The 57,671-nt window shown below is 58.6% G+C and carries 48 protein-coding genes and 1 riboswitch (2 of these 49 cut by a window edge); of the genes, 23 read left to right on the top strand and 25 right to left on the bottom strand.

From position 1 onward, the window contains the following. The 11 genes from HBN61_RS10470 to HBN61_RS10420 all read right to left on the bottom strand — a co-directional run. Positions 1-10, bottom strand: the 5' portion of a protein-coding gene (locus tag HBN61_RS10470; protein ID WP_094992906.1) for a UDP-glucose dehydrogenase family protein. Its footprint begins 1,364 nt before the window's first position; 10 of the gene's 1,374 nt are visible here — the first part of the coding sequence; the start codon lies at positions 8-10; its stop codon lies beyond the left edge, outside the window. Beyond that, positions 7-414, bottom strand: a complete 408-nt coding sequence (gene arnF, locus HBN61_RS10465) for a 4-amino-4-deoxy-L-arabinose-phosphoundecaprenol flippase subunit ArnF (RefSeq protein ID WP_094992905.1) — start codon at positions 412-414, stop codon at positions 7-9. Before arnF ends, HBN61_RS10470 begins: the two co-directional genes overlap by 4 nt. Then, positions 411-755: a 4-amino-4-deoxy-L-arabinose-phosphoundecaprenol flippase subunit ArnE gene (gene arnE, locus HBN61_RS10460; RefSeq protein ID WP_094992904.1), complete on the bottom strand. Its 345-nt coding sequence runs from the start codon at positions 753-755 to the stop codon at positions 411-413. The genes arnF and arnE overlap by 4 nt, the downstream gene beginning before the upstream one ends. Beyond that, a complete protein-coding gene (arnT, locus tag HBN61_RS10455; protein ID WP_524539071.1) occupies positions 752-2,398 on the bottom strand; it encodes a lipid IV(A) 4-amino-4-deoxy-L-arabinosyltransferase in 1,647 nt (548 codons plus the stop codon). Before arnT ends, arnE begins: the two co-directional genes overlap by 4 nt. 2 nt (positions 2,399-2,400) lie before the next feature. Next, positions 2,401-3,285 (bottom strand): 4-deoxy-4-formamido-L-arabinose-phosphoundecaprenol deformylase, encoded by an 885-nt coding sequence (gene arnD, locus HBN61_RS10450; protein ID WP_170046714.1) that lies wholly within the window; start codon positions 3,283-3,285, stop codon positions 2,401-2,403. After that, a complete protein-coding gene (gene arnA, locus HBN61_RS10445; RefSeq protein ID WP_094992901.1) occupies positions 3,285-5,276 on the bottom strand; it encodes a bifunctional UDP-4-amino-4-deoxy-L-arabinose formyltransferase/UDP-glucuronic acid oxidase ArnA in 1,992 nt (663 codons plus the stop codon). The genes arnD and arnA overlap by 1 nt, the downstream gene beginning before the upstream one ends. Continuing rightward, positions 5,273-6,286: an undecaprenyl-phosphate 4-deoxy-4-formamido-L-arabinose transferase gene (gene arnC / locus HBN61_RS10440; RefSeq protein WP_094992900.1), complete on the bottom strand. Its 1,014-nt coding sequence runs from the start codon at positions 6,284-6,286 to the stop codon at positions 5,273-5,275. Before arnC ends, arnA begins: the two co-directional genes overlap by 4 nt. A gap of 595 nt (positions 6,287-6,881) precedes the next feature. Next, positions 6,882-7,235, bottom strand: a complete 354-nt coding sequence (locus HBN61_RS10435) for a VOC family protein (protein WP_094992899.1) — start codon at positions 7,233-7,235, stop codon at positions 6,882-6,884. Between the two features lie 62 nt (positions 7,236-7,297). Then, positions 7,298-9,427: an oxidoreductase gene (locus tag HBN61_RS10430; RefSeq protein WP_170046713.1), complete on the bottom strand. Its 2,130-nt coding sequence runs from the start codon at positions 9,425-9,427 to the stop codon at positions 7,298-7,300. Between the two features lie 26 nt (positions 9,428-9,453). Continuing rightward, the gene (locus HBN61_RS10425; RefSeq protein ID WP_094992897.1) at positions 9,454-10,281 is read right to left on the bottom strand and encodes an alpha/beta fold hydrolase; all 828 of its coding nucleotides are present in this window, start codon (positions 10,279-10,281) and stop codon (positions 9,454-9,456) included. Positions 10,282-10,298: 17 nt separating this feature from the next. Beyond that, a complete protein-coding gene (locus HBN61_RS10420; protein WP_170046712.1) occupies positions 10,299-11,630 on the bottom strand; it encodes an MFS transporter in 1,332 nt (443 codons plus the stop codon). Positions 11,631-11,940: 310 nt separating this feature from the next. Between HBN61_RS10420 and HBN61_RS10415 the strand changes: the two genes are divergently transcribed. The 14 genes from HBN61_RS10415 (at position 11,941) to HBN61_RS10350 (ending at position 26,885) form a co-directional block, all read left to right on the top strand. Continuing rightward, positions 11,941-12,675: an SDR family NAD(P)-dependent oxidoreductase gene (locus HBN61_RS10415; protein ID WP_094992895.1), complete on the top strand. Its 735-nt coding sequence runs from the start codon at positions 11,941-11,943 to the stop codon at positions 12,673-12,675. Between the two features lie 21 nt (positions 12,676-12,696). Beyond that, complete coding sequence (locus HBN61_RS10410) at positions 12,697-13,470, top strand: SDR family NAD(P)-dependent oxidoreductase (protein WP_094992894.1); 774 nt, start codon at positions 12,697-12,699, stop codon at positions 13,468-13,470. 46 nt (positions 13,471-13,516) lie between these two features. Further along, the gene (locus HBN61_RS10405) at positions 13,517-14,146 is read left to right on the top strand and encodes a nuclear transport factor 2 family protein (protein ID WP_169962993.1); all 630 of its coding nucleotides are present in this window, start codon (positions 13,517-13,519) and stop codon (positions 14,144-14,146) included. Between the two features lie 9 nt (positions 14,147-14,155). Further along, the gene (locus tag HBN61_RS10400) at positions 14,156-15,229 is read left to right on the top strand and encodes an alkene reductase (protein ID WP_170046711.1); all 1,074 of its coding nucleotides are present in this window, start codon (positions 14,156-14,158) and stop codon (positions 15,227-15,229) included. Further along, positions 15,226-17,088, top strand: coding sequence for a long-chain-acyl-CoA synthetase (locus tag HBN61_RS10395; protein WP_170046710.1), 1,863 nt, complete (start codon positions 15,226-15,228; stop codon positions 17,086-17,088). Before HBN61_RS10400 ends, HBN61_RS10395 begins: the two co-directional genes overlap by 4 nt. Then, entirely contained in the window at positions 17,081-18,166 is a 1,086-nt protein-coding gene (locus tag HBN61_RS10390) for an MBL fold metallo-hydrolase (RefSeq protein WP_094992890.1), read from the top strand. The genes HBN61_RS10395 and HBN61_RS10390 overlap by 8 nt, the downstream gene beginning before the upstream one ends. A gap of 81 nt (positions 18,167-18,247) precedes the next feature. Then, positions 18,248-19,918: a DUF1302 family protein gene (locus HBN61_RS10385; RefSeq protein WP_170046709.1), complete on the top strand. Its 1,671-nt coding sequence runs from the start codon at positions 18,248-18,250 to the stop codon at positions 19,916-19,918. 73 nt (positions 19,919-19,991) lie between these two features. Beyond that, the gene (locus HBN61_RS10380; protein WP_170046708.1) at positions 19,992-21,203 is read left to right on the top strand and encodes a thiolase family protein; all 1,212 of its coding nucleotides are present in this window, start codon (positions 19,992-19,994) and stop codon (positions 21,201-21,203) included. Between the two features lie 5 nt (positions 21,204-21,208). Continuing rightward, positions 21,209-22,153 (top strand): bifunctional OB-fold nucleic acid binding domain-containing protein/MaoC family dehydratase, encoded by a 945-nt coding sequence (locus tag HBN61_RS10375; protein ID WP_170046707.1) that lies wholly within the window; start codon positions 21,209-21,211, stop codon positions 22,151-22,153. A 153-nt stretch (positions 22,154-22,306) separates the two neighbouring features. Continuing rightward, the gene (locus HBN61_RS10370) at positions 22,307-23,197 is read left to right on the top strand and encodes a VOC family protein (RefSeq protein WP_170046706.1); all 891 of its coding nucleotides are present in this window, start codon (positions 22,307-22,309) and stop codon (positions 23,195-23,197) included. Between the two features lie 10 nt (positions 23,198-23,207). Further along, positions 23,208-24,083, top strand: coding sequence for a CoA transferase subunit A (locus HBN61_RS10365; protein WP_170046705.1), 876 nt, complete (start codon positions 23,208-23,210; stop codon positions 24,081-24,083). An 11-nt stretch (positions 24,084-24,094) separates the two neighbouring features. Continuing rightward, a complete protein-coding gene (locus HBN61_RS10360) occupies positions 24,095-24,892 on the top strand; it encodes a CoA-transferase subunit beta (RefSeq protein WP_094992884.1) in 798 nt (265 codons plus the stop codon). Positions 24,893-24,909: 17 nt separating this feature from the next. Further along, entirely contained in the window at positions 24,910-25,812 is a 903-nt protein-coding gene (locus HBN61_RS10355; protein WP_094992883.1) for an enoyl-CoA hydratase, read from the top strand. After that, entirely contained in the window at positions 25,812-26,885 is a 1,074-nt protein-coding gene (locus tag HBN61_RS10350) for an NAD(P)H-dependent flavin oxidoreductase (protein WP_094992882.1), read from the top strand. Before HBN61_RS10355 ends, HBN61_RS10350 begins: the two co-directional genes overlap by 1 nt. Here HBN61_RS10350 and HBN61_RS10345 read toward each other — a convergent pair. The 5 genes from HBN61_RS10345 to HBN61_RS10325 form a co-directional block, all read right to left on the bottom strand. Beyond that, the gene (locus tag HBN61_RS10345) at positions 26,882-27,991 is read right to left on the bottom strand and encodes a Gfo/Idh/MocA family protein (RefSeq protein ID WP_170046704.1); all 1,110 of its coding nucleotides are present in this window, start codon (positions 27,989-27,991) and stop codon (positions 26,882-26,884) included. The genes HBN61_RS10350 and HBN61_RS10345 overlap by 4 nt on opposite strands. A gap of 93 nt (positions 27,992-28,084) precedes the next feature. Continuing rightward, positions 28,085-28,852: an SDR family oxidoreductase gene (locus HBN61_RS10340; protein ID WP_094992880.1), complete on the bottom strand. Its 768-nt coding sequence runs from the start codon at positions 28,850-28,852 to the stop codon at positions 28,085-28,087. A 23-nt stretch (positions 28,853-28,875) separates the two neighbouring features. Further along, on the bottom strand, positions 28,876-29,943 hold the full coding sequence (locus HBN61_RS10335; RefSeq protein WP_170046703.1) for a phosphotransferase family protein: 1,068 nt from the start codon (positions 29,941-29,943) through the stop codon (positions 28,876-28,878). Positions 29,944-30,143: 200 nt separating this feature from the next. Further along, a complete protein-coding gene (locus HBN61_RS10330; RefSeq protein WP_047274420.1) occupies positions 30,144-30,458 on the bottom strand; it encodes an SCP2 sterol-binding domain-containing protein in 315 nt (104 codons plus the stop codon). A 55-nt stretch (positions 30,459-30,513) separates the two neighbouring features. After that, positions 30,514-31,227, bottom strand: a complete 714-nt coding sequence (locus HBN61_RS10325; RefSeq protein ID WP_094992878.1) for a histidine phosphatase family protein — start codon at positions 31,225-31,227, stop codon at positions 30,514-30,516. A gap of 206 nt (positions 31,228-31,433) precedes the next feature. On the opposite strand from HBN61_RS10325, the gene sohB reads away from it, so the two are divergent. Together sohB and HBN61_RS10315 are read left to right on the top strand one after the other, a co-directional pair. Next, positions 31,434-32,456: a protease SohB gene (gene sohB, locus HBN61_RS10320; RefSeq protein ID WP_094992877.1), complete on the top strand. Its 1,023-nt coding sequence runs from the start codon at positions 31,434-31,436 to the stop codon at positions 32,454-32,456. 169 nt (positions 32,457-32,625) lie between these two features. Beyond that, entirely contained in the window at positions 32,626-37,743 is a 5,118-nt protein-coding gene (locus tag HBN61_RS10315) for an NEL-type E3 ubiquitin ligase domain-containing protein (RefSeq protein WP_170046702.1), read from the top strand. A 50-nt stretch (positions 37,744-37,793) separates the two neighbouring features. On the opposite strand, the gene HBN61_RS10310 is transcribed toward HBN61_RS10315, so the two are convergent. Together HBN61_RS10310 and HBN61_RS10305 are read right to left on the bottom strand one after the other, a co-directional pair. Next, complete coding sequence (locus HBN61_RS10310; protein ID WP_094994523.1) at positions 37,794-38,288, bottom strand: DUF934 domain-containing protein; 495 nt, start codon at positions 38,286-38,288, stop codon at positions 37,794-37,796. After that, positions 38,272-39,930, bottom strand: coding sequence for a nitrite/sulfite reductase (locus HBN61_RS10305; protein WP_094994522.1), 1,659 nt, complete (start codon positions 39,928-39,930; stop codon positions 38,272-38,274). The genes HBN61_RS10310 and HBN61_RS10305 overlap by 17 nt, the downstream gene beginning before the upstream one ends. Positions 39,931-40,412: 482 nt before the next feature. On the opposite strand from HBN61_RS10305, the gene HBN61_RS10300 reads away from it, so the two are divergent. After that, entirely contained in the window at positions 40,413-41,519 is a 1,107-nt protein-coding gene (locus HBN61_RS10300) for an ABC transporter substrate-binding protein (RefSeq protein ID WP_170046701.1), read from the top strand. Here HBN61_RS10300 and HBN61_RS10295 read toward each other — a convergent pair. Continuing rightward, on the bottom strand, positions 41,501-41,713 hold the full coding sequence (locus HBN61_RS10295) for a DUF2970 domain-containing protein (RefSeq protein WP_170046700.1): 213 nt from the start codon (positions 41,711-41,713) through the stop codon (positions 41,501-41,503). The two genes, HBN61_RS10300 and HBN61_RS10295, sit on opposite strands and share 19 nt — an antisense overlap. 163 nt (positions 41,714-41,876) lie before the next feature. Then, on the bottom strand, positions 41,877-45,587 hold the full coding sequence (gene metH, locus HBN61_RS10290; RefSeq protein WP_170046699.1) for a methionine synthase: 3,711 nt from the start codon (positions 45,585-45,587) through the stop codon (positions 41,877-41,879). A gap of 153 nt (positions 45,588-45,740) precedes the next feature. On the opposite strand from metH, the gene HBN61_RS10285 reads away from it, so the two are divergent. Beyond that, the gene (locus HBN61_RS10285; protein WP_170046698.1) at positions 45,741-48,038 is read left to right on the top strand and encodes a fatty acid cis/trans isomerase; all 2,298 of its coding nucleotides are present in this window, start codon (positions 45,741-45,743) and stop codon (positions 48,036-48,038) included. A gap of 110 nt (positions 48,039-48,148) precedes the next feature. Continuing rightward, positions 48,149-48,733, top strand: a complete 585-nt coding sequence (gene nfuA, locus HBN61_RS10280; RefSeq protein WP_094994517.1) for a Fe-S biogenesis protein NfuA — start codon at positions 48,149-48,151, stop codon at positions 48,731-48,733. A gap of 93 nt (positions 48,734-48,826) precedes the next feature. On the opposite strand, the gene cobM is transcribed toward nfuA, so the two are convergent. The 5 genes from cobM to HBN61_RS10255 all read right to left on the bottom strand — a co-directional run bounded on the left by cobM (position 48,827) and on the right by HBN61_RS10255 (position 51,665). Further along, positions 48,827-49,573: a precorrin-4 C(11)-methyltransferase gene (gene cobM, locus HBN61_RS10275; protein ID WP_094994516.1), complete on the bottom strand. Its 747-nt coding sequence runs from the start codon at positions 49,571-49,573 to the stop codon at positions 48,827-48,829. A 75-nt stretch (positions 49,574-49,648) separates the two neighbouring features. Continuing rightward, the gene (locus tag HBN61_RS10270; protein ID WP_094994515.1) at positions 49,649-50,062 is read right to left on the bottom strand and encodes a cobalamin biosynthesis protein; all 414 of its coding nucleotides are present in this window, start codon (positions 50,060-50,062) and stop codon (positions 49,649-49,651) included. Then, positions 50,059-50,760 (bottom strand): CbtA family protein, encoded by a 702-nt coding sequence (locus HBN61_RS10265; RefSeq protein WP_170046697.1) that lies wholly within the window; start codon positions 50,758-50,760, stop codon positions 50,059-50,061. The genes HBN61_RS10270 and HBN61_RS10265 overlap by 4 nt, the downstream gene beginning before the upstream one ends. An 11-nt stretch (positions 50,761-50,771) precedes the next feature. Continuing rightward, entirely contained in the window at positions 50,772-50,960 is a 189-nt protein-coding gene (locus tag HBN61_RS10260) for a CbtB domain-containing protein (protein ID WP_094994513.1), read from the bottom strand. Positions 50,961-51,055: 95 nt separating this feature from the next. After that, a riboswitch (cobalamin riboswitch) is annotated at positions 51,056-51,270 on the bottom strand. Between the two features lie 35 nt (positions 51,271-51,305). Then, positions 51,306-51,665, bottom strand: a complete 360-nt coding sequence (locus tag HBN61_RS10255) for a response regulator (RefSeq protein WP_094994512.1) — start codon at positions 51,663-51,665, stop codon at positions 51,306-51,308. A gap of 257 nt (positions 51,666-51,922) precedes the next feature. On the opposite strand from HBN61_RS10255, the gene HBN61_RS10250 reads away from it, so the two are divergent. The 4 genes in view from HBN61_RS10250 to HBN61_RS10235 are tightly spaced (each overlapping or abutting the next) and all read left to right on the top strand, a layout consistent with a single transcriptional unit that may run on beyond the window. Further along, entirely contained in the window at positions 51,923-55,420 is a 3,498-nt protein-coding gene (locus HBN61_RS10250; protein WP_170046696.1) for a response regulator, read from the top strand. Next, complete coding sequence (locus HBN61_RS10245) at positions 55,421-56,236, top strand: CheR family methyltransferase (protein ID WP_169962969.1); 816 nt, start codon at positions 55,421-55,423, stop codon at positions 56,234-56,236. It abuts the gene before it with no gap. Beyond that, complete coding sequence (locus tag HBN61_RS10240; RefSeq protein ID WP_094994509.1) at positions 56,236-56,838, top strand: chemotaxis protein CheB; 603 nt, start codon at positions 56,236-56,238, stop codon at positions 56,836-56,838. The genes HBN61_RS10245 and HBN61_RS10240 overlap by 1 nt, the downstream gene beginning before the upstream one ends. Next, a protein-coding gene (locus tag HBN61_RS10235) for a hybrid sensor histidine kinase/response regulator (RefSeq protein WP_170046695.1) crosses the window boundary here: on the top strand, positions 56,832-57,671 show its 5' portion. It continues 357 nt past the right edge of the window; 840 of the gene's 1,197 nt are visible here — the first part of the coding sequence; it begins with the start codon at positions 56,832-56,834; its stop codon lies off the right edge, out of view. Before HBN61_RS10240 ends, HBN61_RS10235 begins: the two co-directional genes overlap by 7 nt.

Genomic DNA, 57,671 nt, shown 5'->3' with positions numbered 1-57,671 from the left:
TGATTTTCATGCGCAGTTCCTGGAACTTGGGGTACGTCGAGAGTTGATCGTGAGCACGCCGAAAATGACCAGCGTTACGCCCAGCGTTTTTGAAAGCGTGAAGCTTTCATGGAACATCGGCAGGCTGGCGGCCAACACATACACCAGGGCGTAGCTGATGCTCAGTAACGAGTAAGCCCGGCCCAGCGGTAAATCGCGCAGGGCCATTAACCAGCACAGCATTGACAGTGCGTACGCCACAATTGCGCCGCACACCACGGCCAGCGCCGGTAGCCAAACATCCCCCTGACTGAGTGCGCTCAGCCATTGGGCCGGCTCAGGCAAGCGGGTCATGCTCCAGCGCATACCCAGTTGGGCGCTGCTGACCAGCAACACACTGGCGATGGCAAAGGTGAATCCACGGCGCAGACTCATGCGTGTTGCCCCAGCAGCGCCACACCGGCGATCACCAGCCCCACGCCACACCAGTGGCGCAGGTCGATGGGTTCTTTGAACAGGTAGCGCGCCACCAGCGTAATCAGCACAAAGTTCAGGCTGAGCATCGGATAGGCCACCCCGACCTCCAGCCGTTGCAGGACCAGCAACCACACCAGCAGACCCAGCCCGAGGCACAGCAACGCAAGCCACAACCAGGGCGAGCGCAGCATGCCCGCCATGCCCACATCCACCCCACGCCAGCTTTCGACCGCATATTTCTGTGCGACCTGCCCGGCGCAGGTCAGCACACAGGCCATGAGCAATAACGCAAGGGTCATGGCGCGCTCTGCGGGAAGATCAGAATCACCATGTTGCCTTCGTCGTAGCGCTTGGCATCTTTGGGCAGCATGTCCATTTCATGGCTCTCATCGCTGCTTTTCACCCGCATCACCACGCCCACCGGGCCTTTCAGGCGCGCAGCAGTCAGCCATGGACCGACCTCGGCCAGGCCGATGCTTTTGCCTTGAGCGTCGTCGTAGGTCAGGCCGTATTTCACTTCGCCCTGGGTGTTGTACAACGTCACATCCGGACGGCGCAGGCGCCAGGCCAGCGCCGAGGCCGCGCCCAGGTCGTTGCTGAGCAGCGACGTGGCAGGCGCCAACTCTTGAAGGTGCTCAAGGACGAACTGGTCCGGCATTTTGTTATGCACCACGCTGCTGGGCATGGCCGCCGGCAGCAACAGAACCAGCACACCCATGCTCAGGGCCGGGGCTGCCCACAGCGTCAGCGGGCGCCACAGTTGCACGGCACCGGCGACGATCCAGGTCAGCAGCACGATCACCAACAGGGTCATGTGCAGCGGTTCGTTGTCGTAGAAAGGTGTTTTGATCTGGAAATAGATCAACGCCGCCAGTGCCACGCCAGCCAGCAACACGTTAACCAGTGCATTGGTGCGCAAGGCGCCGGTTTGAGCGTGCTCCACGCGTTGCATCAGTGCGTAACCCAGCAGCAAGGCTAACGGCAGCATGCACGGCATGATGTAGGTCGGCAGTTTGCCTTTGCTCAGGCTGAACAGGGCCAGTGGCAGCAGCATCCACAACAGTACAAACACTACGTTGGCGTTGCGCCTGTTGTGCCAGGCATCTTTGAAGGTCACAGGTAACAACGCGGCCCACGGTAAGCTGGAAATCACCAACAGCGGCAGGTAGAACCACCACGGGCGGCCGTGTTGCGCGTCTTCACCGGCGAAGCGACGAATATGTTCATGCCAAAAGAAGAAGCGCCAGTAGTCAGGTTCCTGTGCATGCACCGCCAGCACCCATGGCAGCGACACCAGGGCGGCGACCAACATGGCCAGCAGGCCGTATTTGACCATTTCCAGAAAGCGCTTCTGCCAAACCATGTAGGGCAGGGCGATCAGCACCGGCAGTAAAAAGGCCAGAAAACCTTTGGTCATGAAGCCCATGCCGCAGGCGAAACCCAATACGGCCCAACTGATGGTCCGCTCGCGCACGGTGCGGCTGTCCACCGCAAACCACAATGCAACGAGACTCAGGTTGACCCAAAAGGTGAACTGCGGGTCGAGGTTGGAATAGCCCGCCTGACCGGCAATCAGGCCGAAGGTCATGTACACCAGCGCGCAGGCAACGCTCTTGCGCGGGTCATTCCACAAGCGGCGTGCCACGAGGTATGCCAGCAACACGCTCAGGCCAGTGGCCAGCGCGGAGGCAATGCGTACCCCAAACAGGTTTTCGCCAAAAATGGCCTGCCCGATGGCGATCATCCAGTAACCGGCAATCGGTTTTTCGAAGTAGCGCAGGTCCATGAAGTGCGGTGTGACCCAATTGCCATCAATGAGGATCTGCTGGCCGATCTGCGCGTAACGTGTTTCATCCGGGATCCACAAACCGTGGGTGCCCAGCGGCAGCAGGTAGAACGCGACAAAAGCCAACATCAACAACGGGATAGCCCAGCGATTCATCGTCATGGCTGTTGCACTCCCAGCCAGCCTTCACGGCCTTCCAGCACGCCACGGCTCAGTTGCCCGGCCGCAATACTGTCGAGATCGGCGGGTAACAGATCGCGCAAAGGCTGAAAATGAATACCGCGGGCGCGGGCTTGTGCCAGCAACTGCCGGAAGTCGTTTGCCATAAGAATCCCTTCTACTTCTGCATGAATGGTGTACGCGTTCAGCTTTTGTGGGCTGAAGCGATCAAGAATGTAGGCGTTGAAGTCAGCCGCACTCAGGTGCGGACCCACCACTTCATCGAAGGTGGGTAAATCGACAGGGATTTGCGGCGCGCCCAGCTGGCCATCGGCCAGTCGTGGCCGGAACAGGCTGTGCCCGCGGCAATCACTGTTGTAACGAAAACCAAAGGCCTGCTTGGCCTCAACCACACGCTCATCTGCGCGCCAGCCAGCGGCAGCCGAACACTCGACTGCTTGCCCGGTGATGTCGCTCAGGGTCTCGACCCCTCGACGGATCTGCTCGATCAATTGCGCTTGCGACCAGCGCCCGGCGTTGGCTTGCCAGGCGTGATGATCCCACGCGTGCAGGCCCACTTCATGGCCTGCGGCCAGGACCTGGCGCATCAAATGCCCCAGATCCTTGCCAATCGGCTTGCCCGGCCACGCCGTACCCGCCAGCAAAATGTCCCAGCCATACAGGCTGGCGGCTTTGGAGCGCAGCATTTTCCAAAAGAATTGGGGCTTTATCAGCCGCCACAAATGGCGGCCCATGTTGTCCGGCCCAACGCTGAAGAAAAACGTGGCTTTGATCTGAGCTTCATCCAGCAGTTCGAGCAGTTGCGGAACCCCTTCACGGGTTCCGCGGTACGTGTCGACGTCGATACGCAGGCCTGCTTGCATTAGCGTTTTTCCGCGATTTCTACCATGGCTTCACGCAGGAAGAAGTCCAGAGTCTTGCCAATGGTTTCGCTCAGCTCGGTGGTCGGCGTCCAGTCGATCAGGCGACGGGCGTTTTCAACGCTCGGTTTGCGGTGGCTGACGTCCTGGTAACCGGTGCCGTAGAACGACTGGCTTTCGACGTCGCGGAAACCGGCGAAGGGCGGGAAGTTATCGCGCAGCGGGTGTGCTTCGAACTGACGCAGCAACTCTTCGCCCAGTTGACGGATGCTGGCTTCGTTTTCCGGGTTGCCAATGTTGATGATCTGGCCGTCGCATTTGCCGTCGCGGTTCTCAATGATGCGTGCCAATGCTTCGATGCCATCGGCCACGTCGGTGAAGCAACGCTTTTGTTCACCGCCATCCACCAGGCGGATTGGCGTGCCTTCCACCAGATGCAGGATCAGTTGGGTAATGGCGCGCGAGCTGCCCACCCGTGCCGAATCCAGACGGTCCAGGCGTGGGCCCATCCAGTTGAACGGACGGAACAGGGTGAATTTCAGGCCTTTCTGGCCATAGGCCCAAATCACGCGGTCCAGCAACTGCTTGGAAACGGAGTAGATCCAGCGCTGCTTGTTAATCGGGCCGACGATCAGGTTGGAGGTGTCTTCGTCGAAATTCTTGTCCTGGCACATGCCGTACACTTCGGACGTCGACGGGAAGATCACACGCTTGTTGTACTTGACGCAGTAACGGACGAGCTTGAGGTTTTCTTCGAAGTCCAGTTCGAACACGCGCAGCGGGTTACGGGTGTACTCAATCGGCGTGGCAATGGCGACCAGCGGCAGTACCACGTCGCATTTTTTGATGTGGTACTCGATCCACTCGGTGTGGATGCTGATGTCACCTTCCACAAAATGGAAGTTCGGGTGGCTGCGCAGGCGGTCAATGGCGTCGGAGCCGATGTCCAGACCGTACACTTCGTAGCGGTCGTCCTGCAGCAGGCGCTCGGACAGGTGGTTGCCGATAAAACCATTAACCCCGAGGATCAGCACGCGGGTACGGCGGGCAGGGCGCCCGGACTCACTGCCGCGCAGCCGCGAGCCGTCTACCAGACCCAGTTCTCGGGCCAGTTGCGGGCCGCTCAAGTACAGGCCGTCGGCGTTGCGCTGCCCGGCGGTGATGACCAGCGAGTCTTTGCCGCACGCGATACGCAGCGGCTCACAGCTGATGACGTGGCCCGGTGCCAGACCTTCATTGCCGGGCATTACCTCGGCGGCCCAGACAATCAGTTTGTGCTCGCCCACTGCGCAGAAAGCGCCCGGATACGGTTGGGTGACTGCCCGCACCAGATTGAACAATTCTTCTGCCGGGCGCGCCCATTGCAACAGGCCGTCAGCGGCGGTGCGACGCCCGAAGTAGGTGGCTTTGGATTCGTCTTGCGGGGTCTCGGTCAGCTTGCCTTCAGGCAGCAGTGGCAAGGTTTCGGCCAACAAGGTTGCCGCGCTTTCGCGCAGTTTGGCGTGCAGGCTCAGCGCGGTGTCGGAGCGTTCGATGCTGACCCGTTGCTGGGCCACAATGGCGCCAGCATCCGCGCGTTTGACCATGCGGTGCAAGGTTACGCCGGTCTCGGTCTCGCCGTTGACCAGCACCCAGTTAGCGGGCGCGCGGCCACGGTAGCGCGGCAACAGCGAGCCGTGCAGGTTGAAGGCGCCTTTACTGACGCTGGCGAGCAATTCCTCGCCCAGCAAATGGCGGTAGTAGAACGAGAAAATGTAATCGGCGTTCAGTTTGCGAATGCGCTCGACCCACAAGGGGTGGTTGGCGTCTTCCGGCGCATGCACCGGGATACCCTTGCGCGCACACAACTGAGCAACTGAACCGTAAAAATTGTTTTCCTTCGGGTCGTCAGCATGGGTGAACACCGCTGCGATTTCATAACCGGCGTTGAGCAGGGCTTCAATGCCAGTGCAGCCAATATCGTGATAGGCGAAAACTACGGCTTTCAAACTCATGATTGGACCTGTGTCGAGGTAGGAATAGAAGAAGGCGTGGTCGAAACGTCAGCGCTGGCAGGTGCGGCGCGCACGATTTTTTCGATAAAGAAACGTGGGCGTGCCCGCACATCGCTGTACATGCGGCCCAGGTATTCACCCAGCAGGCCCATGCCAATAAATTGCCCGCCGGTGAACACAAACAACACCGCGAACAGAACGAAGGTACCGTCTCCGGCCCACGTGGCGCCGAAGATCAGGCGCAATACGATCAGCAGGATCGCGAACAGGCCGCCCAGCAGGGCCATGCTGAAGCCGATGATGCTCAGCAGGCGCAACGGCGTGGTGGTCATGCAGGTCACCAGATCGAACATCAGGTTGATCAGGCGCATGGGGCTGTACTTGGAGTCGCCGTGCTCGCGCTCGGCATGCTCGACCAGCACTTCGGTGGTGTGCCGCGCGAAGCTGTTGGCCAGAATCGGGATGAAGGTGCTGCGTTCGCGGCACGCCAGCATGGCGTCGACGATGGTGCGGCGATAGGCGCGCAACATGCAGCCGTAGTCGCTCATGGCGACCCCGGTGGAGCGCTGCACCGCAAGGTTGATCAGGCGTGAAGGCCAACGGCGCCAGGCGGAGTCCTGACGGTTATTGCGCACGGTACCGACCACGTCGTAGCCCAATGCGGCCTGGGCCACCAGGCGCGGGATTTCTTCCGGCGGGTTTTGCAGGTCAGCGTCCAGAGTGATGACGACATCGCCCCTGGAATGTTCGAAACCGGCCATGATTGCAGCGTGCTGCCCGTAGTTACGGTTCAAAATAACCGCCACCACCGGGCTGCCTTCGCGCTCTGCGGCTTCTTGCAGGATGCTGGCCGACTCATCGCGACTGCCATCGTCCACCAGCACAATCTCATAGGGTTGCGTCAGCTGTGCACAGGCGGCTTCGGTGCGCCGCAGCAACTCGGGCAAACTTTGTTCTTCGTTGTAGACCGGAATGACGATCGACACACACTGGATGGGGTAGGGTTTCAAAGTATTCGTTCCAGTCAGTTTCAATGGCACAAGACGACAGGTCTTAACCCGACACACACAGGCGCACTGCAGAATTACGCCCACAGGGATTTAAGCCTATTGTTGGCAAAGGTAAAGACGCCGAAGTCGGTTATCTACATGATTTGCCTACGAACTCTGGTAACTGGCTCGCCACGACAGCGCATACGTTAAACGCACTTTTGTGAAAAACCTATGAAAGACAGATCAACACGGCATGTTTTTCAGCAACCTGACAGGTGCTATTCAGGAAAGTAGTTAGCGCCCTGTAAGTTAATTAGCTTGCAATCTGCAGCTTTCTTCTGAAGGTCACTGCCTGGCAATTAAAGGTCGGTTAATTCGCTAAGCAAGCTAACTAACCAAACAACTAAGTCATTAATGCCAACATGCATTTAATCGCGTTAATCACCAGTCAGATGGCGCCGGCCACAGCCATTGACGCTGTTGCCGGGGTTTTAGTTCATGCAGGGATTGCCGCGCAGGGTTTAGGCCTGTGAATGTGGAGTCACGAACGTTTGCCGGGGTTGCCTGGACAGCAACGGAGGATGCCAGTCACCGCCTGCCGGGGATGCATGCATCATGTTTGGGTCCAGACGGCCAACTCATAACCATCCGGATCGCTGAAGTGAAACCGCCGCCCGCCGGGGAAATCAAAAACCGGTCGGGTCACGGTCCCTCCCGCGGCAATGATGTCGCGCTGGGTTTGCAGCAGGTCATGGGTGTACACAATGATCAGCGGTCCCCCCGGGCGAACCGCTTCTCCCGTGGTGAAACCGCCTTTGAGCCGGCCATCGCTGAATTCGCAATAGGTAGGGCCGAAATCCGTGAAGGTCCAGCCCAGTGCTGTGCCATAGAACGCTTTGCTGCGTTGAATATCGCTGACATTGAATTCGATATTGTCGATGGCGTGCTGGCGAGCATCTGTGTCCATGGTTCTCTCCTTGAGGTGGGCGCCAGAGAGTGAAGCACAAAAGTACTCGCCGCAGTCAGTCCTCAGGCTTCGCGCCCGGCTTGATGACCCGCGCGGATCGCGCCTTCGATGTAGCCAATGCTGTGGCAATCGCCGATGCTGCGCGCCTGCAACCCGGCCCGGGTCAACGCGTCGAGCAGGCGAGTGTCAGGTTGAGCACCCATCGCCAGTACCACTGAGTCGCCAGGGCTTGTCGCCAACTGGCCATCAGCCAAACGATAGTGGACCGCGCTTGCGTCAATCGATGTCACGCTGGCACCGGTGATCAGCTCACCGCCATGGGCGCGTATCTCATGCAACACGCGCCAGCGCCGCACGATGGCCAGCTCCCTGCCCAAATGGCTGCCGCTTTCCAGCACGCACACCTGTCGACCGCGGGCGAGCAGGAATTCCGCCAACTCCAGGCCCACCAGACCGCCGCCGATGATGGTGACCCGTTTGCCCAGCGGCATCCACACCCGTGACAGTTTCTGCATGGCTTCGCTGCTGTCGGTTACGCCCGCCAGACTGCCCGCTTTCATCAGCGTGCGTTGAGTGAAGGAGAGTTTGCGCTTGGCAATTTCATCAGCCCGGTCACCGGTCATCAGTCGGCGCAACTCATCGCCGCTCCATACATGGTCCTGATCGGCGCCGGGAATCGACGGCGCAGCGCGCTCGGCCCCGACGGCCACCAGCACCTGATCGGCAGCCAGATCCCGCAGCAGGGCAGGCGAGGCTTCGGTGCCAAGTCGAACATCAATCGCTGATTGCTCAACCTGCACACGCAGGTTATCCAGCAAGCGTGCGTTCTCGGCGTACGCCAGCCCCGCGAAAAACAGCGTGCCGCCCAGGCGATCGCTGCGTTCAAGCAGGGTCACGCGGTGCCCGCGCATACTGGCCACCCGTGCGGCTTCCATACCGGCCGGGCCCGCGCCGATCACCACGATATGTTTCGGCTGTTCACACGGCGTAATGACGTACTCGAACTCATGCCCGGTCATGGGGTTGACCGCACATTTGACCCGCTCGTTGACGAAGATCTGGCTCACGCACACATAACAATAAATGCATGGGCGGATGGTGGATTTTTGATTGTTGAGCAACTTGTTGGGCAGCTCGGGATCGGCCAGCAGTTTGCGGGCCATGGCAATGAAATCGCAGTCGGCACGCTTCAATGCGGCTTCGGCGGCTTCGGGTTCGATGCGCCCGACGGCTATCACCGGCACATTGACGCTGCGCTTGAGCGCGGCGGTCCATTCCATAAAGCCGCCCGGCTGATGCACCAGCGGTGCCTCGGTAAACACTTCACCGCTGGTGATGCGTGCGCTGGCAGACACACTCACCGCGTCCACGCCTGCCGCTTCAGCCAGACGTGCCACCGCCTTGGCGTCCTCCAGATCAATGCCGCCGGGGGTGTGCAGCTCCTGGGCATCCAGACGCAACCACAGTGCAAAGTCGGCGCCGACTCTGGCGCGCACGGCGGCGATGATCTCGAGCAACAGCCGCGCCCGGTTTTCCAGCGAGCCGCCGTACTCATCGTCACGCTGGTTGTAATACGCGGAGAGGAACCCGGCGATGATGTAGCCGTGTGCCGCATGCAGTTCCACACCGTCGAAGCCCGCGCGTTGAGCGCGCTCGGCGGCGCTGGCGAACCACTCGGTCATTTGCGCGATGTCGGCCCGGTCCATGACCCGGATCGGTGAGCCTTCGGCGCGCCGTTTCATGGAACTGACGAAGTTGGCCAATTCTTCCGGGGTGAGGGCGGCCATCATGTCGCTTTGCAGCACCGGTGGCACCGAAGGCACCCACAGCTGGCGACCTTCGGCCATGTCCCGCACCGAAGTCTTGCCTGCGTGTTGCAGTTGCATGGCGATCTTGGCACCGTGCTGGTGAACCCGTTCCGCGAGACGGCTCAGCCCCGGCAGGAATTCATCGCTGGACACACCGACCTGAAACGGCTCGGCAGTCCCGGCGGGAAAGGCCACCGAACACACGCCCATGATCAACAACCCGGCGCCGCCACGGGCCCGGGCTTCGTAATAGGCCTGAATGCGTTCGCCGCAATGGCCATCGGCTTCAGCGAAATTGGAGCCCATGGGCGCCATGATGATGCGGTTACGCAGCGTGAGTGAACCGATGCGGCCGGGTGCCAGTAACTGAGGGAATGTTGTCATTGTCATGTCAGCCCAAGCAGGTGTGATTATTCGTTCAAAAACGCCAGGCACGTGGTGTTGAACAACGTCCGATGTTCAACCTGCACCCAATGGCCACAGCGGTTAAGCAGGATGAAGCGTGCATGGGGCGCATGCTGGAGCACCTTCAAGGCGCCGCTGGCCGGGTTGAAGTTATCGTCAGTGCCCCAGAAGCCTAAAATCGGCACCTGCAGTTCTTCGAGACGCTCGGTCATGTTCGGCACCATCATCGTGGTGAACAGGTTGCGCGGCTGATGCACGGCCACTGCTACGCGTTCGGCCAGCAACGTGTCATCCAGCTGCGAGCTGTCGAACAGTTGCAGGCTCATGATGCGCCGCATTTGCTCGATGCCCAGCGGGCCAGCGTTGTACAGCTCGACCATGCGCTGGATACCGATCATCTTGAAGTAGGTTTCCCGCTCTTCAACGCCGCCGGGCGCCATCAGGATCAGCTTTTCCACCCGTTGCGGTTCGGCCAGTGCCAGCCCGAGGGCAATCGCGCCGCCCAGGGAATTACCCAGCAAGGTGGCGCGTTTGACCCCGACTGCCGTGAGAAAGCCAGTCATGGCTGTGACAAAAAAGTCCAGGTTGTACTGTGCGTCTTCCGGTTTGTCGGACCGGCCAAAGCCGGGCAGGTCCACGACCAGATTGCGAAAACCTGCGGCGGCGAAGGCTGGGTAATTGCCTTTGAAATTGCTGAAACCGCTGGCCCCAGGCCCGCTGCCATGCAGCCACAGCACCACCGGGCCGCTGCCCTCATCCAGAAAGTGCAGGCGCAGGCCACTGTCCAGCGTGACGAAATGCCCAATCGGCAGGGGCAGGTCTTGTTCAGTCATGACTCAATCTCCAGTAATCAGGCGGTGACCGTTTTGGCCAAAGGCGCGGCCGCCGGGGTCGGATGGATCAATTGGTTGCGGTAGCGGGGCAAGGCCAGGGCCAGGAACACCGACGCCAGGACCAGCAACGACACACAAGAGGCGAGGGCATAACGCAGCCCTTCGTTGCCCAGACGGTGTGCAAAACCGTCACTGAGCATGCCGATCAGCAACGGCCCGACTCCGACCCCCAACAGGGTCATGGCCATCACAAAAATCGACGTCGCCTGTGCCAGTCGCGTGGCCGGGAACAAATGCGATATGGCGCCCAAGCAAGGGGTTGCCCACCATGTGCCGAAGAAGCTGAACACCGAATAAAACAAAAACGCGGTGGGCACGGGGGTGTTGCCGACATAAAACGCAGTGCCGGTTGGCCACAGGAAATACGCCAGCGCGAAGGGAATGCTGATGAGTGTGCCCAACAGTGGCACCCCGATTTGCCACCCCTTGTCGCGGCGTGCCAGGCGGTCGCACAACACACCGCAGGTCAAGGTGCCGAGCGTGGCGCCCGCACCGCCCGCCACACCGGCCAGCAGACCGGCGTCTTGCAGGCTAAGGCCATGGGAGCGAATCAAAAAGCTCGGGCTCCAGGTGCCGATGGCATAACCCGCGATGGCCGCTGAGCCGCCGGTGAGCACAATCCACACAAACGAGGGCATTTCAAACAACTGGCGCAGGGTCACGGCCCAATGGTCCTGGATCAAATCGGCGGGTTTGACCAGCTGTGCGGGTTTGGGCGCCCGCACGGTGAGCAACAGCAACAAACCGAGAAAAATACCCGGGGCGCCGATGATCACAAACGCATTGCGCCAGCCGTAATGTTGAGCGATCCAGCCGCCGAGTCCAAGGCCGAAAATTGCCCCGAGGCTGGAGCCGAGCATGAGCACCGAAAGCGCGGTGGAACGGCGTTCCGGCGGGTACAAGTCCGACACCATGGCCATCGACGGTGCAGTGCCTCCGGCTTCGCCAATGGCGACCCCGATTCGTGCCAACACCAGCATGCTGAAACTGGCCGCCAGGCCGCAGAACATCGTCATCACACTCCAGGCGATGCAACTGAAGGCAATCACTGATTTACGCCCGACCCGATCAGACAGACGTCCGAGGGGGAAGCCGAACAGGGTGTAAAACACCGCAAAGGTAACGCCTGACAGCAGGCCGATGCCGGTGTCGGAGATGCCGAATTCGGCTTTCACCGGTTCGATCAAAATCGCCATCAGCAAGCGGTCGATGTAGTTGAAAACATAAATGGCGGCCAGTACGCCTAATGCGTAATGCGTTCGCCAGGTGGGGCGCAAGGGTGTGCTCACGGCGGGTACTCCCGATTTTTGTTCTAGTGGGAAGGGTTATTTCACAGGCGGGTCGAAAACAGCATCGTCCGTTCAGACCACGTGTCGCGCCTGTGCCAATTGCGTGTCTGTGGGGCATGCCCCACAACATTGCCAGTTGGCGTCGCCCAAGGCTGCGAACCCTGTCACGTCATCGTCAGCGCCTCGATATCCGGTTTAGTCCCATCGGACGATGTTCAGCCGTTCCCTGCAGTCAATGATTGCTCCTGTATCCCGCCGTCAGCCGTCACACGCTGCAGTCGGGCAGCAATCTGGCAAGCGGGAGAAGCGTATGAAGCTAATCAACAAAGTGGCGTTTGTAACCGGTGCAGGCCAAGGCATGGGGCGTGCCATCGTGCGGCATTTTGCCGAACAGGGCGCCCATGTGGTGGCAGCGGACATCAACCTGGAGGCAGCGCGCCAGACCATCGAAGGGCTGGGCGACAACGCCATGGCCGTGGGTTGCAACGTGGCAGACAGCGATTCGGTCGCCACCGCCATGGCGGCGGTGTTTGCCCGGTTCGGGCGTTTTGATGTGCTGGTGAACAACGCCGGTATCGGCTCTATCGATGCTTTCGCCGACACCCCCGATGAGCATTGGCAGCGCGTGATTGGCGTGAACTTGACCGGCCCGTTTTTCTGCAGCCGTGAGGCGGTGAAGCTGATGCTCAAGGCGGCAACGCCGGGCGTGGTTATCAATATCTCCAGCACCGCCGCCATCACGGGCGAAGGCCCGAGCCACTACTGCGCGGCCAAGGCTGGCGTGATGGGCCTGACCCGCAGCATGGCCCGTGAACTGGCCGGCCAGGGCATTCGCGTCAACACCATCGTCCCTGGCCCGACCAACACCCCAATGATGGCCGACATCCCGGACGACTGGATGCAAAGCATGCTCAACGCCATCCCCCTGGGGCGCATGGGCGAAACCGATGAAATCGCCCGGGTAGCAGCCTTTCTGGCCAGTGATGACGCCAGTTTTATCACCGGGCAAAACCTCGCCGTCAACGGCGGCATGGCCTTTATCTAACAGCGTATCGAGGAGCAGGTCATGGGCAGTCGTTTACAAGGCAAGGTTGCATTTATCACCGGCGCAGGTTCTGGCATTGGCGCGGCTACTGCGTTGCGGTTTGCCGAGGAGGGCGCGTTGGTCGTGCTCTGCGGGCGCCGGATCGAACCGCTGGAAGCAGTGGCGGCGCAGGTGCGTGACGCCGGCGGCCGCGCTGAATGCGCGGTGGCGGATGTGAGTCAGGAAGCGGCGTTTGTCGCGGCGATCAGTGCTGCGGCCGAACGCAACGGGCGGCTGGACATTCTGGTCAACAACGCAATGGCCTACAGCTGGGGCGCGATTGACAGCACCTCGACTGCCGATTGGCACACTAATTTTTCCACCACAGTGGACGGTACGTTCTGGGGCACGCGCACGGCCATGGTGCTGATGCGCGCGCAGGGCAGCGGCTCGATCATCAACATTGCGTCGATCTGCGGGGTGTTCGGCACGCCGTGGATGGCCGGGTATTCCGCTGCCAAGGCTGCGGTCATCAACTTTAGCCGTGCAGCGGCCAGTGAAGGCGCCAGCCACAACATTCGCTGCAACGTGGTGATTCCGGGCGTGGTCGAGACGCCGGCCACCGGCGGCATGCTGACGGACGACAAAACCCGTCACAACACCGAAAAGCTGATTCCGCTCAAGCGCGTTGGCCAGCCCCGCGAAGTGGCCAACGCCATTTTGTTCCTGGCCAGCGACGAGGCCTCGTACATCACCGGCGCCAGTTTGCCAGTGGATGGCGGGCGCAGCAGCGAGCTGTACACGGTTCTGGAATAGCCCGACCGGGCGACCGCTTTTAAAGATCGTTTTAAGGACACCGCTTATGGAACAGAACGCCTTGCTCGCCCGTCTCGACCGGCTTGAGTCGATCGAAGAAATTCGTCAACTGGCTGGCAAATACGCCTTATCGCTGGACATGCGCGACCTCGATGCGCACGTCAATCTGTTTGCCGAAGACATCCGCGTCGGGCGCGAGAAAACCGGGCGGGCGCACCTCAAGGCGTGGGTCGACGACACGCTGCGCCATCAGTTTCAGGGCACCTCCCACCATCTGGGCCAGCACCTGATTGAGTTCACCGACGCCGATCATGCGATTGGCGTGGTGTATTCCAAGAACGAGCATGAAACCGGCCCCGAGTGGGTAACCATGCAAATGTTGTATTGGGATGACTACGAGCGGGTGCAGGGACGCTGGTATTTTCGTCGACGCTTGCCGTGCTACTGGTACGCCAGTGACTTGAACAAGCCGCCGATCGGCTCGCAAAAAATGCGCTGGCCGGGACGCGAACCCTACGCGGGCACCTTCCATGATCTGTTTCCGTCCTGGAACGATTTTTGGGCCAAGCGCCCGGACAAGGATCAGTTGCCTGAAGTGGCCGCTGCCGCGCCCCTGGAACACTTTCTTGCCACCCTGCGCCGTGGGGCTGGCGCACCGTCGATTCGCGTGCGCTGAGGAGCTGCCATGAGCATTTTGTTTGAGCCTGTGCGTCTGGGTGATTTGCAGTTGGCCAACCGTATCGTGATGGCGCCGATGACCCGCAGCCGCGCCGATGCCAACGGTGTACCGACGCCCGAGATGGTGGAGTATTACCGCCAACGCGCGTCTGCCGGGCTGATCATTGCCGAAGGCACTGCGCCCTCGGCCAGTGGGCTGGGCTATTGCCGCACCCCGGCGATTTACACCGCCCAACAGGTAGCGGCCTGGAAAGCCGTCACCGAGGCCGTGCACGCCGAAGGCGGCCTGATAGTGTTGCAACTGATGCACGTCGGCCGGGCTGCGAGTGCGCACAACAAACCCGCCGGGGCTGCCACCGTGGCGCCCTCCGCGTTGCGAGCGCGCACCCAATTGTTCACCGATGTGGCCGGGCTGGTCGACACCGACGAGCCGCAGGCGTTGTCGTTGCAGGACATTGCGCAGGTGATCGAGCAATACCGGCAGGCCGCCCTGAATGCCCGCGAAGCCGGGTTTGATGGTGTCGAGTTGCATTGCACCAGTGGCTACCTGCCGATGCAGTTCATGGCCTCGGGCAGCAACCTGCGCGAAGACCACTACGGCGGCAGTGTGGAAAATCGCGTGCGCTTCCCGGCCGACGTGCTGGCGGCCATGGCCTCAGCGATCGGGGCCGGGCGTGTGGGACTGCGCTTGTGTCCGGGCAACCCGTTCAATGACATCAGCGATGACGATCCCCTGGCCACTGCCCAGGCCTTGTGCAAAGCCGCTGAACCGCTGGACCTGGCCTATGTGCACATCATGCGCTCGCCCTTGCCGGAGCTGGATGCCTTTGCCCTGGCGCAACGTCATTGCAGCAGCGGGTTGATCCTCAACGACGGCTTTGACGGCCCCGCCGCCGAGGCAGCTCTGCGCGCAGGGCAGGGCGACGCGGTGTCGTTTGCGCGGCACTTCATTGCCAACCCGGACCTGGTGCATCGCTTGCGCAACGGCCTGCCACTGGCACGTTTCGAGCGCAAAACCTTGTATTCCCCCGGCCCGGAAGGCTACAGCGATTACCCGTGTGCCGAGGCGGTGACGCAATGAATGACATGACTCGAATCAATGCGCCCCTTGCCACCCCTCAACAGCCGGTGCCGCGCGAACAGACTCAGGCGTTGCTCGACCGCCGTTCCGCGGCCAGCGCACAGATCAAACCGTCGGACTTGTACACCCTTGCCGATCGCCTCGAAGCCCAGGCGCTGCGGTTTCCAGAGCGGACTTTTTTGATCTACGGCGGCAAGACCTTCACCTACACGCAGGTCGATGCCGAAGCCAATCGCATGGCGCATGTGTTTTATGACAATGGTCTGCGCCCCGGTGATGTGTGTGCGATTGCCATGGAAAACCGCCCTGCGTTTTTCTTCAGCTGGTTCGGGCTGGTCAAGCTCGGCGCAGTGGCAGCGTTCATCAACACCCAGGTCAGCGGCAAACCCTTGGTGCATGCGCTGGAGTCCACCGCGGCCAAGGCGGTGGTTGTAGGCGAAGAATGCCTGGGCAATGTCTTGAGCACCGAAGGCTTGCCTGACGTGCCGTGGTGGTTGATCCGCGACCCGGAAAACCCCTGTGATTTGGCATTACCGGCCTGTGTCGATGTGAGCATAGCCGAGCAACTGGAGCGAGCGCCGCGTGCGGCTTTCGCGCGTGACTGCCGCGCCAGCATCCCGGCCGAGAGCACCACGTTGCTGATTTTCACCTCGGGCACCACCGGCCTGCCGAAGGCGGCGCGTTACAGCCATATGCGCTGGTTATCATCGGGGGACGTGATGGAAGTGACCCTCGGCGCCACCTGTGAGGACGTGTTTTATTGCTGTCTGCCGTTGTACCACGGCGCAGCCGCCACCTCCGTGACGTCCACCGCCCTTCGGGCGGGGGCGAGCATTGTGGTGCGGCGCAAGTTCAGCGTGCGTGAGTTCTGGCGCGACGTGCGTCAATACAACATCACCACTTTTCAGTACATCGGTGAAATCTGCCGTTACCTGCTCAACCAGCCGGTGGTGGCAGGCGAGCGCGAACACAGCTTGCGCTACATGCTCGGCGCTGGCCTGACAGCTGACTCCTGGCAGCGATGGATTGAGCGCTTCGGGCCGATTCAGGTGTTCGAAGGCTGGGGTTCCACGGAAGCCAACGCCAACCTGATCAATGTCGACAATTACGTGGGCTCATGCGGCCGGGTGCCTGACTGGAGCCGCACCAATTTGCGGCTGGTGCGCTATGACGTTGAAAGTGACACCCACCCGCGTGACGAACAGGGTTTCTATCAAGCGTGCGGACCGGGCGAAGTGGGCGAGGCGATAGGGTTTATCGTCAACCATCCGCACATCGGCGGCGGGCGTTTTGAGGGTTACACCAGCGAGCAAGCCACTGAAAGCAAGATTCGCCGCGATGTGTTTCACAAAGGTGACGCGTACTGGAGCTCGGGCGATCTGTTGCGTTATGACGAGCACGGCTATTTCTATTTCGTCGACCGCATTGGCGACACGTTCCGCTGGAAAAGTGAAAACGTGTCGACGCTGGAAGTGGCGGACACCCTGAGCGATTTGCCGGGGCTTGAGTTAATCAACGTCTACGGGGTGCAGGTGCCGGAGCACGAAGGGCGGGCAGGCATGGCCGCCATTCTGATGCAGGACGGGCATTGTTTTGATCCGCAGGCGTTTTACGACCTGACTGAAGCGCGCTTGCCGCGTTATGCCGCGCCCGTGTTTGTGCGTGTGTCGGCGGCGGCGGACCTGACCACCACCTTCAAGCTGCGCAAGGTCGATCTGCAGCGCCAGGGCTATGCGCCGTGCCTGTTTGCCGACCCTTTGTTTGTGCGCGACGACAGCAGCGGCACGTATCAGCCGTATTCGCTGGAGGTGCTGGCGCGGGCGGGTTTGCCGCCTTTCGTGAGCAGCGATCATGAGTGACATCGACGCGCAAGGGCATGCATGGCGTGACGGTCTGCGTTACCCGTGGCCGCAGCCCCCGGCCAGCGGGCATGTGCTGGAGGTGGCCGAAGGCGTGCTTTGGTTGCGCATGCCGCTGCCGTTCGGGCTGGACCATATCAACCTGTATTTGCTGCGCCACGGTGAGGGCTGGGTGGCCGTGGATACCGGGCTTAACACCGCGCAGTGCCGTGAGGTATGGGAGCAGGTGTTTGTCGACGTGATGGCAGGTCTGCCACTCAAGGCGGTGATCTGCACACATTTTCACAGCGATCACACAGGCGTGGTGGGGTGGCTGGCCGAGCGTTTCCGCTGCCCGGTGCTGATGACCCTGGGCGAGTTCGACGCCTTGCACCACGGCCCGCCCAGGGCCACAACCCCGGACTGGGCGTTTCTCGATTTTTATCAAAAGGCCGGTTTCAGTGCCGAGCAAACGGCCGCCTTGTTGCCGCTGATTCAAAGCGAGCATTTCCGCCCTCAGGTTGCGGCCGGGTTTGTCCGGTTGCGACACGGCAGTGAACTGGTGATCGGCGGGCGCCATTGGCAAGTGGTGATGGGCAACGGCCATTCTCCCGAACATGCCTGCCTGTACAGCGCGCAGGACGGCTTGCTGATTTCCGGAGATCAGGTGTTGCCGCGCATCACCTCGACCGTGGCGGTGCATGTGACTGAGCCCGCCGCCAACCCCTTGCAGGACTGGCTGGATTCCATCGAGCGTTTGCGGGTGATCCCCGACAGCGTGTTGGTCCTGCCGGCTCACGAACGGCCTTTTTTCAACCTGCATGCGCGGCTCGATCAGTTGCGCGACCACCACCACAACCATTTGCAGCAGTTGCTTGATGCCTGCGCTCAGCCGTGTTCGGGGCTGGAGATGATGGGCGTGCTGTTCAAAAAACTGTCGGGCCGTTTTGACGAGTTGATGGCCTTGGGCGAGACGCTGGCGCACGCCAACTACCTGATGGCCCAAGGCAAGCTTGTACGTGAAGAACAGGGAGGATTGCACCGTTACCGGCGTGCCCGGACAGGAGACTCGACGTTCAACCCGCTTGTGCTGCGCTGAGCGGGGCCTTATGCGCCAACCAACGCAATGACGCTTGAACCCATCGATGCGGCCAGCGTGTCGCGAATCAGGAGAGGCAGTGTGATTAATAAAAACAACAATAAATGTCCGGGGCTGCGCCCGCACACGGTTCAGGTCACGGGCCTGGCCGCCGCCGTTGCGTTGTTCGCCGGCCCGCTGTGGGCCGGTGAGACCATCGAGTTTGATAACGGCGCGACTCTGGATTGGTCGGTCACCACCAGTTATGGCATCGGCATGCGCCTGGGTAAGCCCAGCGACCGCTTGATGGGCATCAACGCGGATGACCCGAACCGCAACTTCGACCAGCACAGCCTGACCACCAACCGGCTGGGGGCACTGGGCGAAATGATTCTGCGCAAAGACAACTACGGCGCGGTGGTGCGGGCCAGCACCTTCTATGACGACGTGTATCACCGCAGCAACGACAACGACTCCCCGAATACGGTTAACAAATACGGGAGCAATGACACCTTCACCAGCGACACGCGCACCTACAGCGGCGGCCGCACGCGCCTGCTGGATGCTTATGTGTTCGGCGGCTGGCGGTTTGAAAACGACACCATGCTTGACGTCAAAGCCGGGCGGCACATCGAATCCTGGGGCGAAAGCCTGTACTACCCTGGCGTGAATGGCGTACAGAACCCGTCCGACGCGGTCAAAGCAGCGCAACCGGGGGTAGAGGTCAAGGAAGTGCTGCTGCCGGTCGGGCAGGTTTCGGCATCGTACCGGGTCAACCCCGTCGTCACCCTCGGCGGCTATGTGCAGTACGAGTGGAAAGGCACCGAGTTGCCCCCGGTGGGCAGCTACCTGTCGACCTCTGACGTAATCGGGCCGGGCCGTGAGTTCCTGTATGGCGCCGGCGGCGCCAAGGTGCCGTACAACGGCACGGACGATCCGCGCGACAGCGGTCAATGGGGGGCGCAGATCCGTTTCCGGCCACTGCCGGAACTGGAAATGTCGCTGTTCCATGTGGTTTACCACGACAAAAACCCGGCCACCGCGCTGATCGGCTATGACCCGCTGCCGATCAACAACGGCCAGTACGCCTACACCAGCAACGGTTATCGCATTAAATATTTTGAAGACATCAAACTGACCGGGATCAGCGCCACCACCAAGATTGGTGACACGCAGGTTGGCGCAGAATGGTCGTACCGCGACGGCGCGCCCGTGATGGTCAACACCGGGCTGGGGCCTGTGCCGACACGGGGCAAGGGCCAGCAACTGCAAGTCTCGGCGATGCGCATTCTGGGGGACCGCCCGTGGGCCAGCCAAACCACCCTGACCGGGGAAATCGTCACCGTGCGTGTGGATGACGTGGACGATGTGTCGGGCGCGCCGAACCTGCTGGGCCTGCCGCTTGACCCGCGCTATGCGGGGGCTGTGCAGCCATCCAATGATTACACCTACAAAACCGGTTCGGCCTGGCGCACCCGCTCGTCCAGCGCCTACACCGTGGGTGCCTCTTTCAGTTATCCGGGCGTGTTCACCGGCTGGGACCTGGAAGTGCCGTTCATTTACTCCGATGTGTTCAGCGGCGCCGCACCGATGTCCGGGACCATCGCCGGGGTGGCGGGGGATCGACGCCTGAGCGCGGGCACGACGTTCAAATATTTGAGCAATCTGGAAGTGGCCTTCAAGTACATCGCGTATTTGGGGGAGCCGGACCCGATCAAGCGTCCGCTGGCAGACCGTGATTACGCAACGTTCTCGATGAAATACACGTTCTGAGCCTTTCGTCCCTGTCCTCGCTGCACCGCGCATTGAGGGCAGGGCCAAGCATTCGATATAAAGAGAGAAACCCATGGGTCTTAAAGGTCATGCGGCCATTGTCGGCAGCGCGCAGTACAAACCGGAAAAATACGCCACGGCCCCGCGCATGTTCCATCTGGAGCAAGTGGCGGATCTGGCAGCCCAGGCCTTGCGTGACGCAGGGCTTCAGGCCAGTGATCTCGACGGGCTGGTGATCAACGGTCCGCAGTTTCATGAAGCGTCAGTGTTCGTGCCCGCCATGGCGGCCGAGTATTTGGGGCTCAAGCTTAACTTCGCTGAAGTGGTGGATTTGGGCGGCTGCACCTCGGTGGGCATGGTGTGGCGCGCCGCTGCTGCCATTGAGTTGGGGCTGTGTCAGGCGGTGCTGTGCGTGCTGCCAGCGCGCATGGCGCCCATGGGCCCGGACGAAGACCCGAGCTGGATGGCCCGGGCCATGCGGTTTGGCGGCCACAGCACGGCATTTGGCGCACCGGAAGCGGAGTTTGATTTGCCCTATGGCCATATGGGGCAAAACACCGGTTACGCCATGATCGCCCAGCGCTATGCCGCGCAATACGGTTACGACCCGCGGGCGTTGGCGAAGATCGCCGTGGACCAACGTACCAATGCGCAATACAACCCGCAGGCCATGTTTTATGGCCAGCCGCTGACCATCGAACAGGTGCTGGCGAGCAAAAAGGTCGCCGACCCGCTGCACGTACTGGAGATCGTGATGCCGGTGGCCGGTGGCGCCGCGATGATTATTGCCTCCAAAGAAGTGGCGGCCCGGGCTCGCAAGCGGCCTTCGTTTATCACCGGGTTTGGCGAGCACCTGGCCTTCAAGTCCCCGTCCTACGCTCAAGACATGGTCCATACCCCCATCGGCCCGGCGTCGCAGCGGGCGTTCACCATGGCCGGGCTTAAGCCTCAGGACGTGGACGCCGCGCAAATCTATGACTGTTATACCATCACGGCGCTGCTGACCCTCGAAGATGCCGGCTTCTGCGGCAAAGGCGAGGGCATGAGTTTTGTGCGCGAACATGATTTGACTTGGCGTGGCGACTTCCCGATGAACACCCACGGCGGCCAGCTCAGTTTCGGTCAGGCCGGGTCGGCGGGCGGCATGAGCCAGGTGATCGAGGCCGTCACGCAAATCGCCGGCGAGGCGGGCGAGCGTCAACTCAAACGCTGTGACACCGTCTACGTCTCAGGCACCGGCGGTGTGATGAGCGAGCAGGGCGCGCTGATACTTCAGGGAGCATGAATCCAATGTCCAATAACAAACCAATGCCCGTGCCGACCGAAATCTCTGCGCCGTTTTGGGAAGGTCTGAAAGCCGAGCGCGTCTTGATACAACAGTGCAACCCGTGCGGCCAATGGGTGTTTTACCCGCGTCGGCATTGCCCGGCGTGTCTGGCCCAGGACCTGAGCTGGCGTGAAGTCAGCGGCGAGGCAACCCTCTACAGCTTTACCGTGACGCGCATCCCGACCTTGCCGGACTTCGCGGATGAAATGCCGCAGATACTGGCCGTGGTCGAGCTGGATCAAGGCGTACGCATCAACACCAATCTGGTGGGGCTTGAGGAAACCGATGTCAAAATCGGCATGCGCCTCAAACCGGTGTTTGCAGAGGTGGACGCCAAGGGCAATCGCCTGTTGCGCTTTACCGGCGTGCAAAAGGATGCCAACGGGCTCAAGCAGCGGCCTGGCGCCGAGCAGCCCGCACCTGTGGAACCGGCCCGGGTCGCGGTGCGCCAGATCGCCCTGAGCGATGACGCGGCCTTGCAGGCGCTGGTCAGCGAAACGTTCAGCCCGTGGAGCAATCAGGTGGTCGTCGATCAGGCACTGATTGACGCTTTTGCGCAGTTGTCCGGCGATGATTACTGGATTCACACCGACCCGGAACGGGCGCGCAAACAGAGCCCGTTCGGTGGCACCATTGCCCACGGTGCACTGGTGCAGATCCTGCAATCGCGGATGCAACTGAATCTGGGATACGAGATCACCGGGTTTAGCAACATGGTCAATTACGGATCGGACCGGTTGCGCTTCCCGTCGCCGGTGCCCGCCGGGGCCACCATTCATGCACGGGCGCGGGTCAAGAAGGTGGAGAAGGTGAAAAGTGGCACCCAGCTGACCCTTGAACTCAACACCCACGTGCTGGGCAACGAGCGGCCATCGGTCATCAACGAGTTGGTGATTCTGTACATGTAAGCCCTTCGTACCGTCGCGGTTGTCCGGCGCAAAGCGTGAGTGCCGGGCAACCACGACAACCTCTGCGCCCGTTAGTCTCAACGGACGATGATCCCCGCCACCTTCCTTCCCATACTGCCCTCAGCCAATACAGACAGGCGTTGAGGAGCAGGCATGATCGACATTCGCGGTTTGAGCTACTTCGTTGCACAGTCCCCCGATCCCGTTGCGTGGCAGCGTTATGCCGAGGATGTGCTGGGCATGATGGTGACGCCAGCCCCCTCGGGCGGGCTGTACGTGAAGATGGACGAACGCCCGTTTCGCATGCTGATCGTGCCCGGTGACGAGGCACGCTACCTGGCGTCGGGCTGGGGACTGGGCAACGAAGCGGCCTTCAACGCCGCCATCGACACCCTCAATCAGGCCGATATCAGTTGGCGTCAGGGCAGCGCCGAGCAGTGTGAACAACGGGGTGTTCAAGCGCTGGTCCACGTCACCGACCCATCGGGCAATCGCCACGAATTAAGCTGGGGCCATCGTTCCGATTGCCAGCCTTTTGTTTCGCCCCAAGGCGTACCGCGCTTTATCACCGGCGACATGGGGCTGGGCCACACCGTGCTGCCCGCGCCGAACTTCGACGCGACCCTGGCGTTTGCCAAGGACGTGCTCGGGTTTGAGCTGTCGGACATTTTCAACTTCCGGCCCGACCCTTCGGCGCCGCCGATCCGGATTCACTTTTTGCATTGCAAAAACAGCCGTCATCACAGTTTGGCGCTGGCGGAGTACCCGGTCCCTTCGGGCTGTGTGCACGTCATGGTCGAGGTCGACAACATGACCGAAGTGGGCCGCGCCCACGACCGGCGCCTGGCCCATGACGTGCCGCTGTCGGCCACGTTGGGACAGCACCTGAATGACCGGATGACCTCTTTTTATATGAAAACCCCGTCGGGTTTCGATCTCGAATACGGCTATGGCGGCCTGCTGGTGGACTGGCAGGCGCACAGCGCATTCGAATTCACCCGGGTCAGCCTCTGGGGGCACGACTTTTCTGTCGGCCAGCAGTAAGGAGCGTTAGATGAACAAGCAAATGACAGCGGCCGACGTGGTCGGCCAATTACGCGATGGCATGACCATCGGGTTCGGCGGTTGGGGCCCGCGGCGCAAGCCAATGGCCATCGTGCGTGAAATCCTGCGTTCGTACGTCAAGGACCTGACCGTGGTCGCCTATGGCGGCCCTGAAGTCGGCATGCTCTGCGCCGCAGGCAAGGTCAAGAAGTTGGTGTTCGGTTTTGCCACGCTGGATGCCATCCCGCTGGAAGCCCACTTTCGCAAGGCACGCGAAGCCGGTGGGCTGCAACTGATGGAACTCGATGAAGGCATGTTGCAATGGGGGCTGCGTGCAGCGGGCATGCGCCTGCCGTTTTTGCCGACCCGTTGCGGTCTGGCCACTGATGTCACGCGGTTCAACCCCGAGATCAAACAGGTGCAATCGCCCTACGACGATGGCGAGGTGTTGCTGGCCATGCCTGCCCTGAATCTCGATATCGCGTTTTTGCATGTCAATGTGGCCGACCGGCTGGGCAACACGTTGGTGACCGGCCCCGACCCGTACTTTGACCACTTGTATGCCCGTGCGGCCAAACAATGCTTTGTGTCCTGCGAACGCCTGGAAGACCGTTTGAGCCTGGATGCTCAACAAGCGCGCTTTAACACCTTTGAACGCTATTTGGTCACGGGCGTGGTGCATGCGCCGTTTGGGGCGCACCCGACTTCGTGCCCGTCCGATTACGGCTGGGACCTGAGCCATTTGAAGCGCTACAGCGCCAGTGCTGCCGAAGACGGCGGCTGGGCCGCGTATGTCGCCGAGTTCGTGACCCCCGGCGAAAGCGCGTATCAAGCCAGCAATGGCGGTGTTGATCGGCTGAGCGCATTGCCGCTGCCAGTGTTTTGAGGAGCATGAATATGTCTGCTGATTGCGAATTTTCCCTGGCTGAACTGCTGATCGTGGCCGCGTCTGACGCCTGGCGCGGCAACGGCGAGGTGATTGCCTCGGGCCTCGGCGTGATCCCGCGTCTGGCTGCCAGCCTGGCCAAAATGACCCACAGCCCTGAACTGTTGATGACCGACAGTGAAGCGTTCCTGGTGGAAGAGCCTATTCCCTTGGGACCACGGGGGGATTACGAACCGCGCTACTCGGGTTATCTGTCGTTTGAGCGGGTATTCGAATGCGTCTGGGGCGGCCGTCGCCATGCCATGATCGGGCCGACGCAAGTGGACCGTTGGGGCCAAACCAACCTGTCGTGTATCGGTGATTACCACAAGCCCAAAGTGGCGATGCTCGGCGTTCGCGGCTTGCCCGGTAACAGCATCAACCACCTCAACTCGTTCTTTATCCCTGCGCATAACACCCGGGCATTTGTGGCGGGTGAAGTGGACATGGTGTCCGGCGTGGGCTTCAACGATGAACGCTGGGAGCCGGGGATGCGCCGTGACCTGATGGATGTCCGTCTGGTCGTCACCGATTTGTGCGTCATGGATTTCGGCGGGCCAGAGCGGGCGGCGCAAGTGCGTTCGCTGCACCCGGGCGTGAGTTTTGAACAGGTGCAAGCGAACACCGGCTTCCCGTTGCTCAAAGCGGCAGACCTGCAGCCCACCGTGGCACCCACTGCGCAGCAGTTGGCGCTGATCCGCCGACTTGACCCCCATGACTACCGCGCAGCTGCGCTCAAGGGCAACCCGCCCGGCATCCGTCAGGCCTGACGCCAAGGACATTTCTCATGAGCAGCGACAGTGAATTTGTGCAGCGCGCTGATGGCGCTGTGTATGAAACCGATGAACCGGTGTTGTACGCGGTGGTGGAGGGCGTGGCCAGTGTGACCCTCAACCGGCCGACGGTGAACAACGCGCAGAACTCGCAAATGACTTACGCGCTGGACGATGCGTTCAGGCGTGCGGTGAACGATGACGCGGTCAAGGTCATCGTGCTGCGGGCCAATGGCAAGCACTTTTCGGCCGGCCACGACATCGGTACGCCGGGGCGTGACATCAATAAGCCCTTCGAGCGTGCGCACCTGTGGTGGGATCACACCAACAAGCCCGGCGGGGAGTATTTGTATGCCCGCGAGCAAGAGGTGTACCTGGGCATGTGCCGGCGCTGGCGCGAATTGCCCAAGCCGACAATCGCCATGGTGCAAGGTGCCTGCATTGCGGGCGGGCTGATGCTGGCCTGGGTCTGCGACTTGATCGTGGCCAGTGACGATGCCTTTTTTCAGGACCCGGTGGTGCGCATGGGGATCCCGGGGGTGGAATATTTCGCCCATCCGTATGAACTCAACCCGCGGATTGCCAAGGAGTTCCTGTTTACCGGGGACCGCATGAGCGCTGAACGGGCCTATCAAATGGGCATGGTCAATCGGCTGTTCAGCCGCGAAGCACTGGAGGCCGGGACGTATGCGCTGGCCACTGCCATTGCCCGCCAACCGCGCATGGGGCTGGCACTGACCAAGCAGGCGATCAATCATGTCGAAGACTTGCAGGGTAAGCGCACGGCCATGGACGCGGTGTTCGCCTGGCATCACTTTGCCCATAGTCATAATGAGTTGCTGTCCGGTGACAAACTGGGCGGTTTTGATGCCAAGGCCATGGCCGAGGCTAACAAAGCGGCTGCGGGGGAGCGTTGATGAGCGATTACCTGAGCACCCCATTGACCCAGGCACTGGGCTGCCGTTACCCGGTGGTGCAAACGGCGATGGGCTGGGTGGCGGACGCCAATTTGGTGATCGCCAGTACCCGCGCCGGCGCTTTTGGTTTTTTAGCGGGGGCGACGATTGCCGCCGATCAGCTCGAGGGCGAAATCCAACGGGTGATTGAGGCCACGGGCGGCAGCAACTTCGGGCTCAATTTTCATATGTTTCAGGACAATGCGGCGCAATGTGTTGACCTGGCCATTGAATATCGCTTGCGTGCGGTGAGTTATGGGCGCGGGCCGGACCGGCAGACCATTGAACGTTTCAAACGCGCCGGGGTGTTGTGCATTCCCACCGTGGGTGCCCTCAAGCATGCAATTAAAGCCGTGGAACTGGGCGCCGACATGGTCACCGTGCAGGGCGGTGAGGGCGGCGGCCATACTGGTGGCGTACCGAGCACCATCCTGTTGCCACAAGTGCTGGATGCGGTGCAAGTGCCGGTGATTGCTGCGGGCGGTTATTCCACCGGGCGCGGCCTCGCCAGTGCGCTGGCCTGCGGTGCGGCGGGGGTTGCCATGGGTACGCGGTTCCTGATGACCCGTGAATCCCCGACGCCGGTTGCGACCCTGGAGCGTTACATCAAGGTCAACGACCCCCAGCAGATTCGGGTCACCACTGCCGTGGATGGCATGCGTCACCGGATGATTGAAAATGCTTTTATCAATCGCCTGGAACGTGCCAGTGCGTTTGGCCGTTTGCGCATCGCGTTGGGCAGCGCCTGGCAGTGGAAGCAACAGACCGGCATGAGCCTGCGGCATATGCTCGGGGTCTTTGCCCAGTCGGTCAAAGAAGATCCGGGCGCGTTGTCGCAAACCGTGATGGCCGCCAACCAGCCGGTGCTATTGCAGCGTTCGATGGTTGACGGCGTGCCGGACGAAGGCATATTACCCAGCGGCCAAGTGGCGGCTGCGATTGGCGAGCTGAAAAGCTGCCAGCAGGTGATTGAAGAGATGGTGCAGGAGGCTGAGCGGTGTTTGAGGGCCGTCAGCACACCGTATAACCGCTAGCCGATCCGCACCCAGCGCTGTTCGTGGGCTGCGGTGCGGATGGCGGCGGCCAGGCACTCCACGTGCCAGGCTTCTTCGAAATCCGGGCCGGCGGCGGGCAAGCCCGCGCAGGCTTGAATCACGGCGTGGGCTTCGAGGGTTTTTAGCTCGTTGTAGCCCAATTGATGCCCGGCCGCCGGGCTGAAAGCGGCATAGCCCGGCAGTGAGGGGCCCGCCAGGATACGTTCGAAGCCTGTTCGTCCGTGCAGGCACACGTGCAGTTCGTTCAGGCGCTCCTGATCGAACCTGAGAGTGCCCAGGGTGCCGCTGATCTCGAAGCTCAGATGGTTTTTATAGCCGTGCTTGAGCCAACTGCTGCTGAAGGTGCCACGCGCGCCATTGCGAAAGCGCAGTAAGGCATGGGTCTGGTCATCGACATGGATCGGTCTGGGCCGGGTATCGACAGCACTGGCGGGTCGCAGCGGGTGTACGGTCTGGCTGTCAGCACACACCGCTTCAATATCGCCCATCAGGTAGCGCGCGAGGGCCAGTAAGTGGCTGCCCAGATCCGCCAACGCTCCCCCCGCATGTTCGGCTTCGCAGCGCCATGACCAGGGCGAGGTCGGGTCGGCCATGAAATCTTCGCTGAACTCACCCTCAAAACTGATAAGCCGCCCCAACTCACCCCGTTCGATCATGTCGTGTGCCAGCACCAGCATCGGGTTGTGCTGATAGTTGTAACCGACCCGCGTGACCACGCCTGCGGCACGGGCGGCCTGACGCATGTCATCGGCCTGTTGCAGACTGACGGCCAAAGGCTTTTCGCAGTACACGGCCTTGCCGGCTGCAAAGGCCGCCATGGCCATCGGGAAATGCAAGTGGTTGGGGGTGGTGATGGCCACCAGATCAACCTTGGGGTCGCTGATTAACTGCTGCCAGTCACAGTGGGCGCGTTCAAACCCCCAGGCCGATGCGCAGTGTTGTGCCCGTTCGGCGTCTGCATCGGCCAGCGCAGCCAGGCGCAGTTGCACCGGCAATTCAAACGCGGCGCTGACATTGCGAAACGCCAGCGCATGGGCGCGTCCCATAAAGCCGGTACCGATCAGGCCTATTCCAAGTGAACGCATGGCAACTTCCTTTGGATTTTTATTGTGAGGAAATGCCTTTATGGAATTAAATTTCTGAAAATGCAATAAGTGGAATTAAATTGCCGGCGGGTGTCAGGACAAGAACCCGCCATCAACATTCAGCGAAACACCTGTGGTGTAGGTCGATGCATCGCTGGCCAGGTACAGGACAGCGCCGGCCATTTCTTCCGGGTTGGCCACACGGTTGAGGGGTATCTGTTGCAAAACACCCTTTAGGATCGCGTCGTTCTTGACCAGCGCCGAGGCGAATTTGGTGTCAGTCAAACCGGGCAGCAATGCATTGCAGCGAATACCAAAGGGCGCGCATTCCTTGGCAAACACTTTGGTCATATTGATGACAGCCGCTTTGGTCATCGAGTACACGCCCTGAAACGCACCCGGCGAGACGCCATTGATGGAGGCGACGTTGATGATGCTGCCGCCGCCGTGTTCGCGCATCAATTTGCCGGCTTCGACCGACATAAAGAAATAGCCGCGTATGTTCACGTCAACGGTTTTCTGGAAGGCACTCAGGTCGGTGTCCAGCACGTGACAAAACTGCGGGTTGGTTGCTGCGTTGTTGACCAGAATGTCGAGGCGACCGAAGTCTTCACGGATGCGTGCGAAGGCCTGGTGGATCTGCTCCATCTCACCGATGTGGCAGGCCATGGCCATTGCTTTGCCACCGGCGGCAATGATCGCGTCGGCCACGGGCTGGCAACCCTCCAGTTTGCGGCTGGAAACAATAACGTGAGCCCCCTGGCGGGCCAGCAGGTGAGCAATGGCCTCCCCGATACCGCGGCTGGCGCCGGACACAAATGCGATTTTGCCATCAAGGTCGAACAGTGGCGTGCGGGTCATGCGGAATCCTCGTGCGAATGGGCTTAAAGGCTGGACTGGTCGATGACCTTGAGGCTCATGTGTTCCAGCAAGGCGTTCATATGGACGAACTGGGCAAAGCGTTTGTCCTGTGTCTGGCCGTGGTAGAAGCGGTAATAGATTTGTTGCACGATGCCCGCCAGACGGAATAACCCGTAGGTGTAGTAGAAATCGTAGTTGTCGATCTGAATGCCTGAGCGTTCTGCGTAGTAATCGACGAACTTACGGCGCGTCAACATCCCCGGCGCATGGCTGGGTTGACGTCGCATGCGTTGCAGCGCAGGGGGATCGTTGGCTTCGATCCAGTAGGCGAGGGTGTTGCCCAAGTCCATCAGCGGGTCGCCGAGGGTGGTGAGTTCCCAATCCAGCACGCCAATGATCTGCATCGGGTTATGCGGGTCGAGAATGACGTTGTCGAAGCGGTAGTCGTTGTGAACGATGGCAGGCGTCGGGTGATCCGGCGGCAGGTGGGCCTTGAGCCACGCCTTGACGGTTTCCCAGTGCGGCGCATCCGGGGTCAGCGCCTTGTCATAACGGTCGCACCAGCCGCTGATCTGGCGTTGCACGTAGCCTTCAGGCTTGCCCAGGTCAGCCAGGCCGCAAGCGGTGTAATCCACCTTGTGCAGCTCGACCAGGGTGTCGATGAAGCTGCGGCACAGCGTACCGGTCTGGTCGGCCGTGAGGTTGAGTTCTGGGGGCAGCTGCGCGCGCAAGATGATCCCTTTGACCCGTTGCATGACATAGAACTCACTGCCGATCAGCGACGCGTCGGTGCAATGGGCATAGGCTTTGGGGCAATAGGGGAAGGCATCCTTGAGGTGATTGAGAATGCGGAACTCCCGGCCCATATCATGGGCAGACTTGGCCTTGTGACCGAACGGTGGACGCCGCAGCACCAGCTCCATGCCCGGGTATTCGATCAGGTACGTCAGGTTGGACGCGCCACCGGGAAACTGGCTGACGGTGGGCTCGCCGCTCAACCCGGGAATATGGGCCTTGAGAAACGGGTCAATCTGGCTGGCGTTAAGTTCTTCGCCAGAACGGATACGGGTGGACGAGTCGGTGAGCGCCATAGCTATCTCTTCTGCTTATATTTGCGGCCTGACAACATTCGCTAATCTAATGAGCCTGCCGACCGACAACAAGTCGTGAACGGCCTTAATAGACGTGGGTGTTAATGGCCAATCAGCGTGTCTGATAGCGCGCAGCCCCAACCTTGCGGCCAAAAAAAACCGAAGCTGCGTGGGCTTCGGTTTTTTGTCGTGCGCGAAACTTAGCTCGGGAACAGTTCGCTCAGCTTCATTGCCAGCATCATGTCGCCTTCAGCGCGCAGTTTGCCGCCCATGAACGCTTGCATGCCGTCGGTTTCGCCGCTAACGATGCCTTCCAGGGTTTCGCCGTCCATCACCAGGGTGACTTGTGCGTCCGGGTTTTCGCCTTCCTTCAGTTCGCAGGTGCTGTCTTTGACGATCAGCGAGAAGTTCTTGGTGTCATCAATGCGAAAGCCGAATACCAGGTCCAGACCGGCAGCAGCGGCTGGGTTGAATTTGGCTTTCATTGCTTGAACGGCATCAGCTACAGACGTCATGGTTCGATCCTTTTGTGGTGGGTTACGGCGACCCGTAGGTCGCGGTTGCCGGCGCTCAACGATAGGTGATGAGTGACGGCGTCTTCAACAGTTGCAAATGCAGGTGACTGTTGAAGGAAGCCAGTGTGACCTCGCGGCCTTGAAACGTGAGGCGGCTGAGCGAGGTATTCGCAATGTGCCAAGTGAGCTTGAAGGCCTCGTTGGCGGGAATTCGGGTCAGTACGTGGAGCAGGGCGGTGATGGTGCCGCCGGAAGTGAACACGGCAATGTTGTGCTGCCCGGCCTCGGCGTGCTCCAGCAACCGGTTGAGCCCGCCTTGTACGCGCTCGACAAAGGCCAGCCAGCTTTCGAGCTCCGGGGTGTCCCAGGTTCCGCTGAGCCAGCGCGCCACAATCAGATCAAAAATCCGCTGGAACTCGGCCGGGTCTTCGGCCGCATGGGTCATCGCTGCAACGGCATCGGGCTCATCCGGCAACAAACCGGGTAGCAGCGCACTGAGCACGCCGAACGCATCGAACTCATTGAACGCCGGGTCAACTTCCAGTGCGGGGGCGGATAGCCCGGCTGCGCTGAATTGCTGCAGGGCGTGGCGAGCGGTGTCTTGCTGGCGGGATAGGTCGCCGGACAGGCAACGGTCAAAGCGCAGGCCCAGGTCAACCAAGTGCTGACCGACGATTTGTGCCTGGCGCACACCCAGTGGCGACAACACGTCGTAGTTATCAGCGCCGAAAGAGGCTTGGCCATGTCTTATTAGATAGATGCTGCCCACGTCCGCTTTATCCCGGTACGTTGAAAGTCAGGCGAGGTTAGGAGCAAGGCGGGGAGCTGTCAATGAAAAAACATACGCTTGTTTGAATTGCGTCCGGCACGTGTCCACGCGGTGTTTCACGGCTGGCAGCTGCAGGTTGGCGCCGGTATGCTGGTCGTCATTACGCCACCCGGACGTCCAGGGTGGCATCGTTTGAAGGAGTGTCTGTGGAATTTCTTGCCGATTACGCCAGCTTTCTGGCTAAAACCGTGACATTAGTGGTTGCAATTGTGGTCGTGCTGGTCACGTTGGCGGCCTTGCGCAGCAAGGGACGTCGCCGGTTGACGGGTCAATTGCAGGTCACCCGGTTGAACGATTTTTACAAAGGTTTGCGCGAGCGTCTGGAACAGTCACTGTTGACCAAGGATCAGTTGAAAACGTTGCGCAAGGAGAGCAGCAAGGCCGACAAGAAGCTGAAGAAACAGCCCGATGAGAAGCCGCGTGTGTTCGTCCTCGACTTCGATGGCGATATCAAGGCCTCTGCCACTGAAAGCCTGCGCCACGAGATCACCGCGTTGCTGACCCTGGCTACCCCGGCCGATGAGGTGGTGCTGCGGCTGGAAAGTGGCGGCGGCATGGTACACAGCTATGGTCTGGCGTCTTCCCAGTTGGCGCGGATTCGTCAGGCGGGCATTCCGTTGACCGTGTGTATCGATAAAGTGGCCGCCAGTGGTGGCTACATGATGGCTTGCATTGGGGCGAAAATTATCAGCGCACCTTTCGCCATTCTGGGTTCGATCGGTGTGGTCGCACAGTTACCTAACGTCAATCGGCTGCTAAAAAAGCATGACATTGATTACGAAGTACTGACCGCTGGCGAATACAAGCGCACGTTGACTGTCTTTGGCGAAAACACTGAAAAAGGGCGTGAAAAGTTTCAGCAGGATTTGGATATCACCCATCAATTGTTCAAGAACTTCGTCGCGCAGTATCGCCCGCAATTGGCAATCGATGAAGTTGCCACAGGTGAGGTATGGCTGGGGGTTGCAGCCGTTGAAAAGCGCCTGGTCGACGAATTGAAAACCAGCGATGAGTATTTGTCTGAACGTGCCAAAGGCGCGCAGCTCTATCACTTGCATTTTGCCCAACGCAAAAGTCTGCAAGAACGTGTCGGGCTGGCAGCCAGTTCCTCAGTCGAGCGGGTCGTTGATTCGTTATGGTCACGTGTGACGCAAAAACGTTTTTGGTAAGTGTGCATCAAGTCTGCTGCGCGTCTGTGTGCAGCAGACTTCCTGACCCACGTGTTGTATGCACTGGGAAAGGGACTGTCCTCACCTGCAGCAGGTCGTAACTATGTAGTCCATGGATTTTAACGCCCGAGATTAAGCTGGTCTTCTCCTTAGAAGACGGGCTTTATTCATGGCACCCTTAAATGGCTATAACCCTTCCAACGCTGTAAGGCAGGTGACGCACACGGCAAACGTTCTGGCCCAAGCCCCGGTCAATAATAAATATGAAGCCCTTGTTGCTACGTTGTTACCACGTTGGTTTTTGCGCGCTCCGGAATCACTGCGCAATGTGTTGAAAGAGAGCATGTCGCGCCTGCATGAATCGCAGAAAATAACGTCGCAGATAGTGGCCAATGTTCAGCCGATAGAACAATTCTGCGAACCGCTCTTAAAAATGGCATTGGCGGCATATGGCTGGGGAAGGCTTGACGTCAAGAGTAATGCGTTAAAGCAGGTTCACCTGGTTAATAACTTATTGATTTTTATTGCCCGCCAGCACATCAAACTGGTGGATTCGGCCGCCCGTACCTTATTGCCTGAGTCAATGATTCCAGAGTCCCTGGAACTTAATTTGGTCGCCAGTACGTCTCACCTAAATTTATTGCAAGCGGCCATGCAGAACTTTGAACATTCCGAGACGGCCGTTGGCGGCTTTGATGCGGGTTCCTGTGTTTATTCATTGGGACCGGACAAGGCGGAGGTTCCCAACAGCACTTTGACGCCGGAAAAATTTGCCCAGATTTGCCGTGATCTTAACTTGGGACTTCAATATCAACTGCACCTCGACAGGCAATTAACCCCTGTCGAGAATGAGTGGCCGAACAGCGATCCACGGTCCAGAGCGTTTCAAATCAAAGAGGCCTTCACTGAAAATATCCGGTACGAGTTTGCCTGCGCTCTGCACCTTGCTTTCATGAAAGGGTATTTGAGCCCTGACGCCTATCGTTTTATGGACGACCTGCTGGTCGCACAACCCTCTGTCTTCACGACCGGGGCTGCCAGCTGCGCCACGTTCCAGATCCTTGAATTTGAAGTGACGGGGGTGATGGTATTTCTGCCCAAACGTAAAGCTCGAACCCACGTTCAGCCGTGTGTGGTGTATTTGCCACAGGCGCCAGGCCGTTGCTTTTATGAGTTTGAAACCTTTGCTGCGTTCCAGGCCCACTTGCGTGAGTGGTTGAAAAACCCGCGCTTTGCCGACTATTTTGTCCAGCGTGTACCGTTGCGCCATCGGGCCGAGTTTATACGACGTACCCATATCAAACACGCCAGGTGGGACTCGTTACTGTTGAGACGGCCACCGATTATTTATGAGCCGGCGTTATTTACCCTCTCGCAATACAACCCCAAAGCTGAAAACCCATTTGAAGTGGCCTGGTTACAACAGTTGGCGCAAATAAAAGACGACGCCAGCCTGCTAGTGGTTTCAACGGAAGATGAAGACAAACAGACCCGTCTTGAGCGTCAGGCCATGTACCTGAACCTGGGCATGAGCCTCTTGGGTCTGGCGCTGGGGTTTGTGCCCATAGTGGGTCAGGTCCTGTTGGCGGTGAGTGTCATTGAGTTAGGCGAGGAAGTGTATAAGGGCATCCAGGCCTGGGAAAACGATGACAGGATGAGCGCCGTCAATTACCTGTTTGATGTTGCACAGAACGTAGCGTTGCAGGCGGGGACATGGGGCGCGGTCAAGGCGTTGACGCCTGCGGCCCATGTGGAAGCCATGATTCCGGTGAAGGTGGAGCGGGGTGTCAGCAAGTTATGGAAGCCTGATATTACTGGGTATGAATTCAAACATACTTCCCTGCAGGGCATGACACCTGACCAGCGCGGTATTTATAAAAAAGACGGCCAGCTCTTTATTACCCTCGATGATCACGTGTATGGCGTAGGGACAGACACACAGACACGTACGTATTATTTGAAGCACCCGACAGACGCAGGGGCCTACAAGGTCAAGTTGAGCCATAACAACACGGGTATCTGGACCCACGAACTGGATAAACCGCTGCATTGGGAACGTGCACAGTTACTTAAACGCATGGGGCCAGACGCTCAAGCGTTATCCGCGCAGACCCTGGATAAAGTCATGACCCTCTCAGGCCTGTCGGATGCGCAGTTACGGCACGTCGTGTTGGAGCATCTTCCCACCCCCGCGTTATGGGTGGACGGCATCAAGCGTGCCACCCTGATTGAAAAAATAGAAACATTCGTAGCCAGGATGAAGAATGGCAACAGCCGATTTGATGCAGACGCGGACTTGCAGCTGAGGTTGCTGACGCAGTTGCCGGGCTGGCCGGCTGATCGGGTGTTACGTGTTGTGGAGAATAATGGCGTGCTCTTCAGGGAGTATGGAAACGATCTGGTCTCAAGGATACCGAGGCTGCAAGTCACCGAAGCACAAATTGCCCATAGAGATTTGTTGAAAGTAACCCTGGATTGCCTGTCGCAAAATCAGATCACTCAATTGCTAGGCCGGGAGGTCGTCGGAGAGCAAGAGCAGGTTGAGGTGCTGGCTCAAACATTAGGTGCCTATGCGCAGACCACTCAACAATCATTGCTGCTCAGTCTTTACACTGAAACTGAGCAAGTTTCTGCTATTGGCACACTGATAAAAAAACAGTTCCCCAGCTTACCGGCCACCGTGATTGAAGAGTTGGTCGGCCATCTAAGTGCTGAACACCTGGATTTGATCCAGCGCAGTAATCACTTGCCGTTGGTGGTGTTGGAAGAGGCTCGGCATTATGTTCAGTCGGTACGCATCAGTCGGGCCATTGAAGGCTTATTATTTGAGTCGCATGTGACTGAAGATTCTTTGAAGATTGCATCGCACATTACTGCATTGATGCCCGGTTGGCCTCCGGCACTTCGAGTGATCGTGCGTCATAAGATCACCGATCAAGAACTCGCCAGTTTTGGCCGCGGTTCCAGCCCTCATGTGCGCACGCGCGAAATCTTCAAAAACGGCAATGTGTACGAATACTTTGGTTTTGGCAGACCACAATCGTTCACCAATACCTCTTTATTAAAATGCCTTTACCACACGTTATCCGAAACGGAGCGATCGGCATTAAGGCTACCCTCTGATACCTATGAGGCGTTTGTAGCCAACCTGGCGACGATCGCTGTTCAACAGCGTTCCCAAAGTGCAAAGGCCTTGGGAATGCACACCATAAAACCTTGGATAAAGTCACCTTTAAGGCTTGCGGACGGGCGCTTGGGGTATCCGCTGGGTGGTCGCGCCGGTCGGTTATTGCCTGAAAGCAGCCCCCTGATACTCAAGGATCAGTTAATTGAGCTGTACCCCCTGATGACTGACGCGGAAGCCGGGCATTTTTTGGTGCGTTTAAAGATGAACGCTGCACAACTTGCCAGAGCGTTGGTCGGTCTTAAGGCAGAGCTGGATAACCTGCGCACGGAACTGGACGCATGGGTCGCCTCAGACGTCTGGTGCACGCCCGCAGACCGGCCCAGATTCAAGCTGTCCATCCAGGTTAAAAAATCCATGCGCAGGGCGGTGATCCGCGCTTGGCGCCGCCAATCACCCAGTAGCCGGATAGCAGGCTTTCAGGGGTATGAACTGGACCTCGATGCCTGGCCTGTTGATACCTTGCCGGAGTTGAGCGCGGATTTTCCACATATTCATACGCTGAACCTGAGCCATTCGACCACTTCTCGGTTGTCAGAAGCGTTTCTGAAAAAGTTCAAGCAACTAAGGGTTTTGATGCTCAGAAACAATGCGTTCTCTGAATTGCCTCCCACGGTTGGCGAGATGACAGAATTGCGCACATTAAACCTTCAGGGCAACCGGATCCTGTTGACCGCGGCCACGCAAGAAACCTTGAAAAAGCTAACCAAGTTGCAGTCCTTGAACCTGACAGGTAACACCTTAGGCAGGCGACTGTCAGTGGGGCAACTGGCTGAACTTGAACATTTACACATGCGGTACACGGGGATCGAGCAGTGGCCTGAAGGGCTTGAAAGACTGACCCGTTTACAAGTTGTCGATCTACGCGATAACGCGATCAGTCATGTTCCTCCCGAAGTGTTATCGCCTGAGCGCAATGCGATCAATAACGTGACGTTCTTGCACGATAACCCGCTTGATACGGATTCGCTGCGTCGTCTCTATCTATATCGACAGGAGCAGGGCATAAACTTTGGCATTTGGGTCTCGCGCCAGCATGTTACTACCCATGGCGGCATCCTGCATTGGGCCAGCATCCCGTCTGCAGAGCAGACAGCGGTCTGGAATGCGTTGCGCGCTGAAGACAATGCAGAAGATTTTTTTCGGGTGCTTGAAGATTTAAGTGAATCAGCTCAGTTTATCCATAACTATGAGGACTTAAGTGGGCGCGTGTGGACGCTGATCAATGCCATGCACGAAAGCTACGGCTTGCGTGTCCGGCTGTTTGAAATAAGCAGCCACCCCAGAACCTGCGTAGACGGGATTGCCATGGTCTTTGCTGACCTGGAACTGCGATTTCAAATCTACAACGCTGAGAACGGCCTTAACACCGAAGAGCAATTGATGGAATTAACCCGCGGGTTATTTCGCATGGAAACGCTCAATGCTCATGTGGACACAGTGATTGCGCAACGTATTGCTCATATCAGTGCGCAACCCGTGTCTGCCGTGCAGCGTTTACAGCGGCTGATCGATGTGGTGAGCCCGAATTTCGCTGAAAGTCCTTTGAGTGAAATGTCGGCGCAAGAGTGTCAAGGCATTGCCTATCGGTTGGGCACTCCTGAAGCGCTTGAGTTGGCGGAAATACTCAGCCCTCGCTGGCTGCGTAATCACCTTGCGCTCATCGATCAGTTGCAGGTGCAGATGTATTACCAGGTGCACTTGGCGCAAGCCTTGGGGTTGCCATCAAGGCCGCACAGCATGATTTTTGAGAACGTGGCCCGTGTAACCCCAGCAGAGCTCGAAGCAGGCAAGCGCTATGTCATTGACCAGGAAACCCCCGATGCCTTGAAGGCATCGTTGATTGCACGAGACTACTGGCAAAATTTTTTACGTTTTAAATACCCGGACGCCTTCATTCGATCCGATGAGGTTCAAGACGAACGTATGGGCGCACTGTTCGCCGCACGCGAGTCGATGTCAGATCACGACTACGTGGCGCAAGTGGAGGCGGTTGTTACTGAGCGCGAGCACGCCAGACTGGAGTTGGTGACACGCCTGACCGAGGAAGAGATCACGGAGAATCCGCAATTCAAGGTGGTTCTGCAGCCTGCCCCGGAATGAGGGTCTGAGGCTGGCTCCAGGTCATTCACACCCCTGGAGCCAGTACAGAATCAGCGCCGTCGGAAAAGAGGCTGAGGCTCGTCAGCGGACGCTTGATAGGTGACGCTAAAGTCTTTCAGGCCTTGCAGTGCTTCATAGGGGTCTTTATCGGCCCGTATGGCGAATGCATCGAAGCCACAGCGGTGCAGGTAGAAAAGCTGATCACGTAACACATCCCCGATGGCTCGCAATTCACCTGTATAACCATAGCGATCGCGCAGCAAACGAGCATTGGAGTAGCTGCGGCCGTCGGTGAAGGCAGGGAAGTTCAGGGCAATGACCTGAAAGCTGTCCACGTCTTCGCCGATTTCTTCTGCCTCTTCGTCGCTGTCCAGCCACACGCCCAAACCGCCATCACGGGCTTTAAGTGCATGAGCATGCTCGCGCCACAGGGCCAGCGGCACGATCAGATCATCGCAGTTGGGGATGCCATCGAAGCTTGCGTCCTTGGGCAGCAAGTGCCAGGTTTCGTCGATAACTTCGTTATTCTTAATGATTCGCTGCATAGACGCGCTCCTTGAAGGGATCGATGCCAATACGTTGATAGGTGTCGATGAAGCGCTCGTCTTCGGTCCGTTTTTCAACGTAGACGTCGATCAGCTTTTCAATTACATCCGGCATGTCGTCCTGAGCGAACGAAGGGCCGAGGATTTTACCCAGGCTGGCATCACGGCTGGCACTGCCCCCCAGCGACACCTGATAAAACTCGGCGCCTTTTTTATCAACACCCAGGATGCCGATGTGGCCGACGTGGTGGTGACCACAGGCGTTCATGCAACCTGAGATGTTGAGGTCCAGCTCACCGATGTCGAACAGGTAGTCCAGGTCCTCAAAGCGGCGCTGGATGGATTCGGCAATCGGGATGGATTTGGCGTTGGCCAGCGAGCAGAAATCGCCGCCGGGGCAGCAAATCATGTCGGTCAGCAGGCCGATATTCGGTGTGGCAAAACCGTGCTCGCGCAACTCGCCCCACATGGTGAACAACTGGCGCTCTTCGACATCGGCCAGAATGATGTTTTGTTCGTGAGAGGTGCGCAGTTGGCCGAAGCTGTAGCGGTCGGCCATGTCAGCAATGGCGTCCCACTGCTTGTCAGTCACATCACCCGGCGCAACGCCAGTAGGTTTGAGCGACAGCGTGACAGCCACATAACCCGGCTTTTTATGGGCGAGGGTATTGCGGGTACGCCAGCGGGCAAAACCGGGATGCTGCTTGTCGAGTTCAGCCAGTTCGGCGCTGAAATCTGGCAAATCTTTGTAGTCCGGGTCGACGAAATGCTTGGCGATACGGTGAACTTCAGCTTCGGTCAGCGTGGTCGAGCCACCCCGTAGGTGCACCATTTCGGCCTCGACGCGTTGCGCAAAGACTTCAGGGGTGAGGGCTTTGACCAGAATCTTGATGCGTGCCTTGTACTTGTTGTCCCGACGGCCATAGCGGTTGTAGACCCGCAGGATGGACTCAAGGTAGCTCAGCAAGTCTTGCCACGGTAGAAATTCATTAATGAATGCGCCTACCACCGGGGTACGGCCCAAGCCGCCACCAACCAGTACACGGAAGCCCAATTCACCGGCTTCATTGAACACGGGCTCAAGGCCGATATCGTGTACTTCAATGGCGGCGCGGTCAGAAGCTGACCCGTTGATTGCGATCTTGAACTTGCGCGGCAAATAGGCGAATTCCGGGTGGAAAGTCGTCCACTGACGCACGATTTCACACCACGGGCGGGAGTCGATCAACTCGTCGGCGGCAACGCCGGCAAACTGGTCGGTGGTCACGTTACGCAGGCAGTTGCCACTGGTCTGGATGGCGTGCATCTGCACAGTGGCCAGTTCTTCCAGAATATCCGGCACGTCTTCCAGCGCAGGCCAGTTGAACTGCACGTTCTGGCGGGTACTGATGTGGGCATAGCCCTTGTCGTAGTCCCGGGCAATCTTGGCCATCATCCGCGCCTGGCGCGAAGTCAGTTGGCCATAGGGCACTGCAACCCGCAGCATCGGGGCAAAACGCTGAACATACAGGCCATTTTGCAGGCGCAGGGGGCGGAATTCTTCTTCGCTCAGCTCACCTGCCAGGTAGCGTCGGGTCTGATCACGGAACTGCTTGACGCGGTCCTCAATGATCCGCTGATCGTACTCGTCATATACGTACATATAGGTCCTGTTCTCAGGCTGCTAACAGCTTATCTGCGCGCACGGCCGCGCACTCCCCACGGAGCGAGGAACGATACCAGTTTGTAGTTATGCGCAAAAGTGCTGTTTAAGCATATGGAAAGAACCAAAAAGACTATAAGAGGCTGATTCTCAATCACTTACTTGTCTTGTGGGGATTGCTGGACTTAACTGACAGGACGTCTTCAAGCATTCACCCATAAAACTGAAAAAAGGCGATGCGATGAGCACTCCAGTCAAGGCACGTAAAAGTGATAGCAAGGTTGATGCATGGGCCATTCTTTTCATGATCATTTTGGTGGTGGGCACTGCGGTGTTTTGGGTGAGTCACCAATAATTAAAGCTTCGCGCGCAGGTAACTGACGTTGTGGCTTTTCTGGCCGCACTGAAACAGCAGCGTTAGCCAGATGCCTGATGGTATTGTGCCAGTTATGATGAGGCTCAATTTCCTGGGACAGGTGTCAATGCTCAAAGCTTTCAGTCAATGCCTGATCATCCTGACCCTGCCATTTTCCATGGCGGTGCAGGGCGCCAACGTGCTGTTTATCAACCCCGGTCTTGCGGATGAGACCTTTTGGGTCAGTTATTCTGACTTTATGCAAGCGGCAGCCAACAGCCTGGGCATGCAGCTTGAGGTCCAATACGCACAGCGATCCCCACAAAAAGCCATCGAGCAAGCGCGGGCAGCTTTACAAGGCCCCCACAGGCCCGATTACCTGGTCTTCGTTAATGAACAATACGTTGCCCCGCAAATCTTGCGCCTGTCCCACGGCAGCGGCGTGAAGCTGTTCATCGTCAATAATGGCCTGACCCATGAGCAGGCCCAGTTAATGGAGGCAGATGGCGCCCGTTACTCGGGCTGGCTTGGCAGCATGGTGACCAATGATGAAGAGGGCGGTTATCTGATGCTGAACGAGTTGATTCGTCAGCATGGGCCTATAGCGCCTGGGAAAACGGTGGATCTGCTGGCTTTTTCCGGGGTCAAAAACACCCCTGCTTCTCGCTGGCGGGAAAAGGGCATGCAGCGTGCGCTGAATGAACATCCTCACGTGCGCTTGCGACAGATGGTGTATGGCGAGTGGAACGAGCAGCGCGCGTATGAGCAGGCTCAGCAGTTGTTCAAACGTTACCCCGACACGGCGCTGGTGTGGAGCGCCAATGATGAAATGGCGTTCGGGGCCATGCGGGCGGCGCAGGAAGCCGGGCACGCCCCGGGCCGCGATATCCTGTTCAGCGCGGTCAACAGCTCTGTTGCTGCCCTCGAATCGCGGATCAGCGGGCGTCTCAGCGCTTTGGTGGCAGGCCATTTCACCCTTGGAGGCTGGGCGATGGTGTTGTTGAGTGATGACAGCAAAGGCGTTGATTTCAAACGCTTCGGTGGGCGAGATCGGCAAGTTCCGGTGTTGCAGTTGCTCAATGCCGAACAAGCGGCAACCTTGCTCAAGGTTATACGTAGCCAGGCATTCAACCTGCGCTTCACGTCGTTCTCTGCGCAGGGTAAACCCGCGAATTATCGATACCCGTTCTCGCTCGATAGCCTGCTGCAAATGCCTCAGCCCCCGGCAAAATGAAGCACCAGTTTGACGATTGCGAACAACGTCAACGCAAATACTCCGGTAAACAGCAAGCCCAACAGCAAGAACTGACCGGGTTTGCCGTGGGTGAAATCGCGAGCCCTGTTTTTCGAGCTTTGTACGCCAAATGCGGCAGCCATCACGCTGTGCAGCACTTGCCAAAAGGACGGTGGCTTTTGCGGATCGTTCATAAGCACCTCAAGCTCCAGAGAGGAAGGTCACTGTCTTGAGGATAGTCAAACCTCGACAGGCGAGGGCGCGATACGCATGTGTTACAGGAGCGCTCTGACACTCAGCCGCGGTGTTGCCACTGTATAAGTGGCAACACCGGGACCAGCGGGAGGCTTTTCAGCTTCAGTTGTCGTAACCCAGGTTCGGCGCCAACCAGCGTTCCGTAACGGCCAGGTCCTGACCTTTACGCGCGGTGTAACTGTCGATCTGGTCTTTGTCGACCTTGCCCACGGCGAAGTATTGCGCCTGCGGGTGTGCGAAGTACCAGCCGCTGACAGCCGCAGCCGGGAACATGGCGTAGTGCTCAGTCAGGAACACGCCGCTTTTGCCCGCCCGCATTTCTTCGGCTTCAGGATCAAGCAATTTGAACAACGTGGCCTTTTCCGTGTGATCCGGGCAAGCCGGGTAGCCAGGGGCAGGGCGGATGCCGCTGTATTGCTCTTTGATCAGCGCGTCATTGCTCAGTTGCTCGTCCTTGGCGTAACCCCAGTAATGGGTCCGCACCTGTTGGTGCAGCCATTCGGCGCAGGCTTCGGCCAGGCGATCGGCCAGGGCCTTGACCATGATTGAGTTGTAGTCGTCGCCAGCGTCCTGATAAGCCTTGGCCACTTCTTCTGCGCCAATCCCAGCCGTGGTGATAAAGCCGCCCACGTAATCGGTCACGCCACTGTCTTTAGGCGCCACAAAGTCGGCCAAGGAGAAGTTGGGCTTGCCATCGGTCTTGATGATTTGCTGGCGCAAGTGGTGCAGTGTGGCCAATGGCTGGCCGTTTTCGTCATACAACTCCAGGTCATCATCGTTTACCTGATTGGCCGGCCAGAAGCCGAAGACGGCACGGGCGCTGATGAGTTTTTCATCGATCAGTTTCTTGAGCATTTCCTGAGCATCGGCGTACAGCGCGGTGGCGGCTTCGCCCACGACCTCGTCTGTCAGAATGCGCGGGAATTTACCTGCCAGATCCCAGGAAATGAAGAACGGTGTCCAGTCGATGTATTCGGCCAGTACGTTGAGGTCGATGTTGTCCAATACCTTGGCGCCGGTAAACGTCGGTTTCACCGGCTGGTATCCGGCCCAGTCGAACTGCGGCTTTTTGGCTATGGACGCGGCATAGCTCAGGCGCTCGGTGCGCGCACTGCGGTTGGCGGTGCGCTCGCGGACCTCGATGTACTCGTCGCGGGTCTTGCTGACGAAGCCGGCTTTCAGTTCTTTGGACAGCAACTGCGTGGCCACACCCACGGCACGGGAGGCGTCGGTGACATAAATCACGGCGTCGTTCTGGTACTTGGGTTCGATCTTGACCGCAGTGTGCGCCTTGGAGGTGGTCGCGCCGCCGATCATCAGGGGCAAGTGGAAGTCCTGACGTTGCATTTCACGCGCGACGTGGACCATTTCATCCAGCGACGGTGTGATCAGGCCGGACAAACCGATGATGTCGCACTTTTGCTCTTTGGCCACTTGCAGGATTTTCTCGGCAGGCACCATCACGCCGAGGTCGACGATGTCATAGCCGTTGCAGCCCAGCACCACGCCGACGATGTTCTTGCCAATGTCGTGCACATCACCCTTGACGGTGGCCATCAGGATCTTGCCCTTGGCTTCCGGTTTGTCGCCTTTCTCCAGTTCAATGAACGGGATCAGGTGCGCCACGGCCTGTTTCATGACGCGGGCAGACTTGACCACCTGCGGCAGGAACATTTTGCCTGCACCGAACAGGTCGCCAACGATGTTCATGCCCGACATCAGCGGGCCTTCGATGACCTCAATCGGACGCTTGAATGACAGGCGCGACTCTTCGGTGTCCTCGACAATGTGGGTGGTGATGCCTTTAACCAATGCATGCTCAAGCCGCTTGTTGACGTCCCAGCCGCGCCACTCTTCGGTTTCGGCTTCTTTGACACTGCCGTCGCCTTTGTACTTGTCCGCGATTGCCAGCAGGTTGTCGGTGGCGTCAGGGGTGCGGTTGAGCACGACGTCTTCAACGGCGTCACGCAGTTCGGTCGGGATCTGGTCGTAGATTTCCAGTTGCCCGGCATTGACGATGCCCATGGTCAGGCCCGCCCGAATGGCGTACAGCAGGAACACCGAATGGATCGCCTCGCGTACCGGGTTGTTGCCGCGGAACGAGAAGGACACGTTCGACACGCCCCCCGACGTCAGGGCATACGGCAGTTCGTCACGGATGTAGGCGCAGGCGTTGATGAAGTCCACTGCGTAGTTGTTGTGCTCTTCAATGCCGGTGGCCACGGCGAAGATGTTCGGGTCGAAGATGATGTCTTCCGGCGGGAAGCCAACATCATTCACCAGAATGTCGTAGGAGCGTTTGCAGATTTCTTTCTTGCGCGCTTCGGTGTCGGCCTGGCCGGCTTCGTCGAACGCCATCACCACCACCGCTGCGCCATAGCGCTTACACAGTTTGGCGTGGTGAATAAACTGCTCGACGCCTTCTTTCATGCTGATCGAGTTGACGATGCCTTTGCCCTGTATGCACTTGAGCCCTGCTTCGATGACCTCCCATTTGGAAGAGTCAATCATGATCGGCACGCGGGAGATGTCCGGTTCGCCAGCGATGAGGTTGAGGAAGGTCACCATGGCCTTCTTCGAATCCAGCATGCCTTCGTCCATGTTGATGTCGATGATTTGCGCACCGGCTTCAACTTGTTGCAGGGCCACTTCCAGGGCTTCGGTGTAGTTGTCTTCACGGATCAGCCGGGCAAAGCGCGCCGAACCGGTGATGTTGGTGCGTTCGCCTACGTTGACGAACAGCGAGCTGCGGTCAATGGTAAACGGCTCAAGGCCTGACAGGCGGCACGCCTTGGGAATGTCGGGGATCTGGCGCGGTGCGTAACCGGCCACTGCCTTGGCGATGGCCTCGATATGGCCCGGCGTGGTGCCGCAGCAGCCGCCGACAATATTCAAAAAGCCGCTTTGGGCGAACTCTTCAATCACCTTGGCCGTCTGCGCGGGCAGTTCGTCGTATTCCCCGAACTCATTCGGCAGACCGGCGTTAGGGTGTGCCGAGACGTAGGTGCTGGCTTTGTTCGACAGCTCTTCAAGGTACGGGCGCAACTCGCTGGCACCCAGCGCGCAGTTCAAGCCCACCGAAATCGGCTTGGCATGACTCACCGAGTTCCAGAAGGCTTCGGTGGTCTGGCCAGACAGGGTGCGGCCGGAGGCGTCGGTAATGGTGCCGGAAATCATGATCGGCAACTCGATGCCCAACGTTTCGAACACGCCTTGCACGGCGAAGATTGCTGCCTTGGCGTTAAGCGTGTCGAAAATGGTCTCGATCAGGATCAGGTCCGCGCCACCCTCGATCAAGCCCTTGGTGGCCTCGGTGTAGTTTTCGACCAATTCATCGAAGGTCACGTTGCGGTAGCCGGGGTTGTTGACATCCGGCGACAACGAGCAAGTACGGCTGGTCGGGCCCAACACGCCCGCCACGAAACGCGGTTTGTCCGGCGTTTCAAGCGTTTTGGCATCGGCCACCTTGCGCGCCAGCCGAGCACCTTCTACGTTGAGTTCGTAGGCAAGTGCCTGCATGCCGTAGTCAGCCTGGGAGACTTGAGTGGCGTTGAAGGTGTTGGTTTCGAGAATGTCGGCACCGGCATCCAGGTACGCTTTCTCAATCGAACCGATGACATCCGGGCGAGTGATGACCAGCAGGTCGTTATTGCCCTTTACGTCACTCGGCCAGTCGGCAAAGCGTGTGCCACGATAGTCGTGTTCCTCTAGACGGTAGCTTTGGATCATAGTGCCCATGCCGCCATCGAGAATCAGAATGCGCTCTTTGAGGGCGTGCTGAAGTGCTTGGAGACGAGCGCTGCGGTCAGACATAGGACTACCTGTTAGAGCCATGCAAAAGATGGCAAAGCATAACAAACCTGCGTGGGATTTGATCGTTCGCCATTTTTCATGAATTTCATTCATGTTGAGGCGAGTCTTCGACGGGTAGAATCGCGACAATTTTTAATATCAGGACAATGGCACATGTTTTTTCGCCTACTCACCGGCGCCGTGACGCTGGTGGTGTGCAGTACAGCGTTGGGCCAAACCCCGCTCGTTAGCCCGGCTATTTCATACACCCGGGATATCCAGCCGATCCTTACCGAAAAGTGCGTCGCTTGCCACGCCTGTAACGATGCGGCCTGCCAGCTCAACCTGGGGAGCGCGGAGGGCGCAACCCGGGGGGCGAGCAAAGTACCTGTCTATCAGGGTGATCGGACCACTGCTGTGGCGCCAACACGGATTTTCTACGACGCCAAGGGCCCGCAAGAGTGGCGCAATAAAGGTTTTTACTCCGTGCTGGACGCCCAGGGCGCACAAGCGGCACTCATGGCGCGCATGCTGGAACTGGGCCACAGCGCTCCGTTGACGCCAAACGCCAAACTGCCTGAAGAGATCGTGCTGGGGCTCAACCGTGAAAACAGTTGCCCGGCACCCGGCGAGTTCAACAATTACGCGCAAAAACATCCCAAGGAAGGCATGCCGTTAGCCGTCACTGGCCTGACCGATCAGCAATACATAACGGTGCAGACCTGGTTAGCGCAGGGCGCGCCGGTCGATCAACATGCCATTCAGCCGACGGCAATTGAAGCCACTCAGATCGCCGAATGGGAAGAGTTGCTCAATCGCCCGGGCTCCACCGAAGCCCTGGTCGCTCGCTGGTTGTATGAGCATTTGTTCCTGGCCCATGCCTATTTCGACAACGGCGTGCCGGGGCATTACTTCCAGTGGGTGCGTTCGCGTACGCCCAGCGGGCAGCCGATTGACCTGATCGCTACGCGGCGCCCCAACGACGACCCGGGCACCACCTTTTATTACCGGATCATGCCGGTCCAGGGGGTGATCGTTCACAAAACACACATCACCTATCCTATGGGGCAGCGCAAGCTGGAGCGGGTCAAACAACTGTTTTACAGCGGTGACTGGCATGCGGCCAAGCTACCGGGGTATGGGCCACGAGGGCGTGCCAACCCGTTCGAGACCTTTGAAGCCATCCCTGCCGTCGCCCGTTACCAGTTCATGCTGGATAACGCCGAATACTTTGTGCGCACCTTTATTCGCGGGCCTGTCTGCCGCGGCCAGATTGCCACGGACGTGATTCGCGACAACTTCTGGGCCGTGTTCCAGGAACCTGCCCGTGATCGCTACGTGACTGACGCCGTTTACCGCGGCAAAGCCACGCCGTTGCTGGCGATGCCAGGTCAGATCGACGACGTGGGCAGCATCATCTCGCTGTGGCACAACTACCGCGACAAACGTAATGAGTATGAAGAGTTGCGCCAAAGTGCATACGCTGAAATGCCGCCGCCAAGCTGGTCGACCTTGTGGGCAGGAAATGACAACGCGCTGCTGACCATCTTCCGTCACTTCGACAGTGCCAGTGTCAGCAAAGGGTTGATCGGTGAAGTCCCGCAGACCTTGTGGCTTTTCGACTACCCGCTACTGGAACGCACCTACTATCAACTGGCGGTCAACTTTGATGTGTTCGGTAACGTCTCGCACCAGGCGCAGACGCGCCTGTACTTTGACCTGATCCGTAACGGCGCCGAGGTTAACTTCCTGCGTCTGATGCCAGCTGATTCGCGTGCGGCCATTTTGGGCGACTGGTATCAGAACAGTGGCAAGCTCAAGATGTGGATGGATTATCGGAAGATCGACACCGGCACTGCGACGGGCATGAAGCTCGACCCGGCAGACCCGAAACGCGATTTTGCCCTCAAGCTGATTGAGCGCACCGGAACCCTCAACGCACGGCCTGACCCGATTAACCGTTGTTCGGGAGCCTACTGTTCGCGGCCCAACATTGCTCAGGCCTTCCAGTATGCGGAGCAATCGCTCAGCCGCCTGACGTCGCGCCCCGCAGCCGGGTTGCCCGTTATCAATCGACTGCCCGAAGCCAGTATGCTGCGCATCGAAAGTGCTGATGGCACGCGTGAGATGTACAGCCTGTTGCGCAATCGCGCGCACACCAATGTGGCGTTTATGCTGGGTGAGGAATATCGCCTGCAGCCTGGGCTGGACACGCTGACGATCTACCCGGGTGTGCTTAGCAGTTATCCGAACTTCATGTTCAACATCCCGGCCGGTGAGGTTGAGGCGTTTGTCGTTGCGATGGAGAAAAGCCAGGATCAAGCCTCGTTTGATGCCATCGTCCAGCGCTGGGGGATTCGCCGCAGTCATCCGCAATTTTGGGCGTACTTTCATGACATCGGCGAATACATCAACGAAACCGATCCGGTAGAGGCCGGCGTGCTGGACATGAACCGCTACGAGAACCTGTAAGGGTCATTTGTTTCACCCACATGGGGTGTGGCTTTCCTGACAAAAATACTAGGACTTTGTCAGGCGCGCCGATTGGCGTAAACTGCGCCCCATGTCTGCGAGGAGATTCCATGAGCGCCATAACGATTACCGACGCCGCCCACGATTACCTGGCTGATCTGCTGTCCAAGCAGAACACCACGGGTATCGGCATCCGCGTCTTCATCACCCAACCGGGTACGCAATACGCTGAAACCTGCATTGCGTATTGCAAGCCAGACGAAGTCAAACCTGAAGATACCGCCCTGGGCCTGAAAAGCTTCACCGCCTGGATCGATTCGGTCAGCGAGCCGTTTCTTGAAGACGCCGTGGTGGACTACGCGACCGATCGCATGGGCGGCCAACTGACCATCAAGGCGCCCAACGCCAAAGTGCCCATGGTCAACGCTGACAGCCCGATCAACGAGCGCATCAATTACTACCTGCAAACCGAGATCAATCCCGGCCTGGCCAGTCACGGCGGTCAGGTCAGCCTGATTGAAGTGGTTGAAGACGGTATTGCGGTCCTCAAGTTCGGCGGCGGTTGTCAGGGATGCGGCCAGGCCGACGTGACGCTGCGCGAAGGTATCGAACGCACGTTGCTGGAGCGTATTCCCGAGCTCAAGGGTGTGCGTGACGTGACCGATCACTCGCAGAAAGAAAACGCCTACTACTGAGTTAACAGTCGCAAGGTGTTCGCTGCGAGCAGCATAAAAAACGGTGCCCCGTGAGCACCGTTTTTTTATGCCTGTGTTTTACGCGGGCGACTGTCAGGGGCGATACACGTGCGCGTGCCCAGCCCGGTAAAGCGAAGACTCGCTGAAGCTGTCGTTGGCCAGCACACGACCGACCAGAATCAATGCCGTGCGCCTGAACCCTTTGGCTTGAACCCGCTGCACAATGTCAGCGAGGGTGCCGGTGACTGCATCTTGATCAGGCCAACTGGCACGGTGGATCACCGCAATCGGGCAGTCACTGCCGTAATGCGGGGTCAGCTCGGCCACGATGCTGTCCAGGTTTTTAACCCCCAGGTGAATGGCCATGGTTGCTTTATGGCTGGCCAGACTCGCCAGCTCTTCGCCTGCAGGCATCACGGTTTTTTCCGCGTATCGGGTCAGAATCACCGTCTGCGAGATGTCTGGCAACGTCAGTTCGGCTTCCAGCAGAGCGGCGCAGGCGGCGGTCGCCGTGACCCCTGGGATGATTTCAAACGCAATGCCCAGCGCCCGCAGGCAGCGGATTTGCTCGCCGATTGCGCCATACAGGCTGGGGTCGCCTGAATGCACGCGGGCCACGTCCTGGCCTTGAGCGTCGGCAGCGGTGATGTGCGCGATGATTTGTTCCAGATGCAACTGGGCGCTATTAATCACCCGTTCGGCCTGATGGCCTTCCAGCACTGCGGCGGGCACCAGTGAACCGGCATAAATGATCACCGGACAGCTGCGGATCAGGCGCTGGCCTTTGACCGTGATCAGCTCTGGATCGCCGGGGCCGGCCCCGATGAAATAAACAGTCATGGCAGTCTCTTGAACGATACAAAACAGAGCGCCGCTTGAACAACGCTCATAGTGAGGCGGTGGAGTATCGCCTGATTACAGCCCGGTCGCTAACGCAAACGTCGCGTTATCAGAGGTTTGGCGAGTGACCCGCAGCGTCGCGCGTTGACCGGTCACTCGCTCGCAGAGGGCCAGTGCAGCACTTTCAGCCACCCCGAAACAGCCCGTGTGGGCGTACGAAACCGGTGACTGGTGACTGAGCCGGGGGGCAAACACGGCAAGCTGCTGTGCACTGAATACCTCGAAGGGCAGTTTCAACTGCTGCGCCAACTGGATCAGGCCGGGCTCGTCCCGTTTTGAATCAATACTGGCCAAGGCCCGTATTGCACTGAGCGCGATCCCGGCATGGTTCAGAGACTCATTCATGAGCGTCAACAGTTCTTCAGCACTGCAGCCGCGCCGACAGCCCAGCCCGGCCACGAGGGTTTGCGGGGTGGGCGGCGGCGTCATGCAGCGTACTGGCCATCAGTCTTGCGCCGGAACCACCACGCGCTGATAACCCCCAGTGCCAGCCAAAAGGCAGCGTTGGTCAATTGCGAAGCCACCTTGAACTGCGTTTCAAGTGCTTGCGGTGCCAGGCTGGCGTGGACCAGCGGCTGTGGCGCGCCCATGACATGAGGCATGACCAGAATCACCACCCCTAGCACTTTTAGCGCGCAGTGCCTGCCAAATACCACGAGTGCAATCGCAACGGCTGTCGACGCGGCGGTACTGACCCACCAGATCTGGCGTTGCAGCAAATCAGCCGCAGCCGTGCCGGGTAGTTCCGGCGGCAGTCCCAGTGTTGGGGCGAGACAAAATGTGGCATATCCAGCCAGCCCCCACAGCACCCCTTGAGAGGTACGGGTCGGCGTTCGCAGTGTGTAGAGGCCTGCGAGCATCAACGCGAATCCCACGGCGACCACCAAATTGGCACCGGTGGTCGACACCAGGCGCTGCCAGCCATCCTCGGGTTCCCAGGCTTCAGCGGCATGGGTGTGGCCGGGCAGGGCGGAGTCAGCGTGTTCATGCGTGTGACCCGCAGCAGGCGTCTCGAAGGTTTCTGCTTCAAGGATCAGTGGCGCCACCCAAAAGCTTTGCAACAGCGTCAATAACAGGGCAGCCAGCAAACCGGTAAAACCGGCGGTTTGAATGATGCGCTTCATCATGGGCTCGCCTCTCAATGGCACGGGAAGGCAGCGCTGTGACGCGTGTCGTGTGCGGCATTGTGCACCGCGTCAATATGGGAAAAGCCCGCGAAGTAAACGAGAAACGCCCCAAGCACGGTTGCGCCGACAGCCGCTACGATACGCTGGCTGTGAGTGGCGGTGGTGGCTGCGGATTGTGTACGGCTGGTGCTGACTGACATGGCGCTTCCCTCTGGTGAGCAGCGGGCGAAAAAGCGCAAGAAAACCCCGCGAACGGTGCTCGCAGGCTTTAACAGCGCCCGCCCACCGCGGGTTTGTTATTCGATATGAGCAGGCCGGTCTCCGGGCTCACAAGGGGTTCAAGTCATCTGAACCTGCGAACATCACCTTCCCATGCATGAGCACAGTGGCTTCGATGTTCCGCTTGTTTACCGTTGCGGGGGCAGCACCGGACTGATCAAGGCGATGAACGCCTGACGCACCGGTTTCCCGTTTCACCCTGTGAAGGGCACCTGATACAAGATGTGTAGGAGAGCATGACAGCGGTGGACGCGTCAATTCACGTCTCAGGCAAGAAGGCTCTTGACCTTGTCGCGCAACTGATCGATCGAAAAGGGCTTGGCGATCACCGAGGTGTTGCCCACGGTATCTATGCTCTCGGCATAGCCGCTGGCGAACAGAATTGGCAATGAGGGGCGTAATGTCTGCGCCTGTTTAGCCAGTTCTCGGCCATCCATCCCCGGAAGTCCGACATCGGTCATCAGCAGATCAATGACTTGCTTCGCATCGCCTATATAGGTCAGTGCACATTCACTGCCATCAGCTTCCAGTACATTGAATTCGAGTTCTTCCAGCACATCCACAATCAGCATGCGAACAATGGCATCGTCTTCAACAACGAGGATGGTGGAGGGTGTTGCAGACATAGTGGGTATCCCGAAAAAATGTGAATGCGGGTGAAGGCCAAAAAGCATCGGCTTGCACTATCAGTAAGCTGCAACCGCGCACAAGTTCCCGTCGTTGTACGAAAAACTCCTTCGTACAAGGTGTGCAAGGATAGCTGTATGTAGCTTTTCAGTGCAGCTCTTTGTACGAATATGTACTTATTTGAGGAAGAAAATAGATTGTTTGCTCGGTAATCCGGCAAACTTACGGTTTTTTACACTGTTCACGGGCCAGAAAAATGAATGCACCTGCATCGGTTGATGAGCAAAGCTTTCGCAAACTCCTGAGTCGCAACGTCGGTTTGCCCTTGGGTGTCGGCGTGCTCAGCGCCGTCTTGTTTGTGGTGATGATCAGCTATCTGCTATCGGTCATACAGTGGTTGCAGCACACCGATCGCGTTATCAATAACGCGAACGAGGCGATCAAGCTCACCGTTGACCTTGAAACCGGCATGCGCGGCTACCTGATTACTGGCGACGAGCATTTTCTGGACCCGTATGAAGTCGCCAGGCCCCAAGTCCTTGCACAACTGCGGGGTTTGCAGGAGCTGGTCAGCGACAACCCGCAGCAGGTGGACCGCCTCAAACGTCTTGAAGCGCTGCAAAATGACTGGAGTCAGTACGCTCAAGCGATGATAGACCTGCGCCGCAGTAATGGTGATTACCGGGGCGCAGTGCAGTCTGGGCGCGGCAAGCGTCTGACCGATCAGGTGCGCAAGGAATTCGACGAATTCATTGCCATGGAGCAACAGCTGCGTGTCGACCGCAATGATGCCGTGAGCCGCACAACGTTTCTGGTCATCGGCCTGTACTTGCTTTTCGTATTAGGTCTGAGCGGCTTCCTGGCGTATATCGGGCGTCGTGACCTGGTCAATCTGTCAAAAAGCTACAGCGATACCCTCGAAGCGCAGGTCAGGAGTGCGCAACGCCTTGAGCAGCAGGCCTGGCTGCGCAACGGGCAGACCGAGCTTGCAGAACAGGTGTTGGGGCGTCTGACCCTTAACATGCTGGGTCGCAACATTTTGCAATTCTGCGCTCAGTACTTGGGCTCAGTGGTCGCAGCAGTTTACGTGCGTGAAGACCATGGCGGCCTCAAGCGTGTGGCCAGTTATGGTTTTTCCCGCGAGCACGAGTTGCAGGATCAACTGATTCACAACGACGAAGGGATTGTGGGCCAGGCGGCGCAGCAAGATAAATTGATTCGTCTGGACAATGTCCCCGAGGGTTACTTCAAGGTCAGTTCCGGGCTCGGCGAAGGCAGCCCACGCAGCGTGCTGGTCGTGCCTACCAGTGACGATGACCGGGTCAATGGCGTGATCGAGCTGGGCTTTTTGCGGCCGTTGACTGAGCGCGACATCGAGTTGTTCGAGTTGATTGCCGACAACATTGGCACCTCGATTGAAGCGGCACGCTACCGTCAGCGCTTGCAAGAAGTGCTGGCTGAAACCCAGCAACTCAATGAAGAGTTGCAGGTGCAGCAAGAAGAACTCAAAACCGCGAATGAAGAGCTGGAAGAGCAGTCGCGCATCCTCAAGGAATCTCAGACGCACTTGGAAACCCAGCAAGCCGAACTGGAGCAGACCAACGAGCAGTTAGCCGATCAGGCATTGGCACTCGCAGCCCAGCGCGACGCAATGGACCAGAAAAACACCGAGTTGAATCATGCTCAGGTGCAATTGGAGGAGCGTGCCGAAGAGTTGCAGCGCTCCAGCAAGTACAAGTCCGAGTTCCTGGCCAACATGTCGCACGAGCTGCGCACACCGCTCAATAGCTCGCTGATTCTGGCCAAATTGCTGTCGGAAAATCCGCATGAAAACCTGACCGCCGAACAAGTGAAATTTGCCGAGTCGATCTACTCGGCGGGCAATGACTTGCTCAACTTGATTAACGACATTCTGGATATTTCGAAGGTCGAAGCCGGCAAGCTCGAAGTGCGCCCTGAAAACACCAGCGTCCCGCGTTTGGTGGACGGTCTGCGAAGCATGTTCCAACCGCTGGCCGGGGAAAAGGCGCTGGATTTCCAGGTCGAACTGCAACCCGGTACCCCGCAGATGATCTTCACAGACCGTCAGCGACTGGAGCAGATTCTGAAAAACCTGCTGTCCAATGCGATCAAGTTCACCGAAAAAGGCCAAGTGAGCCTTACGGTGTCGCGTCAACCGAGCGAAGGCATTGCCTTCACCGTGCGTGATTCCGGGATCGGCATTGCGGCCGAGCAGCAGGAAAGCATTTTTGAAGCGTTCCGCCAGGCCGACGGCACCACCAACCGCCGCTATGGCGGAACGGGGTTGGGGCTGTCCATTTCCCGCGATCTGGCCAACTTGCTGGGAGGCTCCATCAGCGTGACCAGCGAGCCGGGGCAGGGCAGTATTTTCACGCTGACTCTGCCTGAACAGTTTGTTGAGCACGATGAGCCGTATGCACCCGCCCTGGTGGCCGAGCCGGTCAAAACCCTGACTGCCGTGACGCCCCCCGTCGCGCCACCCATGGCAAGCGTCCCGAACGTCGAGATTCCGCGCTTTATGGATGATCGCGAAAAGGCACCCTTTACCACGCGTTGCATTCTGGTGATTGAAGATGAGCCAAATTTTGCGCGCATCCTCTTCGATCTGGCGCATGAGTTGGGCTATCAGTGCCTGGTGGCCCATGGTGCCGACGAAGGCTTCAGCCTCGCAGCCGAGTTCATCCCTGATGCGATCCTGCTCGACATGCGCTTGCCCGACCACTCCGGCCTGACGGTGTTGCAACGTCTCAAGGAGCAGGCGTCTACCCGGCACATTCCGGTGCACGTGATTTCAGTCGAGGACCGGGTCGAAGCGGCCATGCACATGGGGGCCGTGGGGTATGCCGTCAAGCCCACCACCCGCGAAGAGCTCAAAGACGTATTCGCACGCCTTGAAGCCAAGCTCACGCAGAAAGTTAAACGGGTGTTGCTGGTAGAGGACGACGATTTACAACGCGACAGCATTGCTCGCCTGATCGGCGACGATGACATCGAGATCACCGCAGTAGGGTATGCACAGGAAGCGCTGGATTTGCTGCGCTCGAACATTTACGACTGCATGATCATCGACCTCAAGTTACCGGACATGCTCGGCGGTGATCTGCTCAAGCGCATGTCCACCGAAGATATTTGTTCGTTCCCGCCGGTCATTGTGTACACCGGGCGTAACCTGACCCGTGATGAAGAGGCCGAGCTGCGCAAATACTCGCGTTCGATCATCATCAAGGGTGCCCGCTCGCCCGAGCGTCTGCTTGATGAAGTGACTTTATTTCTGCACAAAGTCGAATCCCAGTTGTCCCATGAACGCCAGACAATGCTCAAGACCGCGCGTAGCCGCGACAAAGTGTTTGAAGGGCGCAAAATTTTACTGGTCGACGACGATGTCCGAAATATCTTTGCACTCACCAGTGCACTGGAGCATAAGGGCGCCATTGTGGTCATCGGCCGAAATGGCCGTGAGGCGATTGAGCGCTTGAATGAAGTGGAGGACATCGATCTGGTGCTCATGGACGTCATGATGCCCGAGATGGATGGTTACGAAGCCACTGTTGAAATTCGCAAAAACCCGCGCTGGCGCAAGCTGCCGATCATTGCTGTCACGGCCAAGGCCATGAAAGACGATCAGGAACGCTGCCTGCAAGCCGGGTCCAATGACTACCTGGCCAAGCCGATTGACCTGGATCGCCTGTTTTCGCTGATTCGTGTCTGGTTGCCCAAAATGGAACGTATTTAAGTGCCGCGAAACACCGATATTGAAATACGTCTGCTGATTGAAGCGATCTATCTCAAATACAGCTATGACTTTCGTGATTACTCCGGCGCTTCGGTCAAGCGCCGGGTGCATCACGCCATGCGCCAATTCGATTGCAATACCATCTCGGCGTTGCAGGAACGGGTGCTGCACGACCCCACCGCGTTCATGCAGTTATTGCAGTACATGACGATCCCGGTCAGTGAAATGTTTCGTGACCCCGAGCATTTTTTGGCGATCCGTCAGGAAGTGGTGCCGATCCTCAGAACCTACCCTTCACTGAAAATCTGGATCGCGGGGTGCAGCACGGGCGAAGAGGTTTACTCCATGGCCATCCTGCTGCGCGAAGAGGGGCTGCTTGATCGCACGATCATCTATGCCACCGATATCAACCCGCGTTCGCTGGAAAAGGCCAAACAGGGGATTTTCTCCCTGGAAAACATTCGGGGCTACACCGACAACTACCATAAGGCCGGTGGCCAGCGTGACTTTTCAACGTATTACACGGCAGCGTATGACTACGCGATTTTCGACAAGAGCCTGCGCGAGAACGTGACGTTCGCTGACCACAGCCTGGCGACCGACAGCGTATTCTCGGAAACTCACTTGATTTCGTGCCGTAACGTGCTGATTTATTTCAATAAAAATTTGCAAAATCGGGCATTCGGGTTGTTTCACGAATCGCTGTGCCATCGCGGCTTTTTGATGCTGGGCAGCAAAGAGACGCTGGACTTCTCCGACTACAGCAAGCAATTCACCCCCGTGCTCAAGCAAGAGCGGATTTACCGCAAGCTATGATGAACGAGCCGGTTGAGTACGTTGGCCTGCCGCCGGTTGACGCCGTCGTGGTGGGCGCATCGGCGGGGGGTGTCGAAGCCTTATTGACGATTTTTGCGGGTTTAAAGCCGGGCTTTCGTTTGCCGATCATTGTGGTGCTGCACTTGCCGGACGAGCGCCGTAGCCAGTTGGCTGACGTGTTTGCACGTCGTTTGGCAATCAAGGTCAAAGAAGCGGCCGACAAGGACACGATTGAACCTGGCACGCTCTATTTTGCGTCGCCCGGCTATCACCTGTCGGTTGAGCACGATTACAGTTTTTCGTTGAGTCAGGAAGCACGCGTGCACTATTCGCGGCCTTCCATTGATTATTTGTTTGAGTCCGCGGCAGACGTGTATCAACAGCGTCTGGCTGCGATTTTACTGACTGGCGCCAATCAGGACGGTGCTCAGGGTATTGCCACGGTCAAGCAGTCGGGCGGTTTGACCATCATTCAAGACCCTGAAGAAGCCTTGGTTTCTACCATGCCGCAAGCGGCTCTGGATCGCATGAAACCGGACTACATCCTCCCTTTGCGCGGCATCGGCCGTCTGCTTGTCGAGCTGGAACGAATCGAATGCTAGTAAGTGATATTCAAGCCAAGCTGCTGATCGTCGATGATCTGCCAGAAAACCTGTTGGCACTGGAAGCGTTGATCAAGCGTGAAGACCGCACGGTCTATAAGGCTTTGTCCGCTGACGAAGCGCTTTCGTTGCTGCTGCAACATGAGTTTGCGCTGGCCATTCTGGACGTGCAGATGCCTGGCATGAACGGCTTTGAGCTGGCTGAAATGATGCGCGGTACCGAGAAGACTAAAAACATCCCGATTGTTTTTGTCAGCGCCGCAGGGCGTGAAATGAATTACGCCTTTAAGGGCTATGAAAGCGGCGCAGTGGATTTCTTGCACAAGCCGCTGGATATTCACGCGGTCAAGAGCAAGGTCAATGTGTTCGTTGATCTGTATCGGCAGCGAAAAGCGGTCAAGCAGCAAGTTGAAGCCCTTGAGCAAAGTCGTCGGGAACAGGAAGTCCTGTTGGCACAGTTGCAGGTCACGCAAGGCGAACTTGAACACGCTGTGCGCATGCGCGACGACTTTATGTCCATCGTCTCCCATGAAGTGCGAACGCCTCTGAACGGGCTGATCCTGGAAACCCAGTTGCGCAAGATGCACCTGGCCCGCGATAACGCAGCGGCGTTCACTCTGGACAAGATGCAGGCCATGGTGGAGCGCGATGAGCGCCAGATCCAGAGCTTGATTCGCCTGATTGAAGACATGCTCGACGTGTCGCGCATTCGCACCGGCAAATTGTCGATCCGCCCGAGCCAGTTCGATTTGACGCGTCTGGTGAGTACGCTGGTGGAAACTTTTGCGCCTCAAATCAGTGCGGCCCAGTCGAGTGTCAATCTTCTTGTTGAC

This window comes from Pseudomonas sp. WS 5071 (genome assembly GCF_012985765.1).
In the GTDB taxonomy this organism is placed as follows: domain Bacteria; phylum Pseudomonadota; class Gammaproteobacteria; order Pseudomonadales; family Pseudomonadaceae; genus Aquipseudomonas; species Aquipseudomonas lundensis_A.
This window is presented reverse-complemented; position numbering and strand designations above follow the sequence as displayed.

What these genes read in the sequence shown, in the direction of transcription:
- arnF (WP_094992905.1), bottom strand. Translation starts at nt 414, where the DNA reads ATGAGTCTGCGCCGTGGATTCACCTTTGCCATCGCCAGTGTGTTGCTG.
- arnE (WP_094992904.1), bottom strand. Translation starts at nt 755, where the DNA reads ATGACCCTTGCGTTATTGCTCATGGCCTGTGTGCTGACCTGCGCCGGG.
- arnT (WP_524539071.1), bottom strand. Translation starts at nt 2,398, where the DNA reads ATGAATCGCTGGGCTATCCCGTTGTTGATGTTGGCTTTTGTCGCGTTC.
- arnD (WP_170046714.1), bottom strand. Translation starts at nt 3,285, where the DNA reads ATGCAAGCAGGCCTGCGTATCGACGTCGACACGTACCGCGGAACCCGT.
- arnA (WP_094992901.1), bottom strand. Translation starts at nt 5,276, where the DNA reads ATGAGTTTGAAAGCCGTAGTTTTCGCCTATCACGATATTGGCTGCACT.
- HBN61_RS10435 (WP_094992899.1), bottom strand. Translation starts at nt 7,235, where the DNA reads ATGGACACAGATGCTCGCCAGCACGCCATCGACAATATCGAATTCAAT.
- HBN61_RS10430 (WP_170046713.1), bottom strand. Translation starts at nt 9,427, where the DNA reads ATGACAACATTCCCTCAGTTACTGGCACCCGGCCGCATCGGTTCACTC.
- HBN61_RS10425 (WP_094992897.1), bottom strand. Translation starts at nt 10,281, where the DNA reads ATGACTGAACAAGACCTGCCCCTGCCGATTGGGCATTTCGTCACGCTG.
- HBN61_RS10415 (WP_094992895.1), top strand. Translation starts at nt 11,941, where the DNA reads ATGAAGCTAATCAACAAAGTGGCGTTTGTAACCGGTGCAGGCCAAGGC.
- HBN61_RS10410 (WP_094992894.1), top strand. Translation starts at nt 12,697, where the DNA reads ATGGGCAGTCGTTTACAAGGCAAGGTTGCATTTATCACCGGCGCAGGT.
- HBN61_RS10405 (WP_169962993.1), top strand. Translation starts at nt 13,517, where the DNA reads ATGGAACAGAACGCCTTGCTCGCCCGTCTCGACCGGCTTGAGTCGATC.
- HBN61_RS10400 (WP_170046711.1), top strand. Translation starts at nt 14,156, where the DNA reads ATGAGCATTTTGTTTGAGCCTGTGCGTCTGGGTGATTTGCAGTTGGCC.
- HBN61_RS10395 (WP_170046710.1), top strand. Translation starts at nt 15,226, where the DNA reads ATGAATGACATGACTCGAATCAATGCGCCCCTTGCCACCCCTCAACAG.
- HBN61_RS10390 (WP_094992890.1), top strand. Translation starts at nt 17,081, where the DNA reads ATGAGTGACATCGACGCGCAAGGGCATGCATGGCGTGACGGTCTGCGT.
- HBN61_RS10380 (WP_170046708.1), top strand. Translation starts at nt 19,992, where the DNA reads ATGGGTCTTAAAGGTCATGCGGCCATTGTCGGCAGCGCGCAGTACAAA.
- HBN61_RS10375 (WP_170046707.1), top strand. Translation starts at nt 21,209, where the DNA reads ATGTCCAATAACAAACCAATGCCCGTGCCGACCGAAATCTCTGCGCCG.
- HBN61_RS10370 (WP_170046706.1), top strand. Translation starts at nt 22,307, where the DNA reads ATGATCGACATTCGCGGTTTGAGCTACTTCGTTGCACAGTCCCCCGAT.
- HBN61_RS10365 (WP_170046705.1), top strand. Translation starts at nt 23,208, where the DNA reads ATGAACAAGCAAATGACAGCGGCCGACGTGGTCGGCCAATTACGCGAT.
- HBN61_RS10360 (WP_094992884.1), top strand. Translation starts at nt 24,095, where the DNA reads ATGTCTGCTGATTGCGAATTTTCCCTGGCTGAACTGCTGATCGTGGCC.
- HBN61_RS10355 (WP_094992883.1), top strand. Translation starts at nt 24,910, where the DNA reads ATGAGCAGCGACAGTGAATTTGTGCAGCGCGCTGATGGCGCTGTGTAT.
- HBN61_RS10350 (WP_094992882.1), top strand. Translation starts at nt 25,812, where the DNA reads ATGAGCGATTACCTGAGCACCCCATTGACCCAGGCACTGGGCTGCCGT.
- HBN61_RS10345 (WP_170046704.1), bottom strand. Translation starts at nt 27,991, where the DNA reads ATGCGTTCACTTGGAATAGGCCTGATCGGTACCGGCTTTATGGGACGC.
- HBN61_RS10340 (WP_094992880.1), bottom strand. Translation starts at nt 28,852, where the DNA reads ATGACCCGCACGCCACTGTTCGACCTTGATGGCAAAATCGCATTTGTG.
- HBN61_RS10335 (WP_170046703.1), bottom strand. Translation starts at nt 29,943, where the DNA reads ATGGCGCTCACCGACTCGTCCACCCGTATCCGTTCTGGCGAAGAACTT.
- HBN61_RS10330 (WP_047274420.1), bottom strand. Translation starts at nt 30,458, where the DNA reads ATGACGTCTGTAGCTGATGCCGTTCAAGCAATGAAAGCCAAATTCAAC.
- HBN61_RS10315 (WP_170046702.1), top strand. Translation starts at nt 32,626, where the DNA reads ATGGCACCCTTAAATGGCTATAACCCTTCCAACGCTGTAAGGCAGGTG.
- HBN61_RS10310 (WP_094994523.1), bottom strand. Translation starts at nt 38,288, where the DNA reads ATGCAGCGAATCATTAAGAATAACGAAGTTATCGACGAAACCTGGCAC.
- HBN61_RS10305 (WP_094994522.1), bottom strand. Translation starts at nt 39,930, where the DNA reads ATGTACGTATATGACGAGTACGATCAGCGGATCATTGAGGACCGCGTC.
- HBN61_RS10300 (WP_170046701.1), top strand. Translation starts at nt 40,413, where the DNA reads ATGCTCAAAGCTTTCAGTCAATGCCTGATCATCCTGACCCTGCCATTT.
- HBN61_RS10295 (WP_170046700.1), bottom strand. Translation starts at nt 41,713, where the DNA reads ATGAACGATCCGCAAAAGCCACCGTCCTTTTGGCAAGTGCTGCACAGC.
- metH (WP_170046699.1), bottom strand. Translation starts at nt 45,587, where the DNA reads ATGTCTGACCGCAGCGCTCGTCTCCAAGCACTTCAGCACGCCCTCAAA.
- HBN61_RS10285 (WP_170046698.1), top strand. Translation starts at nt 45,741, where the DNA reads ATGTTTTTTCGCCTACTCACCGGCGCCGTGACGCTGGTGGTGTGCAGT.
- nfuA (WP_094994517.1), top strand. Translation starts at nt 48,149, where the DNA reads ATGAGCGCCATAACGATTACCGACGCCGCCCACGATTACCTGGCTGAT.
- cobM (WP_094994516.1), bottom strand. Translation starts at nt 49,573, where the DNA reads ATGACTGTTTATTTCATCGGGGCCGGCCCCGGCGATCCAGAGCTGATC.
- HBN61_RS10270 (WP_094994515.1), bottom strand. Translation starts at nt 50,062, where the DNA reads ATGACGCCGCCGCCCACCCCGCAAACCCTCGTGGCCGGGCTGGGCTGT.
- HBN61_RS10265 (WP_170046697.1), bottom strand. Translation starts at nt 50,760, where the DNA reads ATGATGAAGCGCATCATTCAAACCGCCGGTTTTACCGGTTTGCTGGCT.
- HBN61_RS10260 (WP_094994513.1), bottom strand. Translation starts at nt 50,960, where the DNA reads ATGTCAGTCAGCACCAGCCGTACACAATCCGCAGCCACCACCGCCACT.
- HBN61_RS10255 (WP_094994512.1), bottom strand. Translation starts at nt 51,665, where the DNA reads ATGTCTGCAACACCCTCCACCATCCTCGTTGTTGAAGACGATGCCATT.
- HBN61_RS10250 (WP_170046696.1), top strand. Translation starts at nt 51,923, where the DNA reads ATGAATGCACCTGCATCGGTTGATGAGCAAAGCTTTCGCAAACTCCTG.
- HBN61_RS10240 (WP_094994509.1), top strand. Translation starts at nt 56,236, where the DNA reads ATGAACGAGCCGGTTGAGTACGTTGGCCTGCCGCCGGTTGACGCCGTC.